This is a genomic window from Pseudomonas sp. Irchel 3A5 (assembly GCF_900187575.1).
Lineage (GTDB): Bacteria > Pseudomonadota > Gammaproteobacteria > Pseudomonadales > Pseudomonadaceae > Aquipseudomonas > Aquipseudomonas folii.
Genome location: NZ_FYDU01000015.1, coordinates 1 through 57,671 on the forward strand (window position 1 = coordinate 1; position 57,671 = coordinate 57,671).

The following is a 57,671-nucleotide window of genomic DNA, read 5'->3' on the forward strand; positions in this document are numbered from 1 at the left end:
TTAAGAGCTTTCGTCTCAACCGAGGCGCGCATTCTACAGCAGCCTCTGTATCTGTCAAGCGGTTATTTTAAGAAGTTTTCAAAGTTTCCTTTGCAACTTCAACCACTTGCGCTTCGATCAACATCACATTGCTCGTTAGCGGGAGGCGAATTCTACAGCGTTACAACCTGCTGTCAACTGCCTTTTTTCACCGCTTTCGATCAACTTCATCGAAGCCTCTTCTTCGCTAGCCGAATCGTCCAACTCATTGATTATCAAGGAGTTTTTCGTTCTGTCTGCGCCAGAAGAGGTGCGAATTATAGAGAGATCTGAGAGGCCGTCAACCCTTAATTTCACTAAATTGTCATATCTTCCTGAGGCCCCATAAAACAAAAGGGGGGAGCCTAACGGCTCCCCCTTCTCTATCGGCTACTTACAGACTAGGAAACGCAAACTGCGAAGCTTCGTGGCTCGCACGTTGCGGCCAACGCTGCGTAATAGCCTTACGGCGTGTATAGAAGCGCACACCGTCCGGCCCATACGCATGCAGATCACCGAACAGCGACCGCTTCCAGCCGCCGAAGCTGTGATAGGCAACCGGCACTGGCAGCGGCACGTTGACGCCAACCATACCCACTTCAATCTCATCACAGAACAGACGCGCCGCTTCACCGTCACGAGTGAAGATGCAGGTGCCATTGCCGTACTCATGATCATTGATCAGTTGCATCGCCTGCTCAAGGCTGGCAACTCGCACGATGCACAGCACTGGCCCGAAGATCTCTTCTTTATAGATGCGCATCTCTGGCGTGACCTGGTCGAAGAGGCAGCCGCCCATGAAGAAGCCGTCTTCATTACCGGCAACACTCAAGCCGCGACCATCAACGACCAACTTGGCGCCAGCCTGCACACCGTCTTCTATATAGCCGCTGACTTTGTCGCGATGCTGACCGGTGACCAATGGCCCCATATCCAACCCACAGGTTGTACCGGCACCGATTTTCAGCGAAGCAATTTGCGGCACCAGTTTAGCCACCAGCGCATCAGCAATCTGATCACCCACACACACGGCAACCGAGATGGCCATGCAGCGCTCGCCGCACGAACCGTAAGCAGCGCCCATCAACGCACTGACCGCGTTGTCCAGGTCAGCATCCGGCATCAGCACCGCATGGTTCTTGGCGCCGCCCAAGGCCTGGACTCGTTTACCGCGTGCAGCGCCTTCTTTATAGATGTACTCGGCAATCGGCGTTGAACCGACAAAACTCAGCGCTTTGACTTCCGGCGCTTCGATCAGCGCATCCACCGCCGCCTTGTCGCCATGGACGACATTGAGCACGCCCTTGGGCAAACCCGCTTCGTGCAGCAATTGAGCGATCAGGAGCGTGGAGCTCGGATCGCGCTCGGACGGCTTGAGGATGAAACAGTTACCGCAAGCGATCGCCAGCGGGTACATCCACAGTGGCACCATGGCGGGAAAGTTGAACGGCGTAATACCGGCAACGACACCCAGCGGCTGGAAGTCGGACCAGGCATCAATGTTCGGCCCTACGTTGCGGCTGTATTCGCCCTTGAGGATTTCCGGTGCGGCACAGGCGTATTCAACGTTCTCGATACCGCGCTTGAGTTCACCCGCCGCGTCTTCGAGAGTCTTGCCGTGCTCTTCGCTAATCAACTGCGCGATGCGGCCTTCATTCTGCTCCAGCAGTTGCTTGAAGCGGAACATCACTTGGGCACGTTTTGCTGGAGGAGTATTGCGCCAGGCCGGAAACGCCGCCTTGGCCGAGTCGATGGCTTGTTGCACGGTTTCGCGACTTGCCAACGGGACTTTATGGATGGCCTGACCCGTCGACGGGTTGAACACGTCAGCAGTGCGGCCGGTATCGCTGACCAATTGGCCGTCGATCAAGTGTTGAATGTTGCTCATGAAATGACTCCACAAAGCAGGCGCGAACAAACTCCGCGCCTGTCACCTATATAGAAGAGGTTTATCAGTCGATCTGATTCAGCGCTTCGCCAACCGCATCGAACAAACGATCCAGGTCTTGCGGTTTGCTGTTGAAGGTTGGCCCGAACTGCAGGGTGTCACCGCCAAAACGTACATAGAAGCCAGCCTTCCAGAGTTTCATGCCGGCCTCGAAGGGACGAACAATTGCATCACCATCTCGCGGCGCAATCTGGATAGCGCCCGCCAGACCGTAGTTACGAATGTCGACGACGTTCTTTGTGCCTCTGATGCCATGCAGCGCGCTTTCGAAATGCGGCGCCACTTCAGCAACTTGCTGAACAAGATTTTCACGTTGAAGCAGATCCAGCGCAGCAATACCGGCCGCACAGGCAACCGGGTGCGCGGAGTAGGTATAACCGTGCGGAAATTCAACCGCGTATTCAGGCGTTGGTTGGTTCATGAAGGTCTGATAGATCTCGCTGCTGGCAATCACTGCCCCCATCGGAATGGCACCGTTGGTAATTTGCTTGGCGATGCACATCAGATCAGGCGTCACACCAAAGCTGTCTGCGCCAAACATTGAGCCGGTGCGACCAAAGCCCGTAATGACTTCGTCGAAGATCAGCAGGATGTTGTGCTGATCGCAGATTTCCCGCAGACGCTTGAGATAGCCTTGAGGCGGCACGATCACGCCAGCGGAACCCGCCATTGGCTCGACGATGACTGCAGCGATATTCGAGGCATCATGCAACTCGATCAATTTGAGCATTTCATCCGCGAGAGCAATACCGCCCGCCTCAGGCATGCCTTTCGAATAAGCGTTGCTGGCCAGCAAGGTATGCGGCAGATGATCCACATCCATCAATTGGCCAAACATCTTACGGTTGCCGTTCACTCCACCGAGGCTGGTGCCCGCGATGTTCACACCGTGATAGCCACGCGCGCGGCCAATCATTTTGGTTTTGGTCGCTTGCCCTTTCAGACGCCAGTAGGCGCGCACCATCTTCACGGCGGTGTCGGCGCACTCGGAACCTGAGTTGGTATAAAACACGTGATTCAGATTGCCCGGCGTCAGTTCGGTGATTTTTTCAGCGAGCTGAAACGACAGTGGGTGACCGAATTGAAACCCCGGGGAATAGTCCAGAATGCCCAGTTGTTTAGAGACAGCCTCCTGAATTTCCTTGCGCGTATGACCCGCACCGCAGGTCCACAGACCAGAAAGCGCATCATAGATCTTGCGTCCCTTGTCGTCTGTCAGGTAACTGCCATTCGCCGCGACGATCAAGCGCGGATCGCGCTGGAAATTGCGGTTGGCGGTGTAGGGCATCCAATGAGCATCAAGCTTCAGTTGGCTGGCAATAGACATGTCGGACGACTCGAAACTGTTCATCGAAACGGACCTCGCTTGAGCGCTGGGCGATTGAGTGACTGCAAATACTTGATGCAGCTACGGTGCCACGGGGATAAAGTCGTGAAAACTCAACTTTTACGATCTTTAGTTAGCCAATGACTAAACTATGAGCAGCCGTCGCCCCGATCCACTGGCACAAGTCAGCGATTTTGATATTCGATTGCTGCGCATCTTTCGAAGCGTAGTCGAGTCGGGCGGGTTCTCCGCGGCCGAAAGCGCGCTTGGCATAGGCCGTTCGGCCATCAGCCAGCAAATGAGTGATCTGGAACAGCGCCTGGGCTTGCGCCTTTGTCAGCGCGGTCGCGCAGGATTTTCGTTGACCGAAGAGGGCCGTGAGGTTTATCAGTCGGCGCTACAACTGCTGAGCGCACTGGAAAGCTTCCGCACCGAGGTCAACGGCCTGCATCAGCATTTGCGTGGCGAACTGAACATTGGTCTGACCGACAATCTGGTCACCCTCCCCCACATGCGCATCACTCACGCACTGGCCCAGTTGAAAGAGCGCGGACCTGATGTGCACATCAACATTCGCATGATTGCCCCGAATGAAGTCGAGCAAGGCGTACTCGACGGACGTTTGCACGTCGGCGTCGTGCCCCAGGCCAGCGCCTTGTCGGGGCTTGAATATCAGCCGCTGTACAGCGAACGGTCGTTGCTTTACTGCGCGGTGGGCCACCCGCTTTTCTATATGGACGACGCTGCGCTGGATGACGTGCGCCTTGCTGAGCAGGATGCCATTGCGCCGACCTTCCGTTTGCCGGCAGAAATTCAGGCTCATTACCAGGCGCTCAATTGCACCGCCAGCGCGTCGGATCGGGAAGGCATGGCGTTTCTGATTCTTACCGGGCGTTACATCGGCTATTTACCGGATCACTACGCGAGCTTCTGGGTGCAGCAGGGTCGCTTGAGGGCACTGAAACCGGCATCGCGCTTTTATGACCTGAGTCTGGTGTCGGTGACCCGCAAAGGGCGTCGCCCTCATTTGGTGCTGGAGAGCTTTCTGCAGACGCTGGCTGCTACACGGTGAGACATTTGTCCAGTTGCAGGCTAATGCACTGTAGGAGTGAGCTTGCTCGCGATAGCGTCAATTCAGTAGATGAATTCGTCGACCACGAGACCGAATCGAGAGCAAGCTCACTCCTACAGGTCATGAGTTTGCTGCGCGACGGCGCGGTGCCATGGAGACCGGTGCCGCCGCGACAGATATACGCTAAACATTAGCGCTCAAAAAACCTGAGCACTTGGACAGCTTTTTGCACAGTGGTATATCAAACGACCCGCGAGAGCACGACATGCAGCCCGAAGCCTCACCCAGCAGCGATCTGATCTACGGCCTCGATGATCGGCCCAAGCCATTACCGGCAATACTCGCTGCGCTGCAACACGTACTCGCCAGTTTCGTCGGCATCATCACCCCACCATTAGTGATTGGCTCGGCATTGGGGCTGGGCGCCTACATGCCTTACCTGATCAGTATGGCGCTGATGGTTTCAGGTGTAGGGACTTTCATCCAGGCACGTCGTCCATTCGGGATTGGCGCAGGGATGATCTGCCTGCAAGGCACCAGCTTTGCTTTTCTCGGCGCAGTATTGTCTGCCGGTTTTCTGGTCAAGCAACGCGGCGGGAGCCCTGAAGACATTCTGGCGATGATCTTCGGCGTCTGTTTTTTCGGCGCGATGGTGCAGATTGTATTGAGTCGCTTCATTGGCCAACTGCGCAGAGTCATCACGCCTTTGGTCACGGGCATCGTGATCACCCTGATCGGCGTCAGCCTGATCAAAGTCGGAGTGACGGATCTGGGCGGTGGTTTCAACACCCCGGACTTTGGAGAGCCACTGAATCTGGCACTGGGCGGCTTCGTGCTGATCGTTATCATTCTGCTCAACCGGTCGAATACGCCATGGATACGCTTGTCCGCGATCATCATCGGCCTGGCTGCCGGGAGCCTGGCGGCGTGGTTCAGCGGAAAGCTGGTACCTCATTCCGTTGGCGACCTGCCCCTGATCAGCGTACCGATCCCATTCAGGTTCGGTTTCGCCTTCGACTGGACAGCTTTCCTACCCGTCGCGCTGATTTATCTGATCAGCACTATCGAAACAGTTGGCGACCTGACCGCCAACTGCATGCTCGCTAAAAAACCTATAAGTGGTCCCACGTATATTGCCCGGCTTAAAGGTGGCGTATTGGGGGATGGATTCAGTTGCATGATCGCCGCAACCTTCAGTGCCTTTCCGAATACCACTTTTGCGCAAAACAATGGTGTGATTCAGCTCACCGGTGTCGCCAGTCGTTATGTCGGCCTGTACATCGGCGCAGTCCTGTTCATGCTCGGTTTATTCCCGACCATTGGCGCTTTGCTGCAACAAATCCCCAAACCCGTCCTCGGCGGTGCAACCCTGGTCATGTTCGGCAGCGTCGCCGCGGCAGGCGTGCGCATTCTGGCTCAAGCGCCGCTGGATCGGCGCAGCATGCTGATAATTGCCACTTCTTTTGGTGTTGGCTTGGGCATCGCTTCCCAACCGGCCTTGCTGCATCACCTGCCTAAACTGGTGCAAAACCTGTTCGACTCGGCGATCACCAGCGGCGGCATCACAGCCATCGTGATGAGCCTGTTATTGCCAGAGGACAAGGCGAGCGTTGCAGGTACAGAATCTGCAACCGAAAGTGAGCCATCGACACGCTAACTACTGATAATGCTGAACACCTGATTGGGTTAGCTGTTCAGCGTTGTACCCCCTTGATCTGTCCGGAACGGCCCCATGATCCTTGAAGTCCCTGCGCACAGTAGTCACGGCACAAAGCCCGCCAGTCGCATTCGTCAGAAGAATGAAGAGGCCATTATCAAAGCCGCCGAGGACGAGTTCGCTCGTCACGGCTTCAAAGGCACCAGCATGAATACCATCGCGCTGAACGCCGGGCTGCCCAAGGCCAACCTTCATTACTACTTCACTAACAAGCTTGGCTTGTACGTTGCGGTACTCAGCAACATCCTCGAGTTATGGGATAGCACCTTCAACAACCTGACCGTTGAGGATGACCCGGCATTGGCACTGAGCCGCTACATCCGCGCCAAGATGGAATTCTCCCGTCGTCAGCCTCAGGCTTCGCGGATTTTTGCGATGGAGATCATCAGCGGCGGCGAATGCCTCAATCAGTATTTCAGCCAGGATTACCAGGCCTGGTTTCAAGGGCGAGCCTCGGTTTTTCAGGCGTGGATCGATGCAGGCAAGATGGATCCGGTAGATCCGGTGCACCTGATCTTTCTACTGTGGGGCAGTACTCAACACTACGCCGACTTTGCTACGCAAATCTGCCAGGTGACCGGACGCACTCGCCTGACCAAGCAAGACATGGAAGTTGCAGGCGATAATCTCATTCGCATCATCCTCAAGGGTTGCGGCCTGACGCCTCCAGGCGCTTAACTGGCGGAATCTGTTTACAGCTGGAACCCACGCATGCCCTTTACTCTGGTTGGCCCTTGCGAATTTCGCGAAGAGATTCGCAAGAGCCGCTTCATCACCCTGGCCGCGCCCATCTCCAGCGCCGCCGACGCACAAGCGTTTATCGAGCAGAACAGCGACTTCAACGCGACTCACAATTGCTGGGCCTGGAAACTGGCCGATCAATACCGCAGCAATGACGATGGCGAACCTGGCGGGACTGCGGGCCGACCGATTCTGGCCGCCATCGAAGCTCAGGAATTTGATCAGGTCGTCGTGCTGGTGATTCGCTGGTACGGCGGCATTCAACTGGGTACCGGCGGCCTCGCCCGGGCCTATGGCGGTGGTGCCAATAAATGCCTGCAACAGGCTGAGCGTCTGCCGCTGATCACTCGCGTGCCGTTGAGTCTGTCTTGCAGCTTCAGCGAATTGGCGCTCGTCAAGTTGCGGGTGGCGGAGCTCAACGGCTTGGTGCAGCAGGAAGACTTCACCGCCAACGGAGTGGACCTTGCGATTGCAGTTGGCCCCGAGCAGGTTGAAGTGCTGCAGCGGCAGTTGGCGGACTTGAGCCGGGGGCGGATAGTTTTGAGCAAAGACGGGGAATGATACAAAGCCCCCCCTGGCGACGTGGGACCGGCTTCAGCCGGGAAGAAGCCGGGACAGCAGATGAGTATTCATCTGTAGAAATACCGCCTTCCCGGCTAAAGCCGGTCCCACGACATCGCGCGGATATTTGAGATCGCATCACTTTTGTGGTTTGTGGGAGCTGAGCTTGCTCGCGATAAAGGTGGACGCGGTTCACTTTGGATTGCGTCCGACCTTATCGCGAGCAGGCTCGGCTCCCTCAAACTCTAAGCGATGTCGTGGGCGCGCAGATGTCGGGCCTACACACAATTACTGTGCATCCGGCTGTGGATAAGCTGAGCACATGCGGCCGCAAGCCTTGCCGTACCTGGCTTTCAGCCGATCGATCATTTTTTATACAAATCTGTCATATAACAACAAAAGAGATGTAAAAACAGCGCGTTACAGTTCGTTATCGTCAGTCGCTACTACCAATTGCCTGCTTATACCGCACCTTTGAGCTTGCACACATTTACTGTGGAGCAACCTGTGGATAACAGGTGCAAGGGTTGCGGTAATGCCGGAGTTGCCTCACTTGACGGTGACTGTATGTTTTTTACTCAAGTGGACTGTGCGAAATTGAATCATTCCCTCAGCCTGACGCCCTGATCTGGTGCCGATATGGACTATCTGCTCCATCGCAGACCCCAGGCTCTAGCCCTCGGGACTTCGCCGTTACAAGCAAATCGGTATTTACCTGCAAAAACCTGACTGCCTGGCCAGGAAATTGCTTTATCCACAGGCGATCCTCTTACCTTGAGCCTGTCATGCCAAACCCTGTGACATCTGCACGCCTGCAACTGCGTGCCATCAGCAAGCGCTATCCCGGCTGCCTGGCCAACGATGCCATTGACCTGAATATTGCCCCCGGAGAAATCCACGCCCTGCTTGGCGAAAACGGCGCAGGCAAAAGCACCCTGATGAAAATCATCTACGGCGTGACGCAGCCCGATTCAGGCGAAATAGTCTGGCAGGGACAGGCTCTGAAAATGCGTAATCCGGCACAGGCCCGCAGCTTGGGCATCGGCATGGTGTTCCAGCATTTCTCGTTATTCGAAACCCTGACAGTCGCCCAGAACATCGCGTTGGCAATGGGCGGCGCGGCCGGTACGCCAAAGCAACTTGAACCAAAAATTCGCGAGGTCTCGCAGCGCTACGGCATGGCGGTAGAACCACAACGACTTGTCCACAGCCTGTCGATCGGCGAGCGGCAGAAAGTCGAAATCATTCGCTGCCTGATGCAGGACATTCGCCTGTTGATTCTCGATGAGCCGACCTCGGTACTGACGCCGCAGGAAGCCGATGAACTATTCGTCACCCTGCGCCGCCTGGCCTCAGAAGGCTGCAGCATTCTGTTTATCAGCCACAAGTTGGGTGAGGTTCGCGCCTTGTGTCATAGCGCCACCGTATTGCGAGGCGGCAAAGTATCCGGACACTGTATTCCGGCGCAGTGTTCGGATCTGGAGCTGGCGCGGCTGATGGTCGGCGACGCTGAAGGCCTGACTGCGCAATACCCCAAAGTCGCGGGGCAGAAACCGTTCCTGCAGGTGGAAAAACTCTCCTGGCACAACCCCGATCCGTTCGGTTGCTCTCTGGTGAATCTCGACCTTGAAGTGCGCAGCGGCGAAATCGTCGGCATTGCAGGCGTGGCGGGTAACGGTCAGGACGAGCTGCTAGCCCTGCTCAGCGGCGAACAGACATTGAGCAACTCACTGTCATCCAGTATTCGATTTGCCGACTTGAGCGTTGGCCATCTACGTCCTGATGCACGGCGCAAGAACGGCCTGGCGTTTGTTCCAGCGGAACGACTGGGGCACGGCGCAGTGCCGGACTTGAGCCTCAGTGATAACGCGTTGCTGACTGCTTTTCAGCAAGGGCTGGTCAGCAACGGGCTGGTCCAGCGTGGCAAGGTCAGAAGCCTGGCCGATGAGATCATCAAACGTTTCGCGGTGAAGACGCCAGATGCCCAGGCGCCCGCTCGCAGTCTCTCCGGCGGCAACTTGCAGAAATTCATTCTCGGTCGCGAGATCTTGCAGAATCCGAAATTGCTGGTGGCTGCGCACCCAACGTGGGGTGTCGACGTGGGGGCCGCCGCAGCGATTCATCGCGCGCTGATTGCCTTGCGTGATGCGGGCGCAGCAATCCTGGTGATTTCCGAAGACCTCGACGAACTCTTCCAGATCAGCGACCGCCTTGCAGCGCTGAGCAGTGGCAGGCTCTCCCCTCTCGTGCCGACCGGGCAAACCTCGCCCGTGCAGGTCGGCGGCTGGATGGCCGGTGAATTCGATGCCCCGTCTGCCACTCAACCTCAATTCCAAGCCGCCGCGCTTAATTAACGGAGTTTCCGATGCTGCTCTCTCTGGAACCGCGCGGGCAACAATCGCGAGCCATGCTGTGGTTTTCGCCACTGCTGGCCGCAGTATTGACCCTGATCTGCGGCTCATTATTGTTTATCGCTCTGGGCCTGGACCCATTGCTCACTCTGCATACCTTGTTGATTGCACCGGTCAGCGACTGGTATGGCGTATCCGAACTGATGGTCAAGGCGCTGCCAATTCTGCTCTGCGCGTTGGGTTTGGCGGTCGCTTATCAGGCGCGCATCTGGAACATCGGCGCAGAAGGCCAGTTGTTGATGGGCGCGCTGGCGGGGAGTGCCCTGGCGGTCAATATCATTGATATGGAAAGCCGCTGGGCCTTGGTCCTGATTCTGCTGGTCGGCACATTGGGTGGTGCAGCATGGGCGGGTTTGACTGCCTGGCTGCGCACCCACTTCAACGCCAATGAAATCCTGACCAGCATCATGCTCAACTACATCGCGCTGAACCTGTTGCTGTTCTTCGTTCATGGACCGCTGAAAGACCCTGCCGGAATGAATTTTCCTGAGTCAGCGATGTTTGGTGATGCCAGCCGCTTGCCGCTGTTGACCGAGGACGGCCGCGTGCATGCGGGTGTGTATTTCGCCTTGCTGGCTTTGGTCGCAGTCTGGGTTTTGCTGCAACGCAGCTTTGTCGGTTTCCAGATCAAAGTGCTGGGGCTGGATAAACGTGCGGCAGGTTTTGTCGGGTTTCGCGAGAAACGCCTGGTCTGGCTGGCCTTGCTGATCAGCGGCGGACTGGCTGGCTTGGCTGGAGTCAGCGAAGTCGCCGGCCCCATTGGTCAATTGGTCCCGCAAGTGTCACCGGGTTATGGCTATGCAGCGATCACGGTGGCCTTCCTCGGCCGCCTGAATCCGATCGGTATTCTGTTCGCCAGTTTGCTGATGGCGCTGCTCTATCTAGGCGGCGAAAACGCGCAAATGGCCCTGAACCTTCCCCAAGCCATTACCCAGCTGTTTCAAGGAATGATGCTGTTCTTCCTGCTGGCCTGTGATGTGCTGATTCTCTATCGCCCACGCCTGAAAGCGCGCTGGGCCAAACGTCAGATGGCACCCGCTGCCACGGGAGCCGTGTGATGGATATCGATCTGCTGAGCAATATTTTCTTTGCCATGGTGCGTTGCGGTACGCCGCTGCTATTGGTCGCCCTAGGCGAGTTGATTTGCGAAAAAAGCGGCGTTCTCAATCTGGGCCAGGAAGGCATGATGCTGTTTGGCGCAGTGATCGGTTTCATCATCGCCTTGAGCACCGGCAATCTGTGGCTCGGTGTGCTGCTGGCGATGATGGCGGGGATGCTGCTGTCGGGATTGTTCGCGGTGGTGGCGCTGGTCTTCAATGCCAATCAAGTGGCAACGGGTTTGGCGCTGACTATCTTTGGCGTGGGTTTGTCGAGCTTCGTCGGAGCAGCCTGGGTAGGTAAACCGCTGCAAGGTTTCGAACCGATTCTGATTCCTTACTTGAGCGACATCCCGCTGATCGGCCGCATGCTGTTTGCTCAGGACATTCTGGTTTACCTGTCCTTCGCGTTGTTTGCACTGGTGGCCTGGGCCCTGTTGAAAAGCCGCGTCGGTCTGATCATTCAGGCAGTTGGCGAGAACCCGGACGCCGCCAGCGCCATGGGTTTGCCGGTGCTGCGCGTGCGAACCCTGGCGGTGTTGTTCGGTGGCGCAATGGCCGGGCTGGCCGGGGCGTATCTGTCCTTGGCGTACACGCCGATGTGGGCTGAAAACATGAGCGCCGGGCGCGGCTGGATCGCCTTGGCGCTGGTGGTGTTCGCCAGTTGGAGAGTGTGGCGCCTGCTGTTGGGTGCGTACCTGTTCGGCCTCGCCAGCATCCTGCATTTGGTGGCGCAGGGTATAGGCCTGGCGATCCCGTCTAACCTGTTGGCCATGCTGCCTTACGTGGCGACCATCGTGGTATTGGTGCTGCTGTCGCGTAATGCCCTGCGCACAAGGCTGTATGCTCCGGTTTCTCTGGGGCAGCCATGGCAGGCGGGGCATTGAGACTCACAGCTCAATGACGTGGGACCGGCTTTAGCCGGGAAGAAGCCCGCACAGCCGATAAATTTTTATTGGCGGTAAGGACGCATTCCCGGCTAAAGCCGGTCCCACGGGGCCACAGCTGCAACACCGCCCAGATCAATTCCATGATCAGGAATCCCGCCAGCAACCACGTCGCCCCCTGCATCAGGGCATAGGCCTGCCACGTCGCGAACAGCAATCGACCTACTGCGTCGTAACGCCCGAAAACCGCTTGCGGATCGCGAATCCGTAGCACTGACCACACGCAAACGATCGAACCCAGCAGGTTGGCCATCAACATATGCATGGGCTCGAATGTGGGCAGCGCACCGGGCACACTCCAGGCCTGACTCAAGCTGGATAACACTCCGTGCAATACGGCAAAACTCCAGGGTGTTACAAAAGCAGCCGTGACGATCAGGTCGTACCAGCCACTGGCACGAACGAGTTGGCGATAGTGTTGCGGTTGCCACATATAAACTCTCCTGGCGCTGTGATCTCAATATTGAAGCGATGTCGTGGGACCGGCTTTAGCCGGGAAAAGGCCGGGACAGTTACTGATAAAGGGTCGTCAGAAACACCGCCTTCCCGGCTAAAGCCGGTCCCACGTCCTCCTCCACGAGCAAACATAGAATTTCCTAAGAAATTAGTATTTTGCAGACATGGCAGGAGGCTAAAGGCTGGAGTACGCTCCATGGTCAACCCCAAGGGACGGAAAAATGCGCATTGGTGAATTGGCTCAAGCCACCGCGGTCAGCCGCGACACTCTGCGGTTCTATGAGCAGCGTGGTTTGATTGCCGCGCAACGCAGCGCTAACGGCTATCGGCACTATCCTGCGGAGATGGTGCAGTTGGTGCAGTTCATCAAAACCGCACAGCGCCTGGGTTTCAGCCTGAACGAAATCGGCCACAGCGTTGCCGAACTCTGGAAGACGCCTGCGCCAGATCTGGCCATTGCTCAACTACTCTGGGACAAGCTCGTGCTGATCGAGACGCGAATTGAAGCACTCGGCGAATTGCGCACCGAATTGCAGAACCGTCTGGGCCAGAGCTGCCCGCTAAGCCCCTGATAACTTTTCAAGGAGAAAAATCTTGTCTACTCAAAAAACTGCACTGATCGTCGGAGCCTCTCGTGGCATCGGCCTCGGACTGGTCAAACAACTGACCGAACAAAACTGGAACGTCATCGCCACCGTTCGCGATCCACAAAAAGCGACTGACCTCAAAGCAATATCTGGTGTCCGTGTCGAGACCCTGGATCTGGATGACGTGGCGTCTCTGGATGCCCTGAAAAGCAAGCTGCAGGGGCAAGTCTTTGATGCTCTGGTCATCAATGCCGGAATAATGGGGCCAAGACCACAAAGCGCCGAGCAGATCACCACGGCTGAACTGACTCAATTATTTCTCACCAACGCCATTGCACCTATCCGGCTGGCTGAGCGCCTCGTCCAGCAGATGCGCCCAACCACGGGTGTATTGGCTTTCATGAGTTCCAGATTCGGCAGCGTAACCTGTCCGGACGGTGCAGATGCTTCGCTGTACAAAGCGAGCAAAGCGGCGCTGAACTCCCTGACCAACACGTTCGTCCTGCAGTTGCCAGAGCCTCGCCCAACCGTCTTGTCTTTGCACCCGGGCTGGGTGAAAACCGACATGGGCGGCGAAGGTGCGGCTATCGATGTCCAAACCAGCACCCACGGTTTAGTGGAGCAGCTCGTGAACTACGCAGGTAAAGGCGGGCATTACTTTGTGGATTACAAAGGCGAGACGATCCCCTGGTGATAGTGCAGAAATCGCAATTTCCTGTGTGCGGTGCTTGTTGAATGTCTTGGGACCGGCTTTAGCCGAGAAAAGGCCGGAGCAGTCACTGATAATGGGTCGTCAGGAATACCGCTTTCCCGGCTAAAGCCGGTCCCACGTCGGCTTGCAAGCCAACATGGAATCTTCCACAAAAGATCCCGCCCCGACAAAAATGCGGTTAGAATCGCCGGGCGCCGAGATCCACCCGGCGCCTCTGGATCAGCAGACAGGGCAACACTGAGCTGGCTAACCTGAACCTGTCTTTCAGAGGAGCCGGCACGATGCCTGCGATCCGTATCTGGTTGAAAAATCCCCTCGCTGTTTTCACGGCCAATGCCCTCGATGCCCGAGGCGGTCTGGTGATTGAAAACGGTGTCATTGTCGAACTGCTCGGCGCCGGTCAGCTACCCGCCAGCCCGTGCGATCAAGTATTCGACGCCCGCGAGCATGTGCTGCTGCCGGGTTTGATCAATACCCATCACCACTTTTATCAAACACTGACGCGTGCCTGGGCTCCGGTGGTCAACCAGCCTTTGTTTCCGTGGCTGAAAACCTTGTATCCCGTCTGGGCGCGTTTGACTCCCGAGAAACTGGCGCTGGCCAGTAAAGTCGCACTGGTCGAGTTGCTGCTGTCGGGTTGCACCACTGCGGCAGACCATCACTATCTGTTCCCGAACGGCCTGGAAAACGCCATCGATGTCCAGGTTGAAAGCGTCCGCGAATTGGGCATGCGCGCCATGCTCACTCGCGGCTCAATGAGCCTGGGTGAAGACGATGGAGGTTTGCCGCCGCAACAAACCGTGCAGCAGGGCGAAGTCATCCTTGAAGACAGCCAGCGCCTGATCGAGCGCTATCACCAGCGCGGCGCGGGCGCGCAGATCCAGATTGCCCTGGCACCCTGCTCACCCTTTTCGGTTACGCCGCAGATCATGCGTGAAAGCGCAGCATTGGCGGAGAAGCTCGACGTGCGCCTGCACACTCACCTGGCCGAAACCCTCGAGGAAGAAGATTTCTGCCTGCAGCGTTTCGGCCTGCGCACGGTGGATTATCTCGACAGCGTTGGCTGGCTGGGACCGCGAACCTGGCTGGCCCACGGCATTCATTTCAACCCTGACGAAATAGCCCGACTGGGCGCGGCAGGCACCGGTGTTTGCCATTGCCCGAGCTCCAACATGCGCCTGGCTTCCGGCATTTGCCCGACACTTGATCTGATCGAAGCAGGCGCGCCGTTGGGGCTTGGCGTAGACGGCTCGGCTTCCAATGACGCCTCGAACATGATCCTCGAAACACGGCAGGCGCTGTATCTGCAACGTCTGCGTTATGGCGCAGAAAAGATCACACCCGAACTGGTGCTTGGCTGGGCCACAAAGGGTTCGGCGCAGTTACTTGGTCGTAGCGACATCGGTGAACTGGCAGTCGGTAAACAGGCGGACCTGGCACTGTTCAAGCTGGATGAACTGCGCTTCTCCGGCAGCCACGATCCATTGTCGGCGCTGCTGTTGTGCGGCGCCGATCGTGCTGATCGGGTGATGATTGGCGGCCAGTGGCGAGTGATCGATGGGCAAGTCGAAGGGCTGGACCTGAAGGGATTGATTGCTGATCACAGCCAGGCGGCGCGGGCGTTGATTCGCGGCTGATGAACCCATTCCTGTAGGAACTCACGAGCAATGCGAGGCAGCGATGGCGTTCTGCCTGATATACCGCTATCGCGGCCTCGCGGTGCTCGTGCGCTCCTACAGATCATTCGTTTGCAGCACAGTAGCGCAGTTTGAGGATTCACAACCCCAACAACGACAACATGATGAACGTCGCAAACAACACGAAGTGGGTCATGCCTTCTATCGCGTTGGTTTCACCGTCATTGAGGTTGATGGCGCTCACCAGCAGGGTGATGAAAATCATCACGGTCTGCACCGGGGTCATCGCCATTTGAAACGGTTGGCCACTGTAAAGTGCCATGGCCTCCATGACGGGTACGGTCAGGATAACCGTCGATAGCGATGCACCAAGAGCGATGTTCACCACCGATTGCATACGGTTGGCCAGGGCCGCGCGCAATGCCGTCAGAATCTCCGGTGCGGCAGAAATGGCTGCCACCAGAATCGCTGTCATGACCGGCGGTGCGCCAGTGCCTTCAAGACCCAAATCAACGGTCTTGGACATCACTTCCGCCAGTGCGCCAATCACCACCACACCAAGCACCAGGGTTCCGATGGACAGCGTCAGATTGACCGGCTTGGCCTCCGCTTCAGGCTGGTCCTTGCGCTTCTTCTTCTCTGGATAGCTGTAGCTGAAAAAGTAGCTGTGCGGCCCGACCTGCATGCGCAGGAACAGGGTGTAGAGCAGAATCATCGCGCCAATGGTGAACGCCGAATACAGCTTCCAGTCACCTTCGGGGATGAACTCCGGCACCACCATGGATACGCCCATCGCGGTGAGAATCATCACGCTGTAGGTGCGGGCTGAATCGTCGTTGTAAGACTGCTCGCCATGCTTGATACCGCCCATCAGAGCGGCCAGCCCAAGGATGCCGTTGATATCGAGCATCACGGCTGAGTAAATCGTATCGCGCACCAACGTTGGCGACGGTTCGTTGCTCATCATGATCGCCAGGATCACGACTTCCACCAGCACCGCCGACAGGGTGAGGATCATGGTGCCGTAGGGATCGCCGACTTTCTCTGCAAGCAATTCGGCGTGGTGAGCCACGCGCAACGATGCACAGACGATGAAACCTACCAGCGCAATCCCCGCCGTCAGCGCCACGCCCTGCCCATTATTGAGGAACGAGTGCTCGAACACGTAGGCGACAACTGTCGCGATGATCGCGAGCAGGAGAAATTTTTCTTGCTTGAGTATTGAGCCCATTGACTAGCCTATAAACCTTCCTGGGTGAAACGTCCGGATAACGTGTTCAAGGCGTTGAGAGTGTCGAGTGTAAGCAAAGGTTTCAAAATAGGTGAGATCCTGAATATTGGGGCGAATGACGTGGGACCGGCTTTAGCCGGGAAGAGGCCGGTACAGCCGCCATAGCTCCATCATCAGAAATGCCGCCTTCCCGGCTAAAGCCGGTCCCACGTCAGAATTCCACAGAGGTCCAGCAGAGCAGCTTGCACCAGTTAGCAGCAAAGCCAGCCGGTTCTGCACCGTCTGGCATCGTCCTGCCAAGGCTAAATCGATTGAGAGGCTAGCCCTGTCATTAACTGTCCAGTTGGTCAGTTTTTTGCATTGTTCGAGCAACCCGCTTAGACGGCCGTGCCAACAAGACCACAAGGAGCTAGACCCGATGCACTCCACCACTCACCCGCGTCGCCCCCTGAAAAAATTGCTGTGTGCCATGGCTGCGGTCGTCGGCCTGGGTTCCAGTCTGCTGGCATCAGCGGCAGATCCGTTGAAAGTAGGGTTCGTCTACATCGGCCCGATCGGCGACCACGGCTGGACGTATCAGCATGAACAGGGCCGCAAGGCCATGGTTGAAGCTCTGGGCGACAAGGTCACCACCAGTTATGTCGAGAACGTGCCGGAAGGCGCCGACGCTGAGCGCGTCATCCGCAATATGGCTAAGGGTGGCTACGATCTGGTCTTCACCACCTCCTTTGGTTACATGAACCCAACACTGAAGGTCGCCAAACAGTTCCCGAAAGTGACTTTCGAGCACGCCACTGGCTACAAACAGGACAAGAACATGGGTACCTACCTGGCGCGCACCTATGAAGGTCGCTACGTCGGTGGGTTCCTGGCGGCCAAAATGACCAAGACCAAAAAGGTCGGTTACGTCGCATCGTTCCCGATCCCGGAAGTCCTGCGTGACATCGACGCGATCCAGCTGGCGTTGAACAAGTACAACCCGGGCACTGAAATCAAAGTGGTATGGGTCAACTCCTGGTTCGATCCGGGCAAAGAAGCTGACGCTGCCAACGCGCTGATCGATCAGGGCGTGGACGTCATGTTCCAGCACACCGACAGCCCGGCGCCGATCCAGACGGCCGAACGTCGCGGTGTCTATGCCGTGGGTTATGCCTCGGACATGGCCCACTTCGGCCCGAAAGCGGTACTGACTTCCATCGTCAACAACTGGGGGCCGCACTACATTCAGGCGACTGAAGGCGTGATCAATGGCACCTGGAAATCTCAGGATTACTGGGGCGGTCTGAAGGAAGGCACGGTTGAGCTGCCGATCAGCGATATCGTCCCGGCGGACGTGAAGGCAGAAGCCGAGAAGATCATTGCCGACATCAAAAGTGGCGCATTCCACCCGTTCACCGGCCCGATCAAGGATCAGACCGGCACAGTGAAAATCCCGGCTGGCCAGGTTGCGACCAATGCAGAACTGGCCTCAATGAACTATTACGTTGAAGGCATCAAGGCGGAATTGCCGAAATAATCAAGACGAGCAACTCAAAACTTGTGGAAGCTATTGTCTGTAGGAGCTGCCGAAGGCTGCGAAAGTAGGGGTGTCAGAAAGACCGCTTTCGCAGCCTTCGGCAGCTCCTACAGGGATCATCGACGGTTGCAAACAAACAATCACGTCAAACCAGAGACAATCCACCGTGAACCAACTCCCCATCATCGACATCGCCCCGCTCTACAGCGATGACCAACTCGCCTGGCAAGACATCGCCCGGCAAATCGACCAGGCCTGTCGGGAGTGGGGTTTCTTCTATATCAAGGGCCACCCGATCAGTGCCGAGCGTATTGAACAGGTAGTCAGCACGGCGCAGCAATTCTTCGCCCTGCCGGAGGCTGAAAAGCTCAAGATCGACATCACCCAAAGCCGTCATCACCGCGGCTATGGCGCTATCGCGACCGAACAGCTGGACCCGAATATACCGAGCGATCTCAAGGAAACCTTCGACATGGGCTTTCATTTGCCCGCCGATCACCCTGAGGTCGTCGCTGCAAAACCATTGCGTGGCCCCAACCGACATCCAGACATGCCGGGCTGGGAAGCCTTGATGGAACAGCATTATCTGGACATGCAGGCCCTCGCGCAGAAGTTGCTTCAGGCGATCACTGTCGCGCTGGGCATTGAGCGTGATTTCTTCGACAAGCGCTTTGTCGCCCCCGTCAGCGTGCTGCGCTTTATCCACTACCCGCCGCGCCATACTGCCACCAGCGCCGAACAACAAGGCGCCGGGGCACACACAGATTACGGCTGTATCACCCTTCTGCATCAGGACTCTGCGGGCGGACTGCAAGTGCGTGATGTGCGCGGCCAGTGGATCGATGCGCCGCCGATTGACGGCACATTCGTGGTCAACATCGGCGACATGATGGCGCGCTGGAGCAACGACCGATATGTGTCCACGCCTCATCGGGTGGTCAGCCCCCTGGGCGTTGATCGCTACTCCATGCCGTTTTTCGTCGAGCCCAACCCGGACACCGAAATTGAATGCCTGCCCGGTTGCAAGAGCGAAACCGAGCCTGCGCGCTATCCTGTGACCACTTGCTCGGCATTCCTGTTGTCGCGTTTCGCCGATACCTACGCTTATCGGCGGGAGCAGGAGGCCGGGTAAATTTGAACCGCTTGGTCAGGTTTTGCCCATCCCGAAGCATGACTCTGTAGAATGCCGACCATCTGCACCTGATGAGAAAAGCACATGTACGATTGGTTGAACGCCCTGCCCAAGGCAGAACTGCACCTGCACCTTGAGGGTTCTCTGGAGCCCGAGTTGCTCTTCGCACTCGCCGAACGCAACAAGATCGCGCTGCCGTGGAATGACGTCGAAGCCCTGCGCGGCGCTTACGCCTTCAACAACCTGCAGGAATTTCTCGATCTTTATTACCAGGGCGCAGATGTATTGCGTACCGAACAGGACTTCTACGACCTGACCTGGGCGTATCTGGAGCGCTGCAAAGCCCAGAACGTGATTCACACCGAACCCTTCTTCGATCCGCAAACCCACACCGACCGGGGTATTCCGTTCGAAGTGGTGCTGAATGGCATCACGGGCGCTCTGAAAGACGGTCAATCAAAGTTGGGGATCAGCAGCGGTCTGATTCTTAGCTTCCTGCGTCATTTGAGCGAAGAAGAAGCAGAAAAAACCCTCGACCAGGCGCTGCCGTTTCGCGATGCGTTCGTCGCCGTAGGGCTGGACAGTTCGGAAATGGGTCACCCACCCAGCAAGTTCAAACGCGTCTTCGACCGTGCCCGTGATGAGGGCTTCCTGACCGTGGCCCACGCCGGGGAAGAAGGCCCGCCCGAGTACATATGGGAAGCGCTGGACCTTTTGAAAATCCAGCGTATCGACCACGGTGTACGCGCCATCGAAGACGAGCGTCTCATGCAGCGCATCATCGATGAGCAGATTCCGCTGACGGTCTGCCCGCTGTCGAATACCAAGCTCTGCGTCTTCGACGACATGGCAAAACACAACATCCTCGACATGCTTGAGCGTGGCGTGAAGGTCACGGTGAATTCCGACGATCCAGCTTATTTCGGCGGTTATGTCACCGAGAACTTCCATGCGCTGTACACCCATCTGGGCATGACCGAAGATCAGGCGAAACGTCTGGCACAAAACAGCCTTGACGCACGACTGATCAAGCGTTGATCTGACCCCTCCTCAGGCGGCAGCCGCGATCTTGTCGATCTCGCGCTGCCCGCTTGACGAGACTTGCAGGGTGCTCGATTCCTCAGTGATCCGTAGCCAACCCATCTGAATAAAAAGCTGCAACAAACCTGCCCCTAATGCACCGCCCAAATGCGGCGTGAACTCGCTCCTGTCGGCACAGGCACAAACAGTTTCTCGCTGGCGCAAAGCAAGTGCGGGCACATAAATCCCCCGCTCCGCAAACCTCGCCACCCCCACGCTGGTGACCTCGACACGATGCTCCTGTTGCTCGATCCAACCCGCTCCCAGCAGCCGCTGATACAACTCGGCCGCCATATCACCGCCAAGGTGATCACAGCAAATACGCGCCTCACGCAACGGCATGGAAGGCAAAGGTTGCGCAACATTACGGTTGATCTGTGCTGTACTCACGGCCGAGGCGCATGCGAGCGCTTGAAGTGCCGTCGCCACCTGCGGACCCGCCAGACGAAAAAAGCGCTTGCGGCCCCGCACTTCCTGCTTCAATAAACCACCAGTCGCCAGACGCGCCAAATGCGCCCCGGCAGATGATGTCGTCAGTCCTGCAAGCAGAGCCAGCTCACTGGCGGATCGAGCAGTACCGTCCATCAAGGCCCAGATCATTGCACTACGCTTCGGGTCAGCCAGCAATGTTGCAACGTGGCTGATGCAAGGTGCATATTCCATATGTTCACTCCCTGTTGAAACATCGTCTATCGCGATGACATGGTGGCAGTAATACAGTTGTAAACAAGAAGCCAGACCGCTGTAGTCGAGGCCGTAATGAGCCAGTGAAGTAGAACCCTCAGGTGACTGACAGTCTTTAACCAGAAAAGCTCTTCAGACGCCCAGGATATTGATTACTGCACTGGCACGGTATTATCGACTTACGTAAAGGTCTAACGTGGAGCCAGTAAAAGATGCAACGACCCGGCGATCGACCGGGACTTACATAACTATGGTTCCACCAACTCCGGATGATCAGTATAAGCCTTGGAACCTTTCACCCGATCAGGCAAACACACCGTTACATCGGGAGCCTCCAGAATTTCCGGATGAACCTTGCCCAATCTTTCACAAGGGAAACATTCCTGAAAACATCACAAGGATGCCTGTCGAACCCTAGCCACAAAGGCCCTCAACCCCGAAACCAGAAAATCCGTCACATCGTGCACGGCATTTTCCTACAACATAGACAACTAGAAACGCTCAATAAAATAAGACAAATAGTAGAGCCCATGTTCGCAGCTAACGACCATCAATCCTATTTACACTCGTCACTTTCCGAAACGTCCGTAGGATAAATCTACAATACCTGTAGCTACTTACCAGTAACACTGAGGGAATATAAACAGAACTCACCTCAGCATTAATTATCGGCACATGGACAATCAATCTGCATTCATTGGCAATGGATATATTGGAAGCAATCGACTGTCGCCCGGTTGATATAACCGGGTTGGCTCCCGCACACAGGCGGGAGCATCAATCAGGCCTGAGTGACTGACGCGTCGCGCTTTTGCTGCAAGCGTCGAGTCAACACAGACATAGTGACCGCCAGCCCGCCACACAGGCTGATGACCAGAGCCATGGGAACGGCAGTGCCATCGTGCAACACACCGACCAACGCTGCTGCACCGGCAGCCACGCTGAATTGCAGACATCCCAGCATCGCCGACGCACTCCCGGCTCGCGCCCACTGGCCATTCATTGCGCAGGCCGACGCGTTGGGGATGATGCAACCCAGGCTGGCAATGCAGATGAACAACGGCACCAGCAACGGCCAAAGTGCCTCGGTACGCAAACCGGTAATAGCCAGCAACGTCAGCGCCGCAGCCAGATAAATCCAGACCGTACGCGACAGCAGGAACGCCGGGCCTTTCTTGCCTACCAGCCGCGCATTGAGCTGGGCAATCAGAATGAAGCCGGCAGCGTTGGTGCCGAACAACCAGCCGTAGTGCTCCGCGGGCACGCCATAAAGCTTGATGAATACGAATGGCGAACCGGCGATATAGGAAAACATCCCCGCCATGGCGATGCCGCCCGTCAATGCATGTCCGAGGAAAATCCGGTCCCCCAGCAAGCTGCGGTACTGTTTGAACGCCCCCGCCAGTGGCTGACGCGGATGGCTGGCAGGCATGCTTTCAGGCAATCCGAGCGCCACAGCCAAGGATGCCAGTGCGCTGAACGCTGTCAGGCTGATAAAGATGGATTGCCAGCCATATAAATTGACCAGTAACCCGCCGAGCATCGGCGCAAGGATCGGCGCCAGCCCCATCACCAGCATCAATTGCGAGAAGACTTTGGCCGACTGCACCGCATCGCATTTATCGCTGACAATCGCCCGGGAAATCACCATCCCCGCACAACCGCCAAGCGCCTGGACAAAGCGCGCGCCAATAAGCCAATCCAGATTCGGCGCGAAGGCGCAAGCCAGGGAAGCCAGAGTGAACAGCGTCACGCCGAACAGCAGCGGAATCCGCCGACCGAAGCGGTCAGCCACAGGACCATAGGCCAGTTGGCCGATGGAGAGGCCCAGAAAGTAAGAGGCCAGGGTCAGTTGAACGTGTTTCTCGTCAGTGCCAAACGCCAAAGCGATGGCCGGGAAACCTGGCAAGTAGAAATCGATGGCCAAAGGGCCGAAGGCGCTAAGCGCACCGAGAATAAGGATGGTACGAAGGTTCATGAGGCGTCCAGACAGTGCTCGTGCAGCCCGACAGTTTAACCGGGCCCGTGCGGGCTGAGTGTCAGGAGAAGGTAATTACTTCAAAAAGTTTCACGGCCGCGCCCCGTAGGAGATTTCACCTGCGCCGGAGATTCCATATTTTCCCGCAAGTGAGGCCCGACGTGGGACCGGCTTTAGCCGGGAAAGCTGACTATCAGACGACACAGATTCAGCGACTGTCCCGCCCTCTCCCGGCTAAAGCCGGTCCCACACCGAGCGCAGCGCACAGGGATTATTCCAACTCACTTATTTCTGGGTGATTTGCGCCTGATACCCCTCCTCACCAATCAAGCCAATAACCTGTTCGCCGGTCAGATCGCTTTCGACAATTACTTCACCGGTCGGCAGGTCGACTTGCACCAGCGCGCTGGGGTCCTGCTCCTTGATGGCAGTTGTCACCGCTTTGACACAGTGGCCGCAGGTCATGCCTTGAACGTTGAATCGTTGCATGGTGCTACTCCTTCAAACAGGGCTGTGGATCACGATGACGCCATGTTTCACCTTCCCATCATGGCAAGGTCAAGTTTCTCGTTTGTCTGCCGGGCTGGTATTCGGCGCAAGGCTCGGCCAAGCTGCATCATCACCGTTTACATCAGGAGTATCAGCGATGCGCTGGTCAGCATTGAGCCTCTTCGGCATTCTCGGCCTGTTGGCTGCTTCCCCGGCAGTTCAGGCTGATCAGGATTATGGCGTTCTGATCATTTCTCGCGAGCGGCTGGAAGTCGCCTCGTCCTGCGAGATCGGCATCTATATTCAGGACCAGCTCGCGGGCCGGGTGTTCCAGGAACAGTCCGTTTCCTTCAACTTGCCAGCAGGTAACGTCGCGATTCGTCTGCGTGTGCTGCCAGGTGCAGTATTCGGTTGCGACCCCGGCATGGAGGCGCAGAGCAACACCAACATCAAGATTCAAGCCGGCGATATTCTCAAATACCGAATCGCCAGTAGCCTCAATGGCATGTATCTCAAACGCGCCGATCTGAATTATTGATCTGGACTTGACCTTGTCCTCGTGGAAAGGTTGATCCTTGCAGGCAACGGCCTTCAGGGAGAATGAACATGCTCAATCCGCTCAACTTCGATCTGCCGATTTCCGGCATGACCTGCGCCAGTTGCGCAGGTCGGGTCGAGCGTGCGCTGAACAAAGTGCCAGGGGTCAGGACCGTCAGCGTCAACCTTGCCAGTGAACAGGCGCACATCGAGACGGACGGCGGGCCGGACACCGCCACCCTCATCGCGGCAGTCGAAAAAGCCGGATATACCGCGACTGCGCATCAAGACCCGATCGCGAAAGCCGACCAGCAGCTTCGCACACTGACCCGAGAGCGCTGGGCGTTAATTCTGGCGATAGCACTGTCAATTCCGCTGATTCTGCCCATGCTGCTGCAACCCTTGGGGGTTCACTGGATGTTGCCTGCCTGGGCACAGTTCGCGCTGGCCACCCCGGTACAGTTCATTTTTGGCGCGCGCTTTTACGTGGCCGCCTGGAAAGCGCTGCGCGTCGGAGCGGGTAACATGGACCTGCTGGTGGCATTGGGCACCAGTGCCGGGTACGGCCTGAGTGTTTATGAATGGGTCACTGCCGCCCCCGGCGAAATGCCGCGTTTGTACTTTGAGGCGTCAGCGGTAGTCATTGCGTTGGTGCTGCTGGGCAAATACCTGGAAAGTCGCGCCAAACGGCAGACCGCCAGCGCGATCCGCGCGCTGGAAGCCTTGCGCCCGGATCGCGCCCTGCAAGTCATTGATGGTCATGAGCACGACATCGCCATCAGAGCTTTGAAACTGGGCGACCTGGTACTGGTCAAGCCGGGCGAGCGCTTCCCTGTAGACGGCGAAGTGATCGAAGGCCAAAGCCATGCCGACGAAGCACTGATCAGCGGGGAAAGTCTGCCGGTGCCCAAACAGGTCGGCGACAAGATCACCGGTGGTGCAATCAATGGCGAGGGGCGTCTGCTGGTGAAAACCACGGCGCTGGGTACTGAAACGGTTCTGGCGCGCATTATTCGATTGGTTGAAGACGCTCAGGCAGGCAAGGCTCCCATTCAGAAACTGGTGGACCGGGTCAGCCAGGTGTTCGTCCCGACCGTTCTGGTCATTGCCTTTTTTACGTTTGCCGGTTGGCTGGTGGCTGGCGTGCCGATGGAGACTGCGCTGATCAACGCCGTTGCGGTGTTGGTAATCGCCTGCCCCTGTGCGCTGGGGCTCGCAACCCCCACGGCAATCATGGCCGGTACTGGCGTCGCAGCCCGCTACGGCATTTTGATCAAGGATGCCGAGGCGCTGGAGCGCGCTCATGAAGTGACGACGGTGGTATTCGACAAGACCGGCACGCTCACCTCGGGCACACCGCAAATCGCCCACTTCTGCGCCAAAGGCGGCAATGAAGAACAAGTGCTGGAATGGGCTGGCGCTCTGCAACGTGGCAGTGAGCATCCGTTGGCCAAGGCCGTACTGGATGCGTGTCGGGACTGGCACTTGCATCCAGCGAGTATTGAAAACAGTCATGCCCTGCCTGGCGTCGGTATTGCCGGAACGCTGGACGGTCGCGATCTGGCCTTGGGCAACCGGCGAATACTTGAACAAAGCGGTCTGCACATGGAAGAACTGGCGGATGCAGCCCGTGCCTGGGAAGCCGAAGGCCGGACCTTGTCCTGGTTGATCGAGCAGAGCCCGAACCCCGCAGTGCTAGGCCTGTTCGCCTTTGGAGACACACTCAAGCCCGGCGCACAGCAGGCCGTTGAGCAATTGGCCGCGCGCAACATCAGCAGCCACTTGCTCACAGGGGATAACCACGGCAGCGCCAGAGTAGTCGCCGAAGCGTTGGGCATTCGTGACGTACATTCCGAAGTGCTGCCAGCAGACAAAGCCGCGACAGTCGCGGATCTGAAGCGATATGGCGTTGTGGCGATGGTGGGTGACGGCATCAACGATGCGCCCGCTCTGGCTGCCGCGGATATCGGCATCGCCATGGGCGGCGGCACTGATGTCGCCATGCACGCGGCGGGGATTACCCTGATGCGCGGCGATCCGGCATTAATTCCGGCAGCACTGGAGATCAGCCGCAAGACCTACGCCAAGATCCGCCAGAACCTGTTCTGGGCGTTCGTCTATAACCTGATCGGCATTCCATTAGCGGCATTCGGCTTTCTCAATCCGGTACTGGCGGGTGCAGCCATGGCGCTGTCCAGCGTCAGCGTGGTGTGTAACGCCTTGCTGCTTAAAACGTGGAAGCCCAAAGATCCGGGAGCAAAGTCATGAACATTGGGCAAGCCGCGAAACAGAGCGGATTGAGCGCCAAGATGATCCGTTACTACGAAGCTACCGGCCTGCTGCAGGCAGCGCATCGCAGTGACAGTGGCTATCGCCTGTACGGCAAGGACGATCTGCACACTCTGGCATTCATCAAACGCTCCCGGGATCTTGGTTTTTCGCTGGAAGAAGTCGGCAAGCTGCTGACGCTCTGGCAAGACCGGCAACGCGCGAGTGCCGACGTTAAAGCACTGGCCCGCGAGCATATCGCCGAGCTCAATCAAAAAATCGAAGAACTGGCCAGCCTGCGCGATACCTTGCAGGAGCTGGTCGAGCACTGCCATGGCGACGACCGTCCGGACTGCCCGATCCTCAAGGATCTGGCTTCGGGTGGGTGTTGTAGTTAGCAATGATAGAGACCGGTAGGAGCGAACTTGTTCGCGAGACGTGGTAACTGACACCCCGCCTCGCCAACAAGTTGGCTCCTACCGGGACAGCGTGAAACGTCCCCACAAAAAACCCGGCCGAAGCCGGGTTTTTATTAACTGCTGATCACTGCATCCAGGGCGGAGGCGGTTCTTCGGCAGTCTTGTTCGCTGGAGCATCGTCGGCAGCGCGGGCGGCCTGACGGCGGTCTTCGTCCAGGCGCGCAGCTTCGATTTCCCGCAATACGCCGCCAACATCGGCCTCGTCTTCCGGTTCATCAAACTCGCCGGTCAACACCGTCGCTGGCGACAACGTGCCTGCTTCGTAGTACGACCACATTTCCTTGGCGTACTTCGTTTTACGCAACTCAGGCGCAAAGCGGCCGAAGTAGGACGCCATATTGCCCACGTCACGCTCCAGCATGCTGAACGCGTGGTTATTGCCCGCCGCGTCGACCGCCTGAGGCAAATCGATGATCACCGGACCGGTCGGGGTCAACAACACGTTGAACTCGGAAAGATCGCCATGCACCAAACCGGTACACAACATCAGTACGATCTGTTCGATCAAGAAAGCGTGATATTCCCGAGCCTGATCCGGCTCCAGAACCACATCATTCAATCGCGGTGCGGCATCGCCATACTCGTCAGCGATCATCTCCATGAGCAATACGCCTTCGAGGAAGTCATATGGCTTGGGCACGCGAACGCCAGCGCTGGCAAGCCGGAACAGTGCCGCCACTTCGGCGTTCTGCCAGGCATCCTCTGTTTCCTTGCGACCAAACTTGGAGCCTTTGGCCATCGCCCGTGCCTGACGACTGTTACGTACCTTGCGGCCTTCCTGATACTCGGATGCCTGACGGAAACTGCGTTTATTCGCCTCCTTGTAAACCTTGGCACACCGCAGCTCATTGCCACAGCGCACCACATAAACAGCTGCCTCTTTACCGCTCATCAGCGGGCGCAGCACCTCGTCCACCAGACCGTCCTCGATCAGGGGTTCAATGCGTTTAGGAGTTTTCATCAGCTTTTATTGTGGGTCCTTCGTTGCCAAACACGCGATTGTTGCCCGTTATACGGCAATCCTCTGCCAGCGAGTAGTGGGAGCTGACGTTTGATGCGGATAGTTTCTGTCGGAAAAACCCTCATCGTCCCGATATAAAGCAGCTTTCATGCCGTAAGACAGCAAAAAACAAACCGCGCCCACCGGGTAAGAAACTTCGGCGACTGCAAGCATCGCGTACGACAATCGGGCTCAGTTACTGCTTGAACAGTTCACCGGGAGTGAATCCGAACAACCCCTTGAAAGCAGCGATGAATGCCGAGGTCGAGTCGTAACCGCAGGCCAGTGCCGTATTGGTCACGCTGTCACCATTTTCCAGCGCGCCAAGGGATGAAAGCAGTCGCGCACGCTGCCGCCAGCCACGAAAGCTCAAGCCCGTTTCGCGCTGGAACAGGCGCATCAATGTCTTCTCCGAAGCGCCCAGACGTACCGCCCAGTCGTGCAGAGTGATCAACTGGCTCGGGTTTTCGATCAGCTCATTGCACAGCTCCAGCAAACGCGGATGGCGAGGCAATGGCAGCGAGAACCCCACTTCTGGCAGATGCGCCAGTTGGTCCATGAGCACCTGCACAAGTCGCGCCTCGCTGCTGTCCCCCAAGGGATACTCGGCGGGCAAATGACAGAAGCTTTTGATCAGTTCCCGAGCCAGCGGCGTCACCTCCAGAACCCGACAGCGTTGCGGGGCCCAACTTGAATCTTCTTTGCGCACATACAGGCTGCGCATTTCTGCACGCATGGAAGTCACCACTTCGTGCTCCAGCCCCGCCGGTATCCAGACACCCCACTGTGGCGGGGCGAAGAAACTGCCTTCGGCGGTGTGCACGCCCAGAACACCGCTGATCGCGTAGGAAAACTGCACCCACTCATGACGATGCGGCGGCGTCCATGACCCGGCGCTCAAGCTCTCGGCGCGGGCATACAATGGACGCGGCAATTCGCTTAACGCGGGGATCTGTCGCTCGCTGCCGTGACGATGCATAGGATATTGTCCGTTAGCCGTTATGGATTGGCCTTATGTCGCAAGACGGAAGTTTACGAGTGAGTTAGCCTTCGGACATCTATTTTTACAAACAATTGCCGAGCTCTTATGTCTGTCCTCAAACATCTCAAACGCGTCGTCACCGACTGGTTCCTCTGCGGGATGGTCCTGGCCACGGTTCTCGCCTACTTCTTCCCAGGCTTCGGTGCCACGGGTGGCGGCATGCATGCCGAATACGTCGTCAACGTCGGCGTGTTCGTGGTGTTCTTCCTCCACGGCGTCAATCTTTCCAGTGAACAGATCCGGCATGGTTTGAAGAACTGGCGGCTGCACATCATGGTGCAAGTCTTCACTTTCGTGGTGTTCCCGGTCATCTGGCTGGCGTGCGACAAGGCCTTTGGCGCGTACATACCGGCATTGCTGATGCTGGGCTTCCTGTACCTGTGCGCGCTGCCGTCGACGATTTCTTCTTCGGTAGCGTTGACCGGCAGCGCGGGCGGCAACGTTCCGGCGGCCATTCTCAACGCGAGCATGTCCAGCGTGTTTGGCATCTTCATGACGCCATGGCTGGTCAGCCTGGTCATCGGCACCGGTTCTGGCGGTATCGACCTGGGCTCCACACTGCTGAACCTGAGCCTGATGTTGCTGCTGCCACTTATCCTGGGTCAGTTGGTGCGTCCATTGGTGGGCAAGTTTTTCGCCAGACACAAGAAGTACACCAACCTGATCGACAAGATCGTGATCCTGTTGCTGGTCTATGCGGCGTTCTGTAATTCGATGGTGTCGGGGATGTGGCAAACCCAAGGCAACTCGGTCATCGTCATGGCCTTCGCAGGCAGTGCTGTATTGCTGGCGGTGATCCTGCTACTGACCACCGGAACCGCCCGGGTCTTGAAATTCAATCATGCAGACAAGGTGGCAGCGGTGTTCTGTGCGACCAAGAAATCCCTGGCAGCCGGTGCTCCGATGGCAGCGCTGATTTTTGGTAACAATCCGGGCCTGGGTCTGATCCTGCTGCCGATCATGATCTACCACCCGCTGCAATTGATCGTGTGCTCGGTGATGGCCGAGAACTACTCCAACCGGCACAAGCTGCAACTGTCGGCTGAAGCGCTGGAGGAAGCCCGCGCGGCTTGATTGCAGTCTTTTTGGGGATTACGCAAAACCTGTTTGTGATAATCCCCAAAGATAATCCCCAAAATTGGCGCCATGTCGTGGGACCGGCTTTAGCCGGGAAGAGGCCAGTACATCCAACGCACCTTTGTGATCAGAATGCAGCCTTCCCGGCTAAAGCCGGTCCCACGTCAGGTTGCGGGCAAACCTGGAATCCCCTACAAGAAATAGCAGTCCACTTCCAATTCAAGAAATGGCCCTCATCACTGCTCTTGGCGCCATGTCGTGGGACCGGCTTTAGCCGGGAAGGGGCCAGTACATCCAACGCACCTTTGTGATCAGAATGCAGCCTTCCCGGCTAAAGCCGGTCCCACGTCAGGTTGCGGGCAAACCTGGAATCCCTACAAGAAATAGCAGTCCACTTCCAATTCAAGAAATGGCCCTCATCACCGCTCTTGGCGCCATGTCGTGGGACCGGCTTTAGCCGGGAAGGGGCCAGTACATCCAACGCACCTTTGTGATCAGAATGCAGCCTTCCCGGCTAAAGCCGGTCCCACGTCAGGTTGCGGGCAAACCTGGAATCCCTACAAGAAATAGCAGTCCACTTCCAATTCAAGAAATGGCCCTCATCACCGCTCAAGAATCGCCGTAACCCCCTGCCCGCCCGCCGCACAGATCGAGATCAATCCCCGCCCTTCTCCCGCGACGCTCAACAACTTGGCCAGGTTGGCGACGATGCGTCCGCCCGTTGCGGCAAACGGGTGTCCAGCCGCCAATGAGCTGCCTTTGACGTTCATCTTGCTGCGATCAATTGAGCCCAAGGGCGCATCCAGCCCGAGCCGGGTCTGGCAGTAATCCGCGTCCTCCCACGCCTTGAGCGTACACAGCACCTGGGCAGCGAACGCTTCGTGAATTTCGTAATAGTCGAAATCCTGCAACGTCAGACCATTGCGCGCCAAAAGCCGGGGCACGGCATAGGCAGGCGCCATCAGCAGGCCTTCCTTGCCGTTGACGAAATCCACCGCCGCCGACTCTCCGTCACGCAGATATGCCAACACCGGCAGACCTCGTTCCTTGGCCCACTCTTCACTGGCCAGCAGCACCAACGATGCGCCGTCAGTCAGCGGCGTCGAATTGCCCGCGGTCAGCGTGCCTTTGGCACTGCGTTCGAATGCGGATTTCAAACTGGCGAGCTTTTCCAGGGTCAGGTCCGGGCGCAGGTTGTTGTCACGGGTCAGCCCCTGAAAAGGCGTGATCAAATCGTTCTGCCAACCTTCGGCATACGCAGCGGCCATCTTCAGATGACTTTCCAGCGCCAATTGGTCCTGTGCGTCGCGAGGGATATTCCAGGTTTGCGCCATCAATTCGCAGTGCTGCCCCATGGATAGCCCAGTGCGCGGTTCGCCGTTGCGTGGCAGCTCCGGCTTAAGATTGTGGGGACGCAATTGCAACAAAAGTTTAAGTTTGTCGCCCACGGACCTGGCCCGGTTAACCTGCAGCAAAATGTTACGTAAATCTTCGTTCACTCCAATCGGTGCATCGGAAGTGGTATCCACGCCGCCCGCAATGCCGCACTCGATCTGTCCCAATGCGATTTTATTGGCCACCAGCAACGCCGCTTCCAGCCCGGTGCCACAGGCCTGTTGCAGATCGTAGGCAGGCGTCTGCGGGGACAAGCGCGAGCCCAGCACGCACTCGCGGGTCAGGTTGAAATCCCGGGAATGCTTGAGCACCGCCCCCGCCACGACCTCGCCCATGCGCAGGCCATGCAGGTTGAAACGCTCGATCAAACCCTCTAGCGCGGCGGTCAGCATGTCCTGATTGCTCGCGGTGGCGTAAGGGCCGTTGGAGCGAGCGAATGGAATACGGTTACCGCCGACGATGGCGACCCGGCGTGGCTGATTCATTGAAAACTCCCTTTATTGATACGGATTCGCTGATGAGCAGCGTAGGGGATACTCGAACGAACGTCGCTTGAGTGTGGTCAACTCCTTTGAACCCCGACTCAAGGAGAGTGTTCCATGCCGTCTGATCGCTACATAGATTTTGCCAACTCTGACCTGGGCAGCCGCCTGGTTGGCGCTATTGGCCTGCCTAAGCCGGTCAGACTGGAACGCTGGCAGGCAGGACGTCTGCGCCCTGTTGAAGGTTCGTTGCTGATCAGCGCCGGGCCGTTGGCTGATCAAGTCAGGCTGTTTGCCCCACGCTTGACCGAGTCGATCTACAGCTTTGGCTCAGAGGTGCCGGGCGCAACGGCCTGGGCTGTCGATCAAGGCCCGAAAATCAAAGCGGTGGTCTTCGATGCCAGCGCTTTCACGCGCACCGACGACCTCAAGCAATTACGCGAATTTTTCCAGCCTCTGCTGAAAAAACTGGATAACAGCGCGCATGTGGTGATTCTTGGCCATTCACCCGCCAATCTGAGCGAACCGCTGGCTGCCAGCACCCAGCAGGCGCTCGAAGGCTTCAGCCGCTCGCTGGCCAAAGAGATGCGCAACGGCGGCACTGTGCAGTTACTACAGGTGGACAGTGGCGCGGAGGATCAACTTGAAGGTGCCCTGCGGTTTTTCCTGTCGCCCAAGAGCGCGTTCATCTCCGGACAGGTCATCCGCCTGAGTCCTTGCCCGACACACGTGCAGGACTGGAGTCGCCCACTGAGCGGGCGCAGGGCACTGGTGACCGGCGCTGCACGCGGTATCGGCGCAGCGATTGCCGAAACCCTGGCTCGCGACGGTGCCGAGGTGGTCTTGCTGGATGTGCCTCAGGCCAAATCAGACCTGGATGCCCTGGCAGCACGACTGGGCGGCAAAGCCCTGACGCTGGACATTGGCGCACCGAATGCGGGCGCGCAGTTGATCGAACATCTGCAGGGCGGCATCGACATTCTGGTGCACAACGCCGGTATCACCCGGGACAAGACGCTGGCCAACATGTCTGCCGATTTCTGGGATTCAGTGCTCTCGGTCAATCTCAACGCCCCCCAAGTCTTGACTGAAGCGCTGCTGGACAGCGGCACCTTGCGCGATAACGGTCGCGTCATTCTGCTGGCCTCGATCAGCGGGCTTTCCGGTAATCGCGGCCAGACCAATTACGCCACCAGCAAGGCAGGCTTGATCGGCCTGGCTCGGGCAATGGCGCCTGTATTGAGCGAGCGCGGTATCAGTATCAATGCCGTGGCTCCGGGCTTTATCGAAACCAAAATGACTTCAAGCATGCCATTTGCCCTGCGTGAAGCGGGCCGACGCATGAGTTCGTTAGGTCAGGGCGGTTTGCCGCAAGACGTCGCTGAGGGGGTTGCCTGGCTGGCCCAACCGGGTGCTGGTGCGGTCAGCGGTCAAGTGCTGCGGGTCTGTGGTCAGAGTGTCATCGGCGCATAAGGCGCAAGACAATAAACAAGAGCAAGGAGATGCACGATGAGCGCTCACTGGCGATACCTGGATTCCCTGCCGACATTGCCAAACCTGTTCGTACAGGCGGCGATGCGGCGCAAGGTGACCGGTACTGAACTGCCTGATATCGGGTTGCGTTGCTGGACTTCCGTGGATCCGCAAAAGCTGTCTCAGTACCGCGAAGTGTGCGGTTTCAGCGAAAACAGTCTGCTGCCTCCGACTTATCCACACGTGCTGGCGTTCAACCTGCAAATGCAACTGATGACGGACAAGGACTTCCCCTTCCCGTTGTTAGGCCTGATTCATCTTGCCAACCGGATCAGGATTCATCGGCCGCTGGGCAGCGTGAACAAGGTGTACATCGGTGTAAAAGCTGAAAACCTTCAGCCTCACGATAAAGGTGCCACGTTCGATCTGATCACTCAGGTTGAAGACTCAATGGGCCTGCTCTGGGAAGAAGAAAGCACGATGCTGTGTCGCGACGTGAAGCTGGAAGGTGCGGTGAGTGGCGATTATGAGCCTGCGGACTTGCCAATGACCGAAGTCGCACGCTGGCGGGCGGCGGCGGAAATTGGCCGACGTTACGCCAAGGTGTCCGGCGACTACAACCCGATTCACCTGAGCGGGCCAAGCGCCAAGCTGTTTGGCTTCCCGAAAGCGATTGCCCATGGCATGTGGCTCAAGGCAAGAACCCTGGCCTTTCTGACCAACCACCTCCCGGCGTCGAACGTCGATATCAACGTGCAATTCCAGAAGCCGGTGCGCCTGCCCAGCGAGATTGTGCTGTCGGCCAGCGCAGCGGGCTCCCACGGCCAATTCCGCCTGGAAGGTGCGCCGGGGTTGGTGCATATGGTGGGGAATTGGCAGCCGGTGACGGAAGTCGTGGAGTAATGGTGGGCTGAAATGAATTGTGGGAGCGGTGCTTGCCCGCGATAAGGCTGGACGCGATCTAAAGTGAATCGCGTCCAGCCTTATCGCGGGCAAACACCGCTCCCACAGGTAAGGCGTCGCTCATACCCTCTTTTATTTACATCAAGGCTTCTTCTTGCGCGGACCGGTGTTGAACACCGGGACTTTACGCACAGGCTTGGCTGATGGGGCCTCCGGCGCAGCGTCGCCACTGTCGATCCATTTGCCCAGGTTACGTTTGCCCCCACCGGAGGTTTTGGGTTTCTTCGGCTTTTTCGGTTTCTTCAGGATCTGGCCGCTTGCATCGGTGGTTGGCACGCGGTGTTCCGGTTCGAAATCCGGTTCTTCTTCACGGCGCAACGTCTGGCGAGTCAGGGTTTCGATCGCTGACAGCAATTCCACTTCGTCAGCGCATACCAGCGAAATGGCCTCACCCGTCAGGCCTGCCCGGCCGGTGCGGCCAATGCGGTGAATGTAGTCTTCGGCAACGATCGGCAGGTCGAAGTTGACCACGGTTGGCAAATCATCGATATCCAGACCGCGCGCAGCAACATCGGTCGCCACCAGAATCTGTACTTCACTGGCCTTGAAGCGATCCAGCGCACGCTGACGTGTCGCTTGCGGCTTGTCGCCGTGAATACCGTCAGAACTGATGCCCAGCCCCTGCAAACGATCCACGAGTTGATCGACGCCAACGCGAGTCTTGGCGAACACCAGAACCTGAGACCAGCGCAGTTTTTTCAGCAGATGGATAAACAATTCAGGCTTGCGCTTCTTGTCGACCGTCACCACCCATTGCTTGACCGAAGACGCCGCCACGTTGCGCGGGCTGACTTCGATAGTCAGTGGGTCGTCGAGCATCTGCGCGGCCAACTGGCGGATGGCGTCGGAGAAGGTCGCAGAGAACAGCAGCGTCTGACGTTTCTTGGGCAGCGCCTTGTAGATGTCGCGCAGTTCTTCGGAGAAGCCCAGATCGAGCATGCGATCCGCTTCGTCGAGGATCAGGGTTTGCAGTTGGGAAAACTTCACCGCGTTCTGGCGGTAGAGGTCGAGCAAGCGGCCTGGAGTTGCCACCAGTACATCGACGCCTTTACGCAGTTTCATCATCTGCGGGTTGATGCTCACGCCGCCGTAGACCGCGTAGGTGCTCAGCGGAAGGTGTTCAGCGTACTGACGAATGTTCTCGTGGACCTGCTCGGCCAACTCACGGGTCGGCACCAGCACCAGCGCACGCACCGAGTTAGGCGTGACTTTCGGGCCTTCCATGGTCAGGCGTTGCAGCAGTGGCAAGGCAAAACCGGCAGTTTTACCAGTACCGGTCTGGGCTGCGGCCATCAGGTCACGCCCGGCCAGGACCGGTGGAATCGCCTGCGCCTGAACAGGCGTCGGGGTCTGGTAGCCGAGCGTCTCAAGAGCGCGCAGCAGGGGTTCGATCAGGCCGAGTGTGGCGAATGTCATTGGAATACCGTAGATAAATCACGCGAGATGGCGCGCAGTTTACCCTGTCCGGGCTATTCCGGCCTGCACCGCCTGCGGCTTTCGCCATTAGCTCGGTTCGATCCGCTGTAGAGACTGAACGTAAGGCTATAAAGAACGCCGTTAAAATCCGCGCTGACGCTTGATGGCGTCGCTGATTTTCGCCGCAGGCACTTTCTGCAGCGTGCAGAGCAATTGATGAGAGATTGTAGAAAGGCCGTGGGTGTGGCGCAGCTCATGGGTCAGGTACGCAGTGAGGTTGGCTGCCATTTCGGCATCGGCCATTGCCCGGTGAGCCTTGCCGGTATTGGGCAGGCGCGCATAGCTGGTCAGGGTTCCAAGCTTGTGATTGGGCGCACTCGGCATCAGACGTCGCGCCAACAGCAGGGAACAGGCAAAGCTTTGCGGACGACTGCGCTCGATGCGAGACAGCTCGTAATCCCAGAACTTCTGGTCGAACGAGGCGTTATGCGCCACCAACGGGATCGCCCCAACGAAGTCTGCCACGTCACTCATGACCCGCTCGGCCGACGGCGCGGTGCGAATCATGCTGTTGCTGATGCCGGTCAGCGACTCAATGAAGCCAGGAATCCGCACACCGGCGTTCATCAGGCTCTGAAAGCGATCGACGATGCGCCCCTGCTCCATGATCACCACGGCAATCTCCGTGGCACGGCAGCCCTGGCCGGGAGAAATACCGGTGGTTTCGAAGTCGATGACCGCTACTTGTTCCAACACGTGCCTGAACCCTTAAAAAATCAACGTAAAAGCAACGCGCCTTCGATGGGCACGTAACGGCTGGCGGCGCGGATCAGCGAGTTGGCGGTCAGCCCCGGCACGCCATAGGCAACCGCTTCGACACCATGTTTGCTGATGATGCGCTCGAGCAACAAATCGAAATCGCCATCGCCGGAGGCCAGTACCACTTCGTCGACCTGTGGCGCGACGTCCATGATATCGATGGTGATGCCCACATCCCAGTCACCCTTGGCCGACCCATCGCTGCGCTGGATGTAGGGCTTGAGTTTGACGGTGAAACCGAGGTTGCGGAGGATTTGCTGGAATTGCTGCTGCTTGCTGTCGCCACGGTCGATGGCATAGGCGTACGCCTCGACGATTTCGCCGCGCTTGCTGATATCCGCCCACAACGCCGCATAGTTGAAATGGCAACCATGGGCCTGCCGGACGGTGTAATAGAGGTTCTGTACATCGGCGAACACAGCGATTTTCTTCACCGGTAATCCTCATGACTCAGCAGCGCAGCCAAACGACAACGCCGATTCAGAAGTTGAATCGGCGCTTAGTATGCCAGTTTCGTGGATGACCCGGGCATTGGCGGCCACTCGCTCCAACAAAGAAATGCGGTCTCCTGTGGGAGCGGTGCTTGCCCGCGATAAGGCCGGATGCGGTTCGCTCTAGATTGCATGGACCTCATCGCGGGCAAGCACCGCTCCCACAGGTACCGTATTTCAGCGCGGCAGGTAGGTGTCTGAGTAAAACGCCTCCTGGAAATACATCTGGATAGCTGAATCAAACAAACGAATCATCATCCCCGCCATCAAAACCGCCGTCATCCCAGCCGCCTTGATCGCTGCCGTATGAATCGTTGCTGGTCACACTCTCCTGGTTATCGTTCCAGCCGCCACCTGAATCCTGAGGGCTATGATCAGCAACCTGAGCAGGCTCTTCTTTGATGACTTCCACAACTTCTTCAGGCTGGTTGTGATTGCCGAACATGCTGCTGATGCCCTGCGCCAGCATGACGCCACCCGCTACGCCAGCTGCAGTTTGCAGAGCGCCACCCAGAAAGCCGGTGCCTCTCGGAGCCTGTTGCTGCGGCGCAGCATAGTTGCCTTGCGGCGCGCTGTAAGGCGGGGGGCTGGACGGGCCACCGTCGCGCCAGCCACCACCGGACGACGCTGGCGGCTGAGAAAATGACTGCTGCGGCTGAGGCTGCGGACGATTGCCGCCACCGCCGAAGATGCTCGACAAGAAACCACCACCGCCCTGCGCCGGAGCCGAAGAGCCTTGAGCCTTCGCCTGCTGGAGTTCAGCCTGCAGACGCTGGATTTGCTCGTCGCGCTCTTTGACCTGCTGGTTGAGCTGATTCACCGCCGCTTCCTGCACCAGAATCGCCTGCGCCATGTAATAAGGTGCGGCGGGCTGCTGGTTGAGATGCTCCTTGATCCTGGCTTCAGCCTCTACGTCACGGGGGGCTGAGCTGGTTTCGGCACTTTTCAGTTTGCTGAAAAGACCATCGATCAGGGTTTGCTCTTCGCTGTTCATGGCGACCTCGTTAGATTGCCGTTAAAAATCTTCGCCTGGCCGGATAGCCAACGCGTAAGCAAGGTAATGGGGCTAATCCAGGGCGTTTCAATATACTGTCGCAAATGTTAAGAAGGCTCTGGCCGGTGCCTGGTTAGCCAGCTAAAGTGACCGACTGCTTTTTCTGCGACCCGACCCTAATGAACCCGCTGACGATTCTTACCGACTCCCTGTACTTTTTCCGGCGCAACCTGACGAGCATTCTGGTGCTGTGTCTGCCGCTGGTGATCGTTGAGGCGCTGGCCAAGCAGGCGCTGAGCAGTTCGCTGACGGCCAGTACCTCATCGACTTACGAGTTACTGATCGGTCTGTTGTTCTATCCGCTCTATACCTGTGCATTGATCCTGTTCATGGATGCACGCAGCCGTGGTGGAGATCAGCCTGGACCGCGCGACCTGCTCGCCATGGCGCTGCGCATGTGGCCGACCTTTGCCGTGCTCTCGGCACTGAGCACCCTGCTGATCATGTTTGGTCTGTCACTGTTCATCCTTCCCGGCATCTGGGTGATGATCAAACTGGTGTTCTCGGAATACCTGCTGGTGCTACGTGGCCTGACACCGCTGATGGCTATGCGCGCGAGCTTCGAGATGAGCAAGGGCCATTTCGTGCGCATTCTGACCTGCGTGCTATGCATTTATATTCCCCTGTCGCTGCTTGAAGGGGGCGCATATCTCCTGCTGCCCGAGCCGCCAAATGAGGCGGCCATTTTGCTGATCAACATAGTCAGCAGCTTCCTGCAGTTGTTCACCAGCGTGGTGATGTTTCGTCTGTTCATGCTGCTCAACGAACCGCCTGAACAACCTGAAGAGCTGGAGTGAACGAGACGAAGGCTGCCAATCATGTTCCAGTCGAGCTATGCTCGGGTTTGCGCTTTTTTCGAAAACCCTGCAACGCGACCTTTGACTGAACGCAGCGCGTTCTAAGCCGAGCCGATGAGCCGCTTGATCCGTTTCATGCTGATTCTTGTATTGCTGGCCGGCGTGCTGCTGGTGCTGGTCTACACCCTGACCTGGCGCCCTGCTCCCCGTGAAGAATTGCCTGTCGCCTGTACCCCTGCAGATAAAACACCGCGTTTGATACCGGGACAAGCGCTCAAGGTCATGACCTGGAACATCCAGTATCTGGCGGGCAAGCGTTACGTGTTCTGGTATGACATGACCGATGGCAGCGGCCCGGACGAGCGACCTACGCCAGAAGATGTCGCCTTCAATCTCGATGAAGTCGCCAGGGTGATTCGCGACGAACAGCCGGACATCGTCCTGCTGCAGGAAGTGAACGACGGCGCGAAGAGCACCGGCTACGACGATCAACTGGCGCTGCTGCAAGAGCGCGTCACCGACCTGTATCCCTGCAGCTCCGAGGCGTTTTACTGGAAAGCCGATTTCGTCCCAAATCGGCATATCGCAGGCAGCGTCGGCATGAAACTCGCGACCCTGAGCCGATTCGAAATCGACCGGGCCGAACGCATCCAGCTTCCGATTCGCGACGCCAACCTGATCAGTCGCCAGTTCCAGCGTAAACCCGCGTTGCTGGTGAGTTACCTGCCCCTGCGCGACGGCGGCCATCTCGCGGTGATCAACACCCATCTGGACACCTTTATCGAAGGCGACGACGCCATGCAGCGCCAAGTTCAGGCGACCAGCAAGCTGCTCGACAAGTTTGAAGCCACCGGTACGCCCTGGCTGATAGGTGGGGATTTCAACTTGCTGCCGCTGGGTCAATATCAGCGCCTGCCGGCCGAGCAGCGCTCGTTGTATCAGCCGGACAGCCAGTTGCACGTGCTCTGGGACAAATACCCGATGATCCCGAACAACGTTGAAGTCGGCGGCATTGATCGCTCGAAATGGCTCACGCACTTCCCCAACGATTCCCGCGTCAATGGCCCGGATCGTACGGTGGATTACCTGTTTTTCAGCCCGCGACTCAAGCGCGTCGGCGCTGCCGTGCGCCAGGAAGACACGTTGCTGATTTCCAATCATTTGCCAGTGATTGGGCGGTTTTTGTTGCCGGTGTTGCCTTAGGCCATTTAGGAGAAAGTCGTGGGACCGGCTTTAACCGGGAAAGCGATATGTCTAATGGTACATTTTTAGTGACTGTAGTGGCCTCTTCCCGGCTGAAGCCGGTCCCACGACAGCACGCTGATACTCGGGGTCTCATATCCCTATAGGACCGAATTCAGTCAGGAATGCGGTATTTCAGGCAATACATAGGCTGCGGATGTACCGGCCCATTCGCGAATGAATTCGCTCCCACGAAATGTATTGGCAGGCAACATGGAATCGCCCAGAAAGAGCGTGTCACTCTGTGGTGATGGTGGATAAATGAGCGTTATTGAAAATTATTCGATTCTTGGATCGCATGATCGTGGCGCCAACCTTCATGGGCTAAGTTTCTGGGAGCTGTTGCCTACGGGAGTCGCATGGTCTTTTCTCGGGTGTTCTCACAAAATCGAAAATCCCCAGAAACTGATTCCTGAATTATTAGTGGACGGTACTGGCATAGCGGTTGTGATTGCTCCATTTGATATAAAAGAAAATGAAGCCCTGATTATCAAGCCTGACGGCGATCTGATGTGGGATGTCTGTGCTGCTGCAAAATCTATAATTGGCCAAGGCATTTTTTCTGATGTTTATTATGTATCCGGGCAGCTGTGCTTTTTTGTAAACATCAATAATCTGGATTACAGATTTTCGTTTGATGTTGTTTCTGGGGCGGTCGGCATGTTAATTCCGTCCTATTGAATTCATCTCGCAACCATCTGATGTAGTTGGCTGTTTTTTGTCGCCGGCGTTGCCCTGAGTTTCCGCGAACTTGAACAAATATCTGTAGGAGCTCACGAGCACCGCGAGGCAGCGATGGCGGTGTGTCAGGCAAATCGCTATCGCGGCCTCGCGGTGCTCGTACGCTCCTACAGGGACCGTGTTTGCTGCGCGATAGGGTTGTGGCAGGCACAGAAGGCGCTCTCCTAAAGCGCCTTCACTTCCTCGGCTTGATCCGCGCTGTCGGCTCGGCAATCAGCGGGTCATCCGGCCAATAGTGCTTCGGATACCTGCCCTTCAAGTCCTTCTTCACTTCGGCATAGGTGCTGCGCCAGAAGTTGGCCAGGTCTTGCGTCACCTGCACCGGACGGCGGGCCGGGGACAGGAGGTGCAGTTTGACGATCTGCCGCCCATTGGCGATGCGCGGTGTGTCGGCCAGACCAAACAGTTCTTGCAGGCGCACGGCAAGAATCGGCGGGTGTTCGCTGTAATCCAGCCGTACTGATGACCCGGACGGCACGCTCAGGTGATGCGGAGCCAGCTCATCCAGACGTTGGGGCAACGGCCACGGCAGCAGGTTATGCAGGATCGACGACAAGTCCAGATTGCTGAAATGGCTGAGCCGAGACACCTTGCCCAGATACGGCAACAACCAGATTTCCAGACGCTCTAGCAAACCGGCGTTACTGACATCCGGCCATTCGCTGCTGTCTTTCTGCTGCAGATCCAGCGAGCGCAACAAACCGACGCGCGCCTGCCATTGACGCAGTTCGGGCGTCCACGGCAACAATTCCAGACCTTTACGCCGCACCAAAGCCAGCAACGCCTGACCTTTGGCAGACTCATCCAGCCCGGTCAGTGGCTCGCGACTGAGGATCAATTCCCCGACCTTGCGCTGGCGCTCAGCACGAAACACACCTTCGCGCTCATCCCAATCCAGTTGGTCGAGCTGAACCACCTGTTCCGCCAACACTGAATCAAACAATGCCGGGTCGAACTCTGCCGCCAGATAGATACGCTCTTCGCGTTGCCCCTGACGGCTGCCAAGGTCGGCGACTACCAACCACGGTTGCTTCATCAACGCATCGACTTCGGCAAACAAGGCCGCACGCCCATTGGCCAGTCGGTATTCCGCACCGCCAGCTTTTCGTTGCTGGGCGACACGGTCGGGATAGGCCAGCGCCAGCAGCGCACCGAGCCAGCGCGGATGCTCTGGATCGCTGACTGGCTCAGTCGCAGCGCCACGTAAATAGCTGCGATATTGACGAGCCAGTTGCCTGGCCCGCTGCACACCACCTTGAGCGCCACGGGCAGCGCGTTCACTGCCATCGAGCAGCGTCAAACGACTGTGCAGATCGGCACCGGCACCACGCAAAATGTCGCGCTCGCCAAGCAGTGCAGCAACATCGCAGGCCAGACTGCCAAGGCCCAGCGCCTGACCGCGCAGGAGCAAATGGGCGATACGCGGGTGAGCGGGCATCTCAGCCATGGCCTGACCATGAGACGTAAGCTTGAGCTCTTGCCCCGGTTCTCGGGTCAGCGCGCCCAGACGGACCAACAAATCCTGAGCCTGCCCATAGGCCGCAGCGGGCGGCACATCGAGCCAGACCAGTTGCGTCGGCGTGACACCCCAGCGCGCCAGTTGCAAGGCCAAACCGGCGAGATCTGCCTGAAGGATTTCCGCTGCGCCATACGCAGCAAGTTGCTCATGTTGAGCTTCGGACCACAGCCGATAACACACACCCGGCTCCAGGCGCCCTGCTCGACCGGCGCGCTGAGTCGCGCTGGCTTTGGAGATGCGCTGCGTGTCGAGGCGAGTCATGCCGCTGCCCGGATCGAAACGCGGAACCCGCGCCAACCCGGCGTCGATTACCACGCGCACGCCGTCGATAGTAAGGCTGGTTTCGGCAATGTTGGTCGCCAGCACCACTTTGCAAATGCCCTTGGGGGCGGGTTCAATGGCGGCACGCTGGGCGTTCAGGTCCAGCTCGCCGTGCAACGGGCACAGCATGATGTCGGGGCGTGAGCCCAAGGAATCCGCCAGTTGCTGATTGATCCGCCGAATCTCGGCCTGCCCTGGCAAGAACACCAGCAGGCTGCCGCTTTGATCGTTGATCGCATCCAGCACCGTCTGCACCACACGCGGCTCGATGAATTCGCCGGGCTGAAACGGTCGGCCCCACTGCATCTGCACCGGGAACATCCGACCGTCGCTGCGTACCACCGGCGCATCGTCGAGCAAACTCGAAAGGCGCTCGCCCTCCAGAGTGGCCGACATCAGCAGGATCTTCAGCGGTTGCTCGTCACGGAAGAGATCGCGACCGTTGAGGCTCAGGGCCAAGGCCAGGTCGGCATCCAGGCTGCGCTCATGAAATTCGTCGAAGATCAGCAAACCCACGCCTTCCAGCGCCGGATCATCCTGCAAGCGCCGGGTCAGAATGCCTTCGGTGACGACTTCGATGCGTGTGTTGGGGCCTACCCTGCTTTCCAGACGGATGCGGTAGCCAACGGTTTCACCCACCTTCTCGCCCAGCTCGCTGGCCAGTCGCTCGGCCGCTGCCCGCGCTGCCAGTCGGCGTGGTTCGAGCATGAGAATGGTTTGCCCGGCGAGCCAGGTTTCCTCAAGCAGCGCCAACGGCACCCGCGTGGTCTTGCCTGCGCCGGGCGGAGCTTCGAGCACTGCTTCATGGCGCTCGGACAGCGCCCGGCGAAGGTCGGGTAAAACGGCATCGATGGGCAGGGAAATCATGGAGGCTCCAGAACAGGCGGCCGATTATACGTACCAACGGCATTAAATCTGCTATCAGCCCTTCAAGCCCTTACTTGAGTTTAAAGCGAGAGTCGCCCGTCAATTGATACAACAACTCAATGCCTTCCGGCCAAGGTCCGTATCCGGTCTGGCCGTTGATGTGCCCAGCGTTTTCCAGCCAGACCAACTCGCTGCCCCACGCTTCACTGAAGAACCGGGCTCGTTCCTGAGTCACATAAGGATCGTCAGTACTGGCTACCGTGATCGTCCGGAATGGAAGGCGTTGCGTCAACATTGGCGTAAAGCCGCTCGTGCCCGATGGATAGCTGTCTGCCTCGGTATCGCTGGGTGCCACCAGCAAGGCACCGCGTACCTTGTGCGCCTCAGGATATTGCTGGGCCCAACGAGTAATCAGGGTGCAGGCAAGACTGTGGCCGACCAGCACGACTTCACCGTCAGTTGCCGTGATTTCCTGATTGAGGCGTTCAACCCAATCCGCTGCAACCGGGGTTTCCCAATCCTCTTGCTCAACCCTGTGCAGGTCAGGGAACTGCCGCTCCCATTGCGACTGCCAGTGGGCCTCACCCGAATTGAATAACCCCGGTAACACCAAAACCCTGATTGTCATTTTTCGTCTCCCTATGAAAGTCTCAGCAATATGCAGTGGAATGGGTAGCGGGTAAATCCCGGATGCTCCAGGCAGCTAATAACCGAAAAATGCAAATAATTGATTTTGAATGTTTTTTACCTGTAGGAGCGCGCTTGCCCGCGATTACGTCAGTGCAGGCGATATATTCATCGACTGAAAGACTGAATCGCGGGCAAGCGCGCTCCTACAGATAAGTGTTAGCTGCGAGACAGCGCTGTGTCAGGGATCCGTGGCAGTTGCTACAGGAAAGTGCATTTCAGTTCAGGGTTCTGGATGTTGGCCACTAATGAGATACGCCAGCGAACCGCCGAACCGCCGAACCGTGCAATAGTCATAGCTCTGCGTTATTTGCCTTGTATAGTTGCCACTTCACTTCTGGAGATGTTCATGCGCATTCCTTCTCGTTTAATCGGCGGCGTTGTGGTCGCTACTCTGCTGACCCAACTCACCGCATGCGGCAGCATTTTCTATCCTGATCGCCGTGGTCAGATCGATGGCAAGATTGATCCGGCGATTGCCGTGCTCGACGCTGTCGGCCTGCTGTTTTACGTAATCCCTGGGCTGATCGCCTTCGGTGTCGACTTTGCTACGGGCGCGATCTACTTCCCGCATGGTCAGAGCGCGCAGATCGACCCGCAAAAACTGCAACCGGCCGTGAACGCCGATGGCAGTGTCGATAACAGCAAGCTGCAGGCCATTCTGGAAACCGAACTGGGCCGCACGCTGCCGTTGAACGATCCACGCCTGATCCAGCATCGTGGCAGCGTGCAACAACTGGCGGCCCTGGGCCTCGCGCCGTCGGCCTGACTGTAATTTGAAGGAAGCACCATGAGCACCAGCCTCGAACACGCCCGCTTGTTGCGCCTGGCAACCCGGGCATCGCTGGCGGTCGCCAGTACCCTGATCATCGCCAAGGCGGTGGCGTGGTGGCTCAGTGGATCGGTCAGCCTGCTAGCCGGGTTGACCGACTCCCTGCTCGATGGAGCAGCATCATTTCTGAATCTGCTGGCGGTGCATTACGCACTGCGGCCTGCCGATGACGATCACCGTTATGGGCATGGCAAGGCGGAAGCGCTGTCAGGCATGGCGCAGGCGCTATTCATTGCCGTCAGTGCCTGCTTGATCGGCTTTCAGGCTGTAGAACGCATCCAGAACCCGGAGCCGATTGGCTCACCCGGCCTGGGCATCGCCGTGATGCTGCTTTCACTGGTGCTGACGTTTGCCCTGCTGACGTTTCAGCACAAGGTGATCAAGGAAACGGGTTCCGCTGCAATCCGCGCCGATTCGCTGCACTACCGCTCAGATATGTTGCTGAACATGGGCATTCTGCTGGCGCTGGTGTTGGCATGGTTTGGCTGGCAGCAGCTTGACGCCTGGTTCGGCCTGGGTATTTCTCTGTACATCCTGTGGAGTGCTTTCCAGATCGCCAGGGAAACCGTTTCGGTGCTCATGGATCAGGAGCTGCCGGTGGATGTCAGCGACAGAATGCTGAAGCTGGCGTGCAGTGTGCCCGGCGTACTCGGTGCCCATGACCTGCGCACCAGGATTTCCGGCAATCATTGGTTCGTGCAGTTGCATCTGGAGTTGCCAGGCAGCCTGACGCTGTCTGTCGCCCACGGCCTCTGTGATCAGGCTGCGGCGGCGATCAACAGCGAATACCCGAAGGCCGAGGTGCTGGTGCACGCCGACCCGCAGGAAGTCGTGCGCCCAGCCGCAGTCTGAATCAGTTGATGGTGTAGCCGCGGCCCATCAGGCAAGCCACCATCGAACGACGGTAGACCTGAATCATCGCCGGTGCGTTGGGCGAGTTCGGGTCGGCCGGGTCGAAGCTGCTCTGATCTACCGACCAGCGATAGCAGTCATATTTGTCCTGAGCGACCTGCTCGGCGCTCTGCCCATTGTTCGGGTAGGCGATCGGGTCATAGGGATTGGATACCGGCGTCTGCGGCGTGTAAACCGGCTCGACGTTTTGTGGCGGATAAGCCACCACATAATCCTGTGTATCTTCCTGGTAGGTGTAGTACGTCCCGGCGGCCACAAAGAACAGTGAGCTGCCAATCCAGACTTCCTGTGAATAAGCCGGCAAGCTGCGCACTCGTACACCATACGGTGGCGTCACGATCACATAGCGCGGGCCTTGCGGGCGGTACCAGTAGCCGTCCGAGTAGTAGTAATCCAGACCGCGATACGGGACTCGGGAATAGCTGCCCGGCACACGATCAATCACGTGACCCGGACGATATTGCGGGCCGGGCCCCCAGCCATTGCCGTGGCCATCAGGACGACCGGTCCAGTGATCATTCGGACGGTTATCCCCCCGACTGCCGCGAAAACCATTGTTCTGGTCCTGGTAATACCCCTGACGCGGCGGCTGCGTCTGGCGCGCTTCGCCGGGGCCGCTTTGAATCGGCAGGTTGTTCTGACGCTGCTCCAGTTGCTGGCGATCCAACTGCCGCTGTTGATTCTGCTGCTGTTGGAATTGCTGCTGTTGCTGGCGCTCAGACTGACGCTGTTGAATTTGTTGCTGCTGAATCTGCTGCTGTTGCTGGCGGTCTACATCACGAATCTGTTGCTGCTGTTGGCGCTCGACCTGCCGTTGCTGATTCTGTTGCTGTTGAATCTGCTGTTGCTGTTGGCGTTCAACATCACGCATCTGCTGATCCTGTTGGCGCTCGACACCGCGCTGCTGTTGGATCTGTTGCTGTTGCATGTTCTGTTGCTGGCGCTGCTGCATCTGCTGCGGAGCATTGGGTTGCTCGCGCTGCTGACCCGCACCCGAGCTGCCACGGATCTGATCACGTGGCGCGTCATCCCCGGCCAAAGCCTGGGCACTGATGCTTACACATAACAGGCTCAAGCCTGCCAAATGCCAGATACGCGATTTCATGCTTTCCTCACAGGGACGCCGGATGTATGGGGTTAAGACTGCATTATTGTTGCGCCGTTCGCCGCATGCTATCAGCACGCTACTAGCGCGAACATGTTCCTGTGTGCAAACAACCGCGCACAAAGAAAAAGGGGGACCTCGCGGTCCCCCTTTGGGAATTTCGTCCTGGCTCAACGCTTGTGGCGTCGGCTCACCTCATGCCGTCTTCTGGACAGTATGTAGCCCGGGGGCCGTCCCAACCCTTTTGGGCTGGAGGCCGCAGCTGGCCTGATTGGGCGAGCCGCGCTGGACGCTATGTCCGGGCAGTGATTCTGTTTAAAAGCATAAGCCTGAGGCACTGGCACAGGATTGCTAAAATTGCCGGATAAAACATTACTTGCGCAATTTTTAGCTTCGGATGAATAATCCGGCGCAATACAACCCAGGAAGGTGAAGTTCGTGAGCAAACTCGACCGATATGATCTGAGTATTTTGGCGGAATTGCAGCGTGACGCGCGCATCTCCAATCAGGAGCTGGCTGAACGAATCGGTCTGTCCCCTTCGCCTTGCTCGCGACGCGTCAAACAATTGGAGGACGACGGCTACATCGTCAGACAGGTTGCGCTGTTGGACCGCAAAAAGCTTGGCCTTAATCTGACCGCCTACGTACTGATCGGCATGGATCGACATACGCCCGACCGCTTCGAGAACTTTGAAGCGCAGATACGCAACCTGCCTCAGGTACTCGAATGCAGTTTGGTGACCGGCATGGATGCGGACTATCAGTTGAAAGTCGTGGTGGCTGACATGGATCACTATCAAAAGCTGCTGTTAGGGCACCTTACCCGTATCGATGGTGTGACCAGCGTGAAATCGAGCTTCGTGCTTAATCAGGTGCTGGCCAGCACAGAACTTCCCTTGGTACACCTGCGCAACTGATTGGCTGGAGAGCAGTGATGGAGCCCGAAGTTTACGAACAATGGATGATGACAACCCTCATCACCCTTCTGGTCGGCTTCATGGGCTTCATCGTCTGGGATCTGGCGAAGAAGTCCAAGGCAGGACGATTTGGCACCCTCATTCTGTTCTTCGTGCTGGGCCTGGGAATCATGGCGTTTGTGATCAAGACTGTTGTGATTGCTTATCTTGAGAGCTAAAGCAATTTCATGTGGGAGCAGAGCTTGCTCGCGATAGGGCTGCACGCGATTCACTATAGACCGCGTTGCCTGTATCGCGAGCAAGCTCTGCTCCCACAAGGTCTAGACCCGCTCACAACTTCGCAGGCACTTCCCGCCACTGCCCCTGATCCAGACCTTCAATGGTCCAGTCACCGATCCTCACCCGCACCAGCCTTAACGTTGGCAGACCCACCGCCGCCGTCATGCGTCTGACCTGGCGGTTACGCCCCTCCTTGATGATCAACTCCAGCCAGCTGGTTGGCACGCTTTTGCGAAACCGTACCGGAGGATCGCGTGGCCAGAGTTGCGGCTCATCCAGTTGCCGAGCCTGAGCGGGCAAAGTCGGGCCGTCATTGAGCTGCACGCCGTCGCGCAGTTGCTGCAACTGCTCCTCACTCGGCTCGCCTTCAACCTGCACCCAATAGGTTTTCGGCAGCTTGTGTTTGGGGTCAGCAATGCGCGCCTGAAGTTGGCCGTCATTGGTCAGCAGCAACAAGCCTTCGCTGTCCCGATCCAGTCGCCCGGCCGGATAGATGCCGGGGACCTCGATGTAGTCCTTGAGCGTCGCCCGTCCTTCCCCGTCACTGAACTGAGTCAGAACGTCGAACGGCTTGTTGAACAGGATGAGCTTTGGCTCGGCGGGCGGGGCCTTGGCGACACGGCGGTTTGCACCGGCATTGGCAGATGATGGGCGACGAGCAGGAGGACGCTGGGTACGGGACATGACAGTTTCGGTATTCGGAAAACAGAAAGGGCCACTTTAATGGCCCTTTCGTTCATCACCTAATTAATCAACGGAACGGCGGCTCATCGAAGCTACGCAGTTTGCGCGAATGCAGCGAGTTGAGCTGGGTACGCATCAGGTCCAGCGCTGCAATACCGATCTTCAAATGCTGGCTGACCGCGCGCTCGTAGAACGCGTTGGCCGAGCCCGGAAGCTTGATTTCGCTGTGCAACGGTTTGTCGGAAACGCAGAGCAACGTGCCGTACGGCACACGCAAGCGATAACCCTGCGCGGCGATGGTGCCGCTTTCCATGTCCACTGCCACTGCTCGGGACAGGTTGATCAGTGGCCGCTCCTGGGCCCAGCGCAGTTCCCAGTTACGGTCGTCATAGGTCAGAACCGTACCGGTGCGCAGACGCTTCTTCAGATCGTCGCCTCGCTCGCCCGTGATCTGCGCTGCAGATTCCTGAAGAGCCAACTGCACTTCCGCCAACGCAGGGATCGGAATATGAGGCGGCAGCACGCGATCAAGAATCCCGTCGCGACGCATGTAAGCGTGAGCCAGCACGTAGTCGCCAATGGTCTGGGATTGGCGCAGGCCGCCGCAGTGGCCGATCATCAACCAGCAATGCGGGCGCAGCACCGCCAGGTGATCGGTGATGTTCTTGGCGTTTGACGGACCGACGCCGATGTTGACCAGCGTCACGCCATGACCGTCTTCAGCGATCAGGTGATAAGCCGGCATTTGATAACGATGCCAGACCACACTGGCGACAATCGCCTGCGCTTCGCCGTGATCCATGCTCTTTTCGACGATGACGTTACCCGGCAGGACCATGCGCACAAAGCGCGGGTCTTCGCGCAGCTTTTCCAGGCCATGAACGATGAACTGGTCAACGTAGCGGTGGTAGTTGGTCAGCAGGATCCAAGGCTGTACATGACGCCAGTCGCTACCGGTGTAATGCACCAGACGTCGCAGGGAAAAGTCCACGCGGGCGGCATCGAACAAGGCCAGCGGCAGCGGATCGGTGTTGGCCCAGTCGTACAGACCGTCAGCGATGCCATCAGTGGCGGCGGACAAGTCGGTGCTGGGGAAAACCCGCGCCAGCGCTGCGGCCGTCACGCCAGAACCGGCCAGCTCGTCGCCCTGTTCAACCACATAGGGATACGGGATGTTTTGCTCACTGACGCCGACTTCCACCGTAATCGTGAAATCGTTCATCAATGGCCCGAGTTGTTCGAGCAGGTATTTGCGGAAGGCCGCCGGGTGAGTCACGGTCACGCTGTAGTTGCCGGGCAACTGAACCTTGGCATAAGCGCGAGTGGTCAGCGGCACTTCGCCCTGGCAGTGATAAGTCAGACGCAACTCTGGATAGCGGAACAGGGCACGCTGATCGGCGTCAGGCTCGATCCGGTCTTTCAGATACCGCTTGAGTGCCTGGCTCAGCGCACGGGTAGCGCGCTCGTGCAGTTCAGCAAGGCGATCCACGGCTTGTTCGGGCGTTTCAACGACAATAAAAGTTTCAGTCACGATTGGTATCCTTCTGATCTTGCAGTGGCCCATCTTGCCTGCATCGTGAAGGGAAGGCACTAGTGGCGTAGTGCGGAAATTCGGGAGATTCCACATTTGCCCACAATCGACGTGGGACCGGCTTTAGCCGGGAAAGAGACCTATCGAGCGATACACATATAGTGACTGTACCGGCGTCTTCCCGGCTGAAGCCGGTCCCACGTCATCAGTGATTCCTGTGGGAGCGAGGCAATCCCGGCGAGTTATGTCCATCACCCAACCATCGGGGTGGACCTCGCAACCAGTGATTGCACATCAAGGCCTCTTGGCAAGGTGCCGTACACCGAGCTTCGCGACGCCAGTCGACTGGCAATAAATGCATCACTGACCGCCGCGTTCCCCGCCTCAAGCAGCAGCTTGGCCTGCAGGGCGAGGGCGATGTCTTCGGTTAACTGCCGGGCGCGGTATTGAATATCACCGGTATCCCGGAACGCCGCTTTCAAGCCGTCGATGTGCATCGCCAGATCCTGATCGCCATGCCCGTCGCCCAACTCGGCGAACAAAGTATCCAGCACGCCCGACTCCTTGGACAGCGCCCGCAGCACGTCCAGGCATTGCACGTTACCGGAGCCTTCCCACGTGGAATTGACCGGTGCTTCACGATAAAGCCGCGGCAGGATGCTGTCCTCGACATACCCCGCGCCGCCCATGCACTCCGCCGCCTCATTGATCATGGCCGGGGCCCGTTTGCAGATCCAGTATTTGCCAACTGCCGTCACCAACCGGGCGAAACGCGCCTCGTGCGGATCGTCCAGATGATCCAGCGCGCGCCCCATGCGCATGCTCAAGGCCAGCGCCGCTTCACTCTCCAGCGCCAGATCGGCGAGTACGTTCTGCATCAGAGGCTGTTCGGCCAACACCCGCCCGCCGACACTGCGATGAGCGCAATGATGCGCGGCCTGGCTCAAGGCCTGACGCATCAGGGCACTGGACCCGACCATACAGTCGAAGCGGGTCATGGCAACCATTTCGATAATGGTCGGCACACCACGACCTTCCTCACCGATCATCCAGGCAAACGCCCCGCGGAATTCCACTTCGCTGGAGGCGTTGGACCAGTTACCCAGTTTGTTCTTCAGGCGCTGTATGTAGAACTCGTTGCGGGTGTCGTCCGGGCGATGGCGTGGCAGCAGGAAACAAGTCAGGCCCTTGTCGGTCTGCGCCAGCGTCAGGAAGGCATCGCACATCGGCGCCGAACAAAACCATTTATGACCGACCAGCTCGTAAGCCTGCCCCGGACCTGGCGCTCCAACGGGATAAGCCCGCGTGGTATTGGCGCGCACATCGGTACCGCCCTGCTTCTCGGTTATGGCCATGCCAATGGTTACGCCTGCCTTGTGCGCCATGCCGATATTTCGTGGGTCATATGCTCGTGCAAGGATTTTCGGCAGCCACTGGGCGGCGATATCCGGCTGCACGCGCAGTGCAGGCACACTGGCAAAGGTCATGGTCAACGGGCATCCGCTACCGGCTTCGGCCTGACTGTGCAGATAGCTCATAGCGGCGCGGGCAACATGGGCGCCGGGTTGTGGATCAGTCCAGGGTAGCGACGGGATGCCATGCTCCACCGCCGTGCTCATCAGTTGATGGTAAGCAGGGTGAAACTCGACCAGATCAATACGGTGCCCATATCGATCATGGCTGACGAAAACCGGCTTGTTCTGATTGGCGAGAAAACCCGCCTCCATCAGCGGTCCGCCCGCCAGCGCCCCATAAGCGTCGATTCGGCCCTGAGCCCAACCGGCACCAAAGCGCTCCGACCATTGCTGCAATGGCAGATCAATACGATAGAGATTCGCGCCGTCCAGAGAGGGCGGCTGGTTGGTGACTTCGTGGGTTTCGGCGAACTGATGCAGGTTCATGGCGATCTCCTCTCTGTCGGCGCGCTTTAAACACAGCCAGACATGAAGTGAATCACGCACACCTCGCTTTAAAAAGCGCCATACACGACGAATTGACGGCGCTTTTGCCCTTCCTCGTTAGCCACCGCTGTGCAGTTTCACAGGTGTATCTGCATGCGCGAGATTCTGCGCCGCGCAGCCCAGCGTCACTTTGAGTGCAAAACAACTGCCCTCTCCCGGCGCAGAACTGTGACTCAGCCGCCCGCCGTGCAACTCAATCAACTGTCGGCAAATAGCCAGGCCAATGCCCAAGCCGCCATATTGACGGGTCAACGAGCCGTCCACCTGAAAGAAGTGCTGATAAAGCGTCGACTCATCCAGCCGGGTAAAACCTATGCCGCTGTCGATGACCTCAATCAACAACTGCACCTGCCCTTCGCCTTGCGTCTGCTGCTGAACGCGAATTCTGACCGAGCCGAACTGGGTGAACTTGATAGCGTTGTCCAGCAGGCATTCCAGGCACTGGCGCAACTTGTAGACATCTCCGACCAGGCCAGACCGTAACGGCTCCACCCACTCAATGATCAATTTAAGCCCTTTGTCCTGCGCAGCATTGGTGAACTGACCCTTGAGCCCGTGAATGAGGCAGCGTAAATCGAAGGATTCAGGCACGACATGAAGCCTTCCTGCCTGCAGCTCCGTCAGGGTCAAAATGCCGTTCACCATGCCCATCATGTCCTGTGCAGAACTGGCAGCGGTCTGGTGATACGAAGAGAGTTCGGGATTCAGTTCTACGGTCTGCATCAATTCCAGCGACCCAATCACGCCATTCATCGGGGTACGCAGTTCATGAGTCAGTGAGGCGAGAAACTCATCCTTGAGCCGATTGCTTGCTGCCAGTTGCTGATTGGCACGCTCCAGGTTTTCTCGGGCCTCGCGCATGATCTGCGCATGCTCTTCGCGGCTCTGATTGATCCGCACAGCCAATGCCATGGAAACCAGCGCAGCTTCCATCGCCGAGCCAATCTGATTGGCGTACATGGTGAAGAAACTGTGCGGCAGGTAGCCCGCCAACATGCCGACGTGAATGACACTGCCCAGCAGAAAGGCAGTCCAGGCGAGGACAAAGTAACGAGCCTCGCGCACCCCATGGCACATTGCGGTGATGCCAGCGATAAAGATCATCGCGGTAAAGATCAGCATCAACCCGCCATACAGGCGAAACGCGAGGCTGAGGTTGGGTGACAGGCTCAAGAGCATCACGACACCGGCGGCCGCCATTACCAGCACCAGTGATTGATCAAGCCAAAGGCCGATCTTCTTGGTCTGCAGAAAAGATCGGGCAAACTGACAAGCAAACAGAACCGACAACATCAGCAAGAACAAGGGCGCGACATTGGCCAGCCAGGGACTTTCCGGCCAAAGAAATTCGACACCAATACCGTTAAGCGCCAGTTGATAAAGCCCGAGGGGAGCGATGTAAAGCACGTAGTACAGGTAACTGACGTCACGCACACCCAGATAGATGCACAGGTTGTAGATCAGCATCACCAGCAGCACGCCGTACAGCACACCCAGCACATACATGCGCGGCGGTTGATCTTCCAGATAAGCACTGCTGTCCCAAAGACTCAGAGGGACCTGAATCGAACCGGCGCTTTTCACGCGTAAATAAATGGTCTTGCTTTGCCCGGGCTCCAGACTGACTTCGAACAGGTAATTGGCCTGCTTAATCTGTCGACTGGAAAACGGCAGCATGTCTCCGGTCTGCCAGGCAAGGTGCTGGGTCCCGATGGCATCGGGCAGGTAAAAGTCCACATAATCCATAGGCGGATAGGCGAGCTCCACCATCCAGTCGCGGTGGGCGGTGACGTCTCTGGGCATATAGCGCAGATCCACCCTGAGCCAGAAGGCAGAGTTGGAAAAACCGGCGTTGAGGGTGTCGCTGTCGAGGGCTCGAAAACTCGATGACATCGCCGCCGAGCTGACGTCACTGATCGTCGCTTCGCCGCTGACATCTTCAAACACCTGAACTGCACGGCCCAACGCCAGGCTGCGAGTGCTCTCGTCGAATTCGACGGCACTGGCTAGCTGCGACAACAAGGCGACCAGCATGATCAACAAATAGCGCATAAAGCCCCGGATAGATCCGTCAGTTGACGTCGCTGTCCCCCTTCCATTGGAGCGACGCTTTCTGCGATTCCTGATTTTTTAGAGTAGCTCCAGACAGACTGAAACAACCATCTCAATACGGGCCTGTTCGCTCAGGCCTGCTTACTCACACAGCGGTACCGGGTTAGTGCCATCACTATTTCATGCCAACGCTTTAAAGCATAGCCGCCTAATGGTCTTATGCATTAATTTGTTAAAACTCCTGGAAGGCTCTATCTCGGCACTTACAGACAGGTCGAGTTTTTTATGCAGTAAATTCATGCGCTGAATAGCGTCTCAGAATCTCTATCAGCTGTATGAAAATTCCGAGTCCGCTGAGCGGTGCCAAAAAAAGTTTAGTGGTAAGCTCGCGCACCATGAATATCTATAGCTCCCGCCCTGTTGTCCTCTGCCTCTCCGGCCACGATCCAAGTGGTGGTGCCGGTCTGCAAGCAGATATCGAAGCACTGCTCGCCCAGGGTTGCCACGCGGCCCCGGCAATCACCGCCTTGACCGTTCAAGACACCGTTAATGTCACTGACTTCAGGGTGCTGGACCGCGAATGGGTACTGGCACAAGCCAACGCCGTACTCAACGACTCGACTGTCGCCGCCGTGAAACTGGGCATGCTCGGCTCGCTGGAAATGGTTGATACCGTTGTGGGGCTGCTTGAAGCGCATCCACACCTGCCAATGGTCTGCGACCCGGTATTACGCGCGGGCGGCGGTGGACGGCTGGGCAAGGATGAGGTCGGCTACGCCATGCGTGAGCGTTTGCTGCCGCTGGCAACCATTGCGACGCCCAATCTGCCGGAAGCCCGGATTCTGGCCGAGCTGCCGGAAGGCACGGCCGACGAATGCGCCGAGAAGTTGCTGCCATTTTGCGAGCATCTGTTGATCACCGGCGGCCATGGCGATGAGGTGGAAGTCCACAACCGTCTCTATATCCGTGGCGGTGAAACACGCACCTTTATCTGCCAGCGTCTGCCTGGCAGCTATCACGGCTCCGGCTGCACGCTGGCCAGTGCCCTTGCAGGCCGACTGGCTCAGGGCGAAAACCTGATCAGCGCCGTGCAGAACGCGCTCGACTACACTTGGCGCACGCTGCGCGATGCCGAACAGCTGGGCAAAGGACAATTTGTTCCTCGTCGCCTGCCCCTGGATTTCTGTTCGTAACGCCACGTGATGAGGCTTTTTCTATGAAACTACGTGGCTTGTATGCCGTTACCGACAGTCGCCTGTTGGCGGGTAAATTCCTGTCTTACGTCCAGGCTGCCCTTGATGGCGGCGTCACCCTGCTGCAGTACCGTGACAAATCGGGCGATGAAACCCATCGTCTGCGCGAAGCCACGGCACTGCTGAGGCTTTGCGAGCAGTACCGGACCCGCTTGATCATCAATGATGACGCCGAGGTTGCCGCTCGCCTGGGTGTTGGCGTGCACATGGGCCAGACCGATGGCTCACTGACCGATGCCCGTGCGCTGTTGGGCCATAAGGCCATTGTCGGCGCCACCTGCCATGGCAGCCTCGCAATGGCTGAAAAAGCCAAGGCCGACGGGGCGACGTATCTCGCTTTCGGACGTTTCTTCAACTCGACAACCAAACCTGACGCCCCCGCTATTGAGCTGGACGTTCTGGCTCAGGCCCGCGCTCGCTTCAACATGCCGATCGCCGTCATCGGTGGCATCACCCTGGAAAACGCTCCGCAACTGGTGGAGCACGGTGCTGACCTGTTGGCCGTGGTGCATGGCCTGTTCGGTGCCGAAAATACTCAGGAAGTCACCCGCCGCGCCCGCGCCTTCAACGCCTTGCTTTCCAGACGCTGATCGCGCCCGACCCTTATTTCGATTACGTAAGAGACTCACTTATGTCCCGCTCTGAAACCCTGTTCGCCAATGCTCAAAAACACATTCCCGGTGGCGTGAACTCGCCGGTGCGCGCCTTCAAAAGCGTTGGTGGCACGCCGCTGTTCTTCAAGCACGCGGCCGGTGCTTACGTGACTGACGAAGACGACAAGCGCTATGTCGACTACGTTGGCTCGTGGGGTCCGATGATCCTCGGCCATAGCCACCCGGAAGTGCTGGATGCCGTGCGCAGTCAGCTGGAACACGGTTTGTCCTATGGCGCGCCAACCGCCATGGAAACCGAAATGGCCGATCTGGTCTGCTCCATCGTGCCGTCGATGGAGATGGTCCGCATGGTCAGTTCGGGCACCGAAGCGACCATGAGCGCCATTCGTCTGGCCCGTGGTTTTACCGGTCGCGACAGCATCATCAAGTTCGAAGGCTGCTACCACGGCCACTCTGACAGCCTGCTGGTCAAAGCGGGTTCCGGCGCACTGACCCTCGGCGTGCCAAGCTCGCCGGGCGTACCCGCGGCATTCGCCAAACATACGCTGACCGTGCCGTTCAATGACCTGGACGCCGTTAAAGCGCTGCTGGCTGAAGTCGGTCAGGAAGTCGCGTGCATCATCGTCGAGCCGGTTGCGGGCAACATGAACTGCGTACCGCCTGCCCCGGGTTATCTGCAAGGTCTGCGTGCATTGTGCGATGAGCATGGCGTAGTGCTGATTTTTGACGAAGTCATGACCGGTTTCCGCGTGGCCCTCGGCGGCGCGCAGGCTTATTACGGCGTAACTCCAGACCTGAGCACCTTTGGCAAGATCATTGGCGGCGGCATGCCGGTTGGCTGCTTTGGCGGCAAACGCGAAATCATGTCGCACATCGCCCCGCTGGGCCCGGTTTATCAGGCTGGCACACTGTCGGGTAACCCTCTGGCCATGGCCGCCGGCCTGACCACCTTGCGCCTGATCAGCCGTCCGGGCTTCCATGACGAACTGAGCGACTTCACCCGTCGCCTGCTCGAAGGCCTGCAACAACGCGCCGATGCAGCCGGCATTCCATTCGTGACGACTCAAGCGGGCGGCATGTTCGGTCTGTACTTCAGCGAAGCCAAAGAAATTGTCACCTTCAACGACGTCATGACCAGCGACGCTGACCGCTTCAAACGCTTCTTCCACCTGATGCTGGAGGGCGGCGTTTACCTGGCACCAAGTGCCTTCGAAGCAGGCTTCACCTCTATTGCCCATGGCGAAGAAGAGTTGAAGTTGACGCTGGATGCGGCAGAAAAGGCGTTTGCGGCGCTGAAATAAGGGCGGCATGAACCCTGGTAGGAGCTAACTTGTTGGCGAGACGGTATCCCTGATACACCGTCTCGCCAACAAGTTAGCTCCTACCGGGCATACCGCACCCCGCAAAACCGGGCTTTTCAGCCCCGCGCAGCAGAAAAACAGTAAAGACTTTGTAAGGTTGGCCTCGCTTATTTCATAATGCGCAGCCAGCACGTTTAGCTGGACGGGCACGCCCGCAC

50 protein-coding genes are annotated in these 57,671 nt (G+C 57.8%); 29 read left to right on the top strand and 21 right to left on the bottom strand.

All coding sequences use genetic code 11. The annotated features are described in order from the left end of the window. Nucleotides 1–412: 412 nt before the first annotated feature. Nucleotides 413–1,906, bottom strand: coding sequence for a CoA-acylating methylmalonate-semialdehyde dehydrogenase (locus tag CKW31_RS22500; RefSeq protein ID WP_095100325.1), 1,494 nt, complete (start codon nt 1,904–1,906; stop codon nt 413–415). Between the two features lie 64 nt (nt 1,907–1,970). Next, on the bottom strand, nt 1,971–3,317 hold the full coding sequence (locus CKW31_RS22505) for an aspartate aminotransferase family protein (protein WP_095100327.1): 1,347 nt from the start codon (nt 3,315–3,317) through the stop codon (nt 1,971–1,973). Between the two features lie 127 nt (nt 3,318–3,444). On the opposite strand from CKW31_RS22505, the gene CKW31_RS22510 reads away from it, so the two are divergent. The 7 genes from CKW31_RS22510 to CKW31_RS22540 all read left to right on the top strand — a co-directional run bounded on the left by CKW31_RS22510 (nt 3,445) and on the right by CKW31_RS22540 (nt 11,779). After that, a complete protein-coding gene (locus tag CKW31_RS22510; protein WP_095100329.1) occupies nt 3,445–4,365 on the top strand; it encodes a LysR family transcriptional regulator in 921 nt (306 codons plus the stop codon). Between the two features lie 265 nt (nt 4,366–4,630). Next, the gene (locus tag CKW31_RS22515) at nt 4,631–6,022 is read left to right on the top strand and encodes a uracil-xanthine permease family protein (protein WP_095100331.1); all 1,392 of its coding nucleotides are present in this window, start codon (nt 4,631–4,633) and stop codon (nt 6,020–6,022) included. Between the two features lie 75 nt (nt 6,023–6,097). Further along, the gene (locus CKW31_RS22520) at nt 6,098–6,760 is read left to right on the top strand and encodes a TetR/AcrR family transcriptional regulator (RefSeq protein ID WP_027901271.1); all 663 of its coding nucleotides are present in this window, start codon (nt 6,098–6,100) and stop codon (nt 6,758–6,760) included. Between the two features lie 33 nt (nt 6,761–6,793). Beyond that, nucleotides 6,794–7,384 carry a YigZ family protein gene (locus CKW31_RS22525; RefSeq protein ID WP_095100333.1) on the top strand — a complete coding sequence of 197 codons (591 nt, stop codon included), beginning with the start codon at nt 6,794–6,796 and terminating at the stop codon, nt 7,382–7,384. A 785-nt stretch (nt 7,385–8,169) separates the two neighbouring features. Continuing rightward, on the top strand, nt 8,170–9,738 hold the full coding sequence (locus CKW31_RS22530) for an ABC transporter ATP-binding protein (protein ID WP_095100335.1): 1,569 nt from the start codon (nt 8,170–8,172) through the stop codon (nt 9,736–9,738). Nucleotides 9,739–9,749: 11 nt separating this feature from the next. Next, the gene (locus CKW31_RS22535; protein WP_095100337.1) at nt 9,750–10,853 is read left to right on the top strand and encodes an ABC transporter permease; all 1,104 of its coding nucleotides are present in this window, start codon (nt 9,750–9,752) and stop codon (nt 10,851–10,853) included. Next, on the top strand, nt 10,853–11,779 hold the full coding sequence (locus CKW31_RS22540) for an ABC transporter permease (protein ID WP_095100339.1): 927 nt from the start codon (nt 10,853–10,855) through the stop codon (nt 11,777–11,779). Before CKW31_RS22535 ends, CKW31_RS22540 begins: the two co-directional genes overlap by 1 nt. Nucleotides 11,780–11,789: 10 nt before the next feature. On the opposite strand, the gene CKW31_RS22545 is transcribed toward CKW31_RS22540, so the two are convergent. Continuing rightward, nucleotides 11,790–12,272 (bottom strand): hypothetical protein, encoded by a 483-nt coding sequence (locus CKW31_RS22545; protein WP_095100341.1) that lies wholly within the window; start codon nt 12,270–12,272, stop codon nt 11,790–11,792. Nucleotides 12,273–12,516: 244 nt separating this feature from the next. Between CKW31_RS22545 and CKW31_RS22550 the strand changes: the two genes are divergently transcribed. From CKW31_RS22550 to CKW31_RS22560, 3 genes are all read left to right on the top strand, one after another. Then, nucleotides 12,517–12,867 carry a MerR family transcriptional regulator gene (locus tag CKW31_RS22550; protein WP_095100343.1) on the top strand — a complete coding sequence of 117 codons (351 nt, stop codon included), beginning with the start codon at nt 12,517–12,519 and terminating at the stop codon, nt 12,865–12,867. Nucleotides 12,868–12,886: 19 nt separating this feature from the next. Next, nucleotides 12,887–13,576, top strand: a complete 690-nt coding sequence (locus tag CKW31_RS22555) for an SDR family oxidoreductase (protein WP_095100345.1) — start codon at nt 12,887–12,889, stop codon at nt 13,574–13,576. 299 nt (nt 13,577–13,875) lie between these two features. Beyond that, nucleotides 13,876–15,231, top strand: coding sequence for an 8-oxoguanine deaminase (locus tag CKW31_RS22560; protein WP_095100347.1), 1,356 nt, complete (start codon nt 13,876–13,878; stop codon nt 15,229–15,231). 139 nt (nt 15,232–15,370) lie between these two features. On the opposite strand, the gene CKW31_RS22565 is transcribed toward CKW31_RS22560, so the two are convergent. Then, a complete protein-coding gene (locus CKW31_RS22565) occupies nt 15,371–16,462 on the bottom strand; it encodes a calcium:proton antiporter (protein WP_095100349.1) in 1,092 nt (363 codons plus the stop codon). Between the two features lie 418 nt (nt 16,463–16,880). Here CKW31_RS22565 and CKW31_RS22570 point away from each other — a divergent pair, with 418 nt between their 5' ends. The 3 genes from CKW31_RS22570 to CKW31_RS22580 all read left to right on the top strand — a co-directional run bounded on the left by CKW31_RS22570 (nt 16,881) and on the right by CKW31_RS22580 (nt 20,148). Then, nucleotides 16,881–17,978, top strand: coding sequence for a BMP family ABC transporter substrate-binding protein (locus tag CKW31_RS22570; protein WP_095100351.1), 1,098 nt, complete (start codon nt 16,881–16,883; stop codon nt 17,976–17,978). 166 nt (nt 17,979–18,144) lie between these two features. Continuing rightward, nucleotides 18,145–19,110: an isopenicillin N synthase family oxygenase gene (locus CKW31_RS22575; protein WP_095100353.1), complete on the top strand. Its 966-nt coding sequence runs from the start codon at nt 18,145–18,147 to the stop codon at nt 19,108–19,110. A gap of 84 nt (nt 19,111–19,194) precedes the next feature. Further along, on the top strand, nt 19,195–20,148 hold the full coding sequence (locus tag CKW31_RS22580) for an adenosine deaminase (RefSeq protein ID WP_095100355.1): 954 nt from the start codon (nt 19,195–19,197) through the stop codon (nt 20,146–20,148). A gap of 12 nt (nt 20,149–20,160) precedes the next feature. Here CKW31_RS22580 and CKW31_RS22585 read toward each other — a convergent pair whose 3' ends face one another. From CKW31_RS22585 to CKW31_RS22595, 3 genes are all read right to left on the bottom strand, one after another. Then, entirely contained in the window at nt 20,161–20,853 is a 693-nt protein-coding gene (locus CKW31_RS22585; protein WP_095100357.1) for a helix-turn-helix transcriptional regulator, read from the bottom strand. An 802-nt stretch (nt 20,854–21,655) separates the two neighbouring features. Next, entirely contained in the window at nt 21,656–22,852 is a 1,197-nt protein-coding gene (locus tag CKW31_RS22590) for a multidrug effflux MFS transporter (protein WP_095100359.1), read from the bottom strand. A gap of 285 nt (nt 22,853–23,137) precedes the next feature. After that, nucleotides 23,138–23,341 (bottom strand): heavy-metal-associated domain-containing protein, encoded by a 204-nt coding sequence (locus tag CKW31_RS22595; RefSeq protein WP_095100361.1) that lies wholly within the window; start codon nt 23,339–23,341, stop codon nt 23,138–23,140. A 157-nt stretch (nt 23,342–23,498) separates the two neighbouring features. On the opposite strand from CKW31_RS22595, the gene CKW31_RS22600 reads away from it, so the two are divergent. The 3 genes from CKW31_RS22600 (at nt 23,499) to cueR (ending at nt 26,544) form a co-directional block, all read left to right on the top strand. Then, nucleotides 23,499–23,879, top strand: coding sequence for a hypothetical protein (locus tag CKW31_RS22600; protein ID WP_095100363.1), 381 nt, complete (start codon nt 23,499–23,501; stop codon nt 23,877–23,879). 68 nt (nt 23,880–23,947) lie between these two features. Beyond that, nucleotides 23,948–26,146, top strand: coding sequence for a cation-translocating P-type ATPase (locus tag CKW31_RS22605; protein WP_095100365.1), 2,199 nt, complete (start codon nt 23,948–23,950; stop codon nt 26,144–26,146). Then, nucleotides 26,143–26,544: a Cu(I)-responsive transcriptional regulator gene (gene cueR / locus CKW31_RS22610; RefSeq protein ID WP_095100367.1), complete on the top strand. Its 402-nt coding sequence runs from the start codon at nt 26,143–26,145 to the stop codon at nt 26,542–26,544. Before CKW31_RS22605 ends, cueR begins: the two co-directional genes overlap by 4 nt. A 145-nt stretch (nt 26,545–26,689) precedes the next feature. On the opposite strand, the gene CKW31_RS22615 is transcribed toward cueR, so the two are convergent. Next, entirely contained in the window at nt 26,690–27,586 is an 897-nt protein-coding gene (locus tag CKW31_RS22615) for a PA4780 family RIO1-like protein kinase (RefSeq protein ID WP_095100369.1), read from the bottom strand. 235 nt (nt 27,587–27,821) lie between these two features. Further along, complete coding sequence (locus CKW31_RS22620; RefSeq protein WP_371856809.1) at nt 27,822–28,628, bottom strand: helix-turn-helix transcriptional regulator; 807 nt, start codon at nt 28,626–28,628, stop codon at nt 27,822–27,824. An 84-nt stretch (nt 28,629–28,712) separates the two neighbouring features. Here CKW31_RS22620 and CKW31_RS22625 point away from each other — a divergent pair, with 84 nt between their 5' ends. Next, nucleotides 28,713–29,741, top strand: coding sequence for a bile acid:sodium symporter family protein (locus tag CKW31_RS22625; RefSeq protein WP_095100372.1), 1,029 nt, complete (start codon nt 28,713–28,715; stop codon nt 29,739–29,741). Between the two features lie 605 nt (nt 29,742–30,346). Here CKW31_RS22625 and CKW31_RS22630 read toward each other — a convergent pair. Then, nucleotides 30,347–31,624 (bottom strand): acetyl-CoA C-acetyltransferase, encoded by a 1,278-nt coding sequence (locus CKW31_RS22630; protein ID WP_095100375.1) that lies wholly within the window; start codon nt 31,622–31,624, stop codon nt 30,347–30,349. 114 nt (nt 31,625–31,738) lie between these two features. On the opposite strand from CKW31_RS22630, the gene CKW31_RS22635 reads away from it, so the two are divergent. After that, on the top strand, nt 31,739–33,094 hold the full coding sequence (locus tag CKW31_RS22635) for a 3-oxoacyl-ACP reductase (RefSeq protein WP_095100376.1): 1,356 nt from the start codon (nt 31,739–31,741) through the stop codon (nt 33,092–33,094). Nucleotides 33,095–33,130: 36 nt separating this feature from the next. Next, nucleotides 33,131–33,997: a MaoC family dehydratase gene (locus CKW31_RS22640; RefSeq protein WP_095100378.1), complete on the top strand. Its 867-nt coding sequence runs from the start codon at nt 33,131–33,133 to the stop codon at nt 33,995–33,997. Nucleotides 33,998–34,138: 141 nt separating this feature from the next. Here the strand turns inward: CKW31_RS22640 and CKW31_RS22645 are convergent, their stop codons facing one another. The 4 genes from CKW31_RS22645 to CKW31_RS22660 form a co-directional block, all read right to left on the bottom strand. Then, entirely contained in the window at nt 34,139–35,473 is a 1,335-nt protein-coding gene (locus CKW31_RS22645) for a DEAD/DEAH box helicase (protein WP_095100381.1), read from the bottom strand. Nucleotides 35,474–35,614: 141 nt separating this feature from the next. Continuing rightward, complete coding sequence (locus CKW31_RS22650) at nt 35,615–36,226, bottom strand: PolC-type DNA polymerase III (protein WP_176469955.1); 612 nt, start codon at nt 36,224–36,226, stop codon at nt 35,615–35,617. A 23-nt stretch (nt 36,227–36,249) separates the two neighbouring features. Then, nucleotides 36,250–36,726 (bottom strand): NYN domain-containing protein, encoded by a 477-nt coding sequence (locus CKW31_RS22655; protein WP_027902939.1) that lies wholly within the window; start codon nt 36,724–36,726, stop codon nt 36,250–36,252. Nucleotides 36,727–37,021: 295 nt separating this feature from the next. Beyond that, on the bottom strand, nt 37,022–37,777 hold the full coding sequence (locus tag CKW31_RS22660; RefSeq protein WP_095100386.1) for a DUF2076 domain-containing protein: 756 nt from the start codon (nt 37,775–37,777) through the stop codon (nt 37,022–37,024). A 179-nt stretch (nt 37,778–37,956) separates the two neighbouring features. Here CKW31_RS22660 and CKW31_RS22665 point away from each other — a divergent pair, with 179 nt between their 5' ends. The 3 genes from CKW31_RS22665 (at nt 37,957) to CKW31_RS22675 (ending at nt 40,557) form a co-directional block, all read left to right on the top strand. Next, nucleotides 37,957–38,634 carry a YciC family protein gene (locus CKW31_RS22665; protein WP_095100388.1) on the top strand — a complete coding sequence of 226 codons (678 nt, stop codon included), beginning with the start codon at nt 37,957–37,959 and terminating at the stop codon, nt 38,632–38,634. A gap of 114 nt (nt 38,635–38,748) precedes the next feature. Beyond that, nucleotides 38,749–39,837, top strand: coding sequence for an endonuclease/exonuclease/phosphatase family protein (locus CKW31_RS22670; protein WP_095100389.1), 1,089 nt, complete (start codon nt 38,749–38,751; stop codon nt 39,835–39,837). Between the two features lie 300 nt (nt 39,838–40,137). After that, nucleotides 40,138–40,557 (top strand): hypothetical protein, encoded by a 420-nt coding sequence (locus tag CKW31_RS22675; RefSeq protein WP_095100391.1) that lies wholly within the window; start codon nt 40,138–40,140, stop codon nt 40,555–40,557. Between the two features lie 235 nt (nt 40,558–40,792). Here CKW31_RS22675 and hrpB read toward each other — a convergent pair whose 3' ends face one another. Together hrpB and CKW31_RS22685 are read right to left on the bottom strand one after the other, a co-directional pair. Further along, nucleotides 40,793–43,324: an ATP-dependent helicase HrpB gene (hrpB, locus tag CKW31_RS22680; RefSeq protein WP_095100393.1), complete on the bottom strand. Its 2,532-nt coding sequence runs from the start codon at nt 43,322–43,324 to the stop codon at nt 40,793–40,795. A gap of 70 nt (nt 43,325–43,394) precedes the next feature. Beyond that, a complete protein-coding gene (locus CKW31_RS22685) occupies nt 43,395–43,952 on the bottom strand; it encodes an alpha/beta hydrolase (RefSeq protein WP_095100395.1) in 558 nt (185 codons plus the stop codon). A 408-nt stretch (nt 43,953–44,360) separates the two neighbouring features. On the opposite strand from CKW31_RS22685, the gene CKW31_RS22690 reads away from it, so the two are divergent. Next, entirely contained in the window at nt 44,361–44,780 is a 420-nt protein-coding gene (locus tag CKW31_RS22690; protein WP_027901831.1) for a hypothetical protein, read from the top strand. A gap of 21 nt (nt 44,781–44,801) precedes the next feature. Next, nucleotides 44,802–45,695, top strand: a complete 894-nt coding sequence (locus CKW31_RS22695; protein WP_095100397.1) for a cation diffusion facilitator family transporter — start codon at nt 44,802–44,804, stop codon at nt 45,693–45,695. Nucleotide 45,696: 1 nt separating this feature from the next. On the opposite strand, the gene CKW31_RS22700 is transcribed toward CKW31_RS22695, so the two are convergent. Then, nucleotides 45,697–46,860: a DUF6515 family protein gene (locus CKW31_RS22700; RefSeq protein WP_095100399.1), complete on the bottom strand. Its 1,164-nt coding sequence runs from the start codon at nt 46,858–46,860 to the stop codon at nt 45,697–45,699. Between the two features lie 438 nt (nt 46,861–47,298). Between CKW31_RS22700 and CKW31_RS22705 the strand changes: the two genes are divergently transcribed. Then, nucleotides 47,299–47,778 carry an Lrp/AsnC family transcriptional regulator gene (locus CKW31_RS22705; RefSeq protein ID WP_027901835.1) on the top strand — a complete coding sequence of 160 codons (480 nt, stop codon included), beginning with the start codon at nt 47,299–47,301 and terminating at the stop codon, nt 47,776–47,778. Between the two features lie 17 nt (nt 47,779–47,795). After that, a complete protein-coding gene (locus CKW31_RS22710) occupies nt 47,796–47,996 on the top strand; it encodes a DUF2788 domain-containing protein (RefSeq protein WP_095100401.1) in 201 nt (66 codons plus the stop codon). Nucleotides 47,997–48,108: 112 nt separating this feature from the next. Here the strand turns inward: CKW31_RS22710 and CKW31_RS22715 are convergent, their stop codons facing one another. The 4 genes from CKW31_RS22715 to CKW31_RS22730 form a co-directional block, all read right to left on the bottom strand. After that, nucleotides 48,109–48,741, bottom strand: a complete 633-nt coding sequence (locus CKW31_RS22715; protein ID WP_095100403.1) for a pseudouridine synthase — start codon at nt 48,739–48,741, stop codon at nt 48,109–48,111. 67 nt (nt 48,742–48,808) lie between these two features. Continuing rightward, nucleotides 48,809–50,305, bottom strand: a complete 1,497-nt coding sequence (amn, locus tag CKW31_RS22720) for an AMP nucleosidase (protein ID WP_176469957.1) — start codon at nt 50,303–50,305, stop codon at nt 48,809–48,811. 218 nt (nt 50,306–50,523) lie between these two features. Continuing rightward, on the bottom strand, nt 50,524–52,173 hold the full coding sequence (locus tag CKW31_RS22725) for an acyl-CoA dehydrogenase family protein (protein ID WP_095100407.1): 1,650 nt from the start codon (nt 52,171–52,173) through the stop codon (nt 50,524–50,526). Between the two features lie 117 nt (nt 52,174–52,290). After that, nucleotides 52,291–54,285: a hybrid sensor histidine kinase/response regulator gene (locus CKW31_RS22730; RefSeq protein ID WP_095100409.1), complete on the bottom strand. Its 1,995-nt coding sequence runs from the start codon at nt 54,283–54,285 to the stop codon at nt 52,291–52,293. Nucleotides 54,286–54,680: 395 nt separating this feature from the next. Here CKW31_RS22730 and CKW31_RS22735 point away from each other — a divergent pair, with 395 nt between their 5' ends. The 3 genes from CKW31_RS22735 to hemL are packed head-to-tail and all read left to right on the top strand — an operon-like array spanning nt 54,681 to nt 57,453. After that, the gene (locus CKW31_RS22735) at nt 54,681–55,478 is read left to right on the top strand and encodes a hydroxymethylpyrimidine/phosphomethylpyrimidine kinase (protein ID WP_095100577.1); all 798 of its coding nucleotides are present in this window, start codon (nt 54,681–54,683) and stop codon (nt 55,476–55,478) included. A gap of 23 nt (nt 55,479–55,501) precedes the next feature. Next, a complete protein-coding gene (gene thiE / locus CKW31_RS22740; protein ID WP_095100411.1) occupies nt 55,502–56,128 on the top strand; it encodes a thiamine phosphate synthase in 627 nt (208 codons plus the stop codon). Nucleotides 56,129–56,169: 41 nt separating this feature from the next. Further along, a complete protein-coding gene (hemL, locus tag CKW31_RS22745; protein ID WP_095100413.1) occupies nt 56,170–57,453 on the top strand; it encodes a glutamate-1-semialdehyde 2,1-aminomutase in 1,284 nt (427 codons plus the stop codon). Nucleotides 57,454–57,671: the final 218 nt, after the last annotated feature.

Coding starts and splice junctions, on each gene's coding strand:
- CKW31_RS22660 (WP_095100386.1), bottom strand. CDS start 37,777: ATGAACAGCGAAGAGCAAACCCTGATCGATGGTCTTTTCAGCAAACTG.
- CKW31_RS22615 (WP_095100369.1), bottom strand. CDS start 27,586: ATGAAAACTCCTAAACGCATTGAACCCCTGATCGAGGACGGTCTGGTG.
- CKW31_RS22625 (WP_095100372.1), top strand. CDS start 28,713: ATGTCTGTCCTCAAACATCTCAAACGCGTCGTCACCGACTGGTTCCTC.
- hrpB (WP_095100393.1), bottom strand. CDS start 43,324: ATGATTTCCCTGCCCATCGATGCCGTTTTACCCGACCTTCGCCGGGCG.
- CKW31_RS22735 (WP_095100577.1), top strand. CDS start 54,681: ATGAATATCTATAGCTCCCGCCCTGTTGTCCTCTGCCTCTCCGGCCAC.
- CKW31_RS22550 (WP_095100343.1), top strand. CDS start 12,517: ATGCGCATTGGTGAATTGGCTCAAGCCACCGCGGTCAGCCGCGACACT.
- CKW31_RS22590 (WP_095100359.1), bottom strand. CDS start 22,852: ATGAACCTTCGTACCATCCTTATTCTCGGTGCGCTTAGCGCCTTCGGC.
- CKW31_RS22710 (WP_095100401.1), top strand. CDS start 47,796: ATGGAGCCCGAAGTTTACGAACAATGGATGATGACAACCCTCATCACC.
- CKW31_RS22515 (WP_095100331.1), top strand. CDS start 4,631: ATGCAGCCCGAAGCCTCACCCAGCAGCGATCTGATCTACGGCCTCGAT.
- thiE (WP_095100411.1), top strand. CDS start 55,502: ATGAAACTACGTGGCTTGTATGCCGTTACCGACAGTCGCCTGTTGGCG.
- CKW31_RS22540 (WP_095100339.1), top strand. CDS start 10,853: ATGGATATCGATCTGCTGAGCAATATTTTCTTTGCCATGGTGCGTTGC.
- CKW31_RS22600 (WP_095100363.1), top strand. CDS start 23,499: ATGCGCTGGTCAGCATTGAGCCTCTTCGGCATTCTCGGCCTGTTGGCT.
- CKW31_RS22690 (WP_027901831.1), top strand. CDS start 44,361: ATGCGCATTCCTTCTCGTTTAATCGGCGGCGTTGTGGTCGCTACTCTG.
- hemL (WP_095100413.1), top strand. CDS start 56,170: ATGTCCCGCTCTGAAACCCTGTTCGCCAATGCTCAAAAACACATTCCC.
- CKW31_RS22725 (WP_095100407.1), bottom strand. CDS start 52,173: ATGAACCTGCATCAGTTCGCCGAAACCCACGAAGTCACCAACCAGCCG.
- CKW31_RS22510 (WP_095100329.1), top strand. CDS start 3,445: ATGAGCAGCCGTCGCCCCGATCCACTGGCACAAGTCAGCGATTTTGAT.
- CKW31_RS22695 (WP_095100397.1), top strand. CDS start 44,802: ATGAGCACCAGCCTCGAACACGCCCGCTTGTTGCGCCTGGCAACCCGG.
- CKW31_RS22595 (WP_095100361.1), bottom strand. CDS start 23,341: ATGCAACGATTCAACGTTCAAGGCATGACCTGCGGCCACTGTGTCAAA.
- CKW31_RS22525 (WP_095100333.1), top strand. CDS start 6,794: ATGCCCTTTACTCTGGTTGGCCCTTGCGAATTTCGCGAAGAGATTCGC.
- CKW31_RS22685 (WP_095100395.1), bottom strand. CDS start 43,952: ATGACAATCAGGGTTTTGGTGTTACCGGGGTTATTCAATTCGGGTGAG.
- CKW31_RS22535 (WP_095100337.1), top strand. CDS start 9,750: ATGCTGCTCTCTCTGGAACCGCGCGGGCAACAATCGCGAGCCATGCTG.
- CKW31_RS22545 (WP_095100341.1), bottom strand. CDS start 12,272: ATGTGGCAACCGCAACACTATCGCCAACTCGTTCGTGCCAGTGGCTGG.
- CKW31_RS22630 (WP_095100375.1), bottom strand. CDS start 31,624: ATGAATCAGCCACGCCGGGTCGCCATCGTCGGCGGTAACCGTATTCCA.
- CKW31_RS22730 (WP_095100409.1), bottom strand. CDS start 54,285: ATGCGCTATTTGTTGATCATGCTGGTCGCCTTGTTGTCGCAGCTAGCC.
- CKW31_RS22565 (WP_095100349.1), bottom strand. CDS start 16,462: ATGGGCTCAATACTCAAGCAAGAAAAATTTCTCCTGCTCGCGATCATC.
- CKW31_RS22560 (WP_095100347.1), top strand. CDS start 13,876: ATGCCTGCGATCCGTATCTGGTTGAAAAATCCCCTCGCTGTTTTCACG.
- CKW31_RS22605 (WP_095100365.1), top strand. CDS start 23,948: ATGCTCAATCCGCTCAACTTCGATCTGCCGATTTCCGGCATGACCTGC.
- CKW31_RS22700 (WP_095100399.1), bottom strand. CDS start 46,860: ATGAAATCGCGTATCTGGCATTTGGCAGGCTTGAGCCTGTTATGTGTA.
- CKW31_RS22665 (WP_095100388.1), top strand. CDS start 37,957: ATGAACCCGCTGACGATTCTTACCGACTCCCTGTACTTTTTCCGGCGC.
- CKW31_RS22675 (WP_095100391.1), top strand. CDS start 40,138: ATGAGCGTTATTGAAAATTATTCGATTCTTGGATCGCATGATCGTGGC.
- CKW31_RS22635 (WP_095100376.1), top strand. CDS start 31,739: ATGCCGTCTGATCGCTACATAGATTTTGCCAACTCTGACCTGGGCAGC.
- CKW31_RS22500 (WP_095100325.1), bottom strand. CDS start 1,906: ATGAGCAACATTCAACACTTGATCGACGGCCAATTGGTCAGCGATACC.
- CKW31_RS22585 (WP_095100357.1), bottom strand. CDS start 20,853: ATGGAATATGCACCTTGCATCAGCCACGTTGCAACATTGCTGGCTGAC.
- CKW31_RS22640 (WP_095100378.1), top strand. CDS start 33,131: ATGAGCGCTCACTGGCGATACCTGGATTCCCTGCCGACATTGCCAAAC.
- CKW31_RS22505 (WP_095100327.1), bottom strand. CDS start 3,317: ATGAACAGTTTCGAGTCGTCCGACATGTCTATTGCCAGCCAACTGAAG.
- CKW31_RS22520 (WP_027901271.1), top strand. CDS start 6,098: ATGATCCTTGAAGTCCCTGCGCACAGTAGTCACGGCACAAAGCCCGCC.
- CKW31_RS22715 (WP_095100403.1), bottom strand. CDS start 48,741: ATGTCCCGTACCCAGCGTCCTCCTGCTCGTCGCCCATCATCTGCCAAT.
- CKW31_RS22645 (WP_095100381.1), bottom strand. CDS start 35,473: ATGACATTCGCCACACTCGGCCTGATCGAACCCCTGCTGCGCGCTCTT.
- cueR (WP_095100367.1), top strand. CDS start 26,143: ATGAACATTGGGCAAGCCGCGAAACAGAGCGGATTGAGCGCCAAGATG.
- CKW31_RS22530 (WP_095100335.1), top strand. CDS start 8,170: ATGCCAAACCCTGTGACATCTGCACGCCTGCAACTGCGTGCCATCAGC.
- amn (WP_176469957.1), bottom strand. CDS start 50,305: ATGGGCCACTGCAAGATCAGAAGGATACCAATCGTGACTGAAACTTTT.
- CKW31_RS22580 (WP_095100355.1), top strand. CDS start 19,195: ATGTACGATTGGTTGAACGCCCTGCCCAAGGCAGAACTGCACCTGCAC.
- CKW31_RS22570 (WP_095100351.1), top strand. CDS start 16,881: ATGCACTCCACCACTCACCCGCGTCGCCCCCTGAAAAAATTGCTGTGT.
- CKW31_RS22670 (WP_095100389.1), top strand. CDS start 38,749: ATGAGCCGCTTGATCCGTTTCATGCTGATTCTTGTATTGCTGGCCGGC.